Here is a 44,835-nt window from a genome sequence, read left to right as displayed (position 1 = left end):
CCCCCCCCCCCCCCCCCCCCCCCCCGCTCCCGGAGACATCCGCTTACATGCCCAGCGACTTGAGCAGGTCGGCATTGTCGTCGTCTTCCGGCTCCGCCGCAGGCGCGGGGACCGTTTCCCGTTCGCGGTTCGCGTATTCGCTATCCATCAGCGAATCGGCGTCGACTTCGCGCGAATCGAAATCGTGTAACTTGATGAACTCGGTACGGTCGATCGCCAGTTCCAGATAGAAAATATTGTTCTTTTCCGTGTAGAAAGTGACGCGGCGCATTTCCGGCCGGTCCAGCGGCGTGTCGACGCTGAGCATCACCTGCTTGTTCAGCACCAGCATCTTCGGCTGGCTCTGGGTGATGTTCGTTTGCAATTCACGGCGTACCTTGCCCGTGAAATCGCCCACGATCTGGTTCATCAGCTCGCCCATGATGTTCGACACTTCGTCCGAAGTGTAGAAGCTGGCCAGCTCCGACTTCGGCATACCCATGTGCAACATGTAGCGCTCGTAGATTTCCATCGCCGTATCGGCGGCAAAATTGAGCACCACCAGGCCCGTGAAACCGCCATCAAACATGACGAAACAGCCGATGTCCGGCTTCAGGCCCGTCTTGGTGATGCGCTGCACCATGCCTGAATAATTGACCTTGCTTTGCGTTGCAACGTTGAGCACCCGAACCACCGAGTTGCACAAACTCATCAACAAATCTTCTGTACCGTACACAACATCCTTTTCTGCATCCATGAGCAACCTCTCCTACTATTTTAAAGATGACAGCACTGTTCCCTGCCCGCCGCGAGCCGAAACACGACCGTTTCGCTCAGCTGGCGGACGACTTCACCTTTGCATGCCTGACCTTGCGTGGCGGCGCGCGCCGCATTGCCGCGGACGTGGACCGCCCTCTTACCTTTTTCTGTATAGAAATAAGTATCAGATGCGCAGAATACCCAGATGTAACATTTCCGTCCAGCCATACCTGCATTTACTTGATGATCTGTGCAGAAATACAAAAGCGGCGTTGCCATACGCCGCAAAGCGGCCAGGCATGCAACATTATGCGAAAGATCACGCTCTTCGCCCGCCCCGGACACCGTTGCGCGCGCCGCGCCGGCATGTTTTATACTGCCGCGCATCAATAGCGCAAACGCAACATGAATGGAGAGGCAACAGACGATGAGCACACTGCAAGAACAGGCAACGGCGGAAATGACGGCGGCAATCGAAGCGTGGTTTGCCGAGCGCCTCAAGCGCACCGACCTGGAAGCCGCCGTGAAGCGGACAACCTTGCAAATGGGAATCTTTAACGATTTCCTGCTCGACTACAAACCGGGACGCACCACGGCCGACGATTTCCATCTGGCCGATACCGAGGATGTCGCACCGAGGACGCCATCGCGCCTCGATGAAGCCGTCGTGCGCGACAGCATCGCGCCCCGGCTGGCCGCCCTCGTGCGGGCGAAGCTGGAAACACTGGCCGACACGCCCTTCGTCGATTACCGCTTCAGCTTTCGCGGCAAGTTCCAGACGGCGCAGGGCATGCTGCACCTGAACCTGCTCGAGTATGTCAACGCAGGCAAGCGCCAGACATTGCTGGAGAACATACGCGCGTATGTCGCGCAAAAACTCGAGCACGGCAACCGTCCGACGAAAAAGCTGGAAACCTTCTTCCTGGCGCGCCACCTGCTCGATCCCCACCTGTTCCCGCAACCCGATATCGCCTGGACGATCACCCAATTCGAGCGCATCGAGCAACTGAACAAGTCACGGCCACAGGCGCTGGCAGAACACCGCAGCGATATCATCCAGGCCGTGTCGGCGTGGGCGGAAAAGCAGTTCCTGCCGCAGTTCTATGATATGCAGCAATCAAGCTACCGTGCCACCGAATACACCTTGAAAACGGGCGCGGCGCTTGACAGGCAGGCGCTGGCGCCCATCGACCTGCTGCTGTACGGCGCCGTCATGATCTTGCGCCATGAACCGAGCTATGCCAAATCGACAGGCCTGAAATTCCTGGAAATCGCGCGCGAACTGGGCAGCGAGCGGGCCGTGCGCATGCTCAAGGAAGGCAGCGGCACTTTCGCGCCCGACGCCATCCACCTGAAAAATGCCCAGCTGGAATGCCGCGCCAACGACGTGTTTGCCACGATCACCATCAGCATCGCCCGCGAAGAGGAAGGCGCGTATGCGCAGGCGCTGGCCTTCATCACGCACCTGCTGAACAGCGGTTTCCCGAAAAGCTACCAGATCAAGCTCAAGTCGAAGGTCAAGGAATATCTTCCCTTGAAAGGGCTGGCCCGCTCCGACACGCACCGTTTCTTTGCCAATGCCCTCGCCTGGCCCGCCCTGCAGCCGCAGCTGGAAGCGTATGCGCGCGCCGCCATCGAGCAATTCGAATTCTATGCCGACACGGAAGGCGAAAAGAACTGCATGCCCGGCAGCTACGCCACCATCGGCCTGGGCTTGCTCGATGCGCGTTATTTTCCGCTGGTGCGGCACTACATGGCCAACGTCGACGAGGAACACCAGTCCGTGCAGGACCAGTTCACGGCGGCCTTTGCCGAAAAGCATGGCGTCACGCCAGACTCCGCTCCCGTGCTGGCGGCCTGCCTGCGCGCCTGCACGGATAATGCCAAAGTGAAAATCCAGGCGGAACTGGAAGAGGTGGAGAAGCTGGAACTGTTCTGCCAGCAACTGCAGGGGCTGGAAGGCTATCTGGTCGAGCACATGCTGTATCCCATCTGGGGCAAGCTGGAAAAACTGGCCACTTTGGCGCGCAAGGCCCAGGGCCGGCGCAAGGAGCTGCTGCTGGCTTTGCTGGAAGCGGCGAGCAAGACGCACGCCTAAAGTGTGCAACGTTATGACTTTCACCATCTATAATGCGCGCGCCAGAGTTGCTATAAAGCATCTTTTGGCGCCTGACATCGAATCGTGGAGAACATACATGCACCAAACAGTAGCAACATCGCGTACCGCCCTGCTGGCGGCAGCCTTTACCGCCGTGGCGCTGGCGCAGCCCGCCATTGCCGCCGACACCGCCGTGGTACTGGCGCCCGTCGACGTGGCGAACCTGTACATCAAGACCATCATCAACCACGATGAAGCGAGCGTCGCCCAGCTCAACGCCTACCTGCGCCCCACGCGCCTGGCGGGCCACCAGAGCGCCGAATACGCGTCGTACAGCGGATTGAAGGAGACGGATGCGAAATTCCCGACGGAAACCGGCAAGCTGATCGCCGACCTGTTCCCCGCCGCCATGCGCGCGGCCGTCACGCCGGCCGCCGAACAGCTGACCGCGAACATCATCGCCGCCAAGAATGGCGCCGCGTGCCAGGCCACCAAGGCCGACCCCGTGACGGTGGAAAACGGCATGCAGACGGCCGTCGTCAGCTTCGAATGCCAGCTCGTCAAGGTTCCCGTCGCATGGGCGCCTGCCGCACAGCAACTGGCGAAGAGCGGCTGCAAGGTCGAGCAATGCAAGGCCGGCCTGCAAAAGATCGCCGCCACCTACACGAGCTCGCCGAAGCAGACCTGGCGCGCCGCGTTCGCCGTCAGCCGCGAAAAGGACTCGGAAGCGTGGCGCAACGATTTCGCGCGCGAAACTTTCGATGAAATCTGGGAATACCTGTAATCCTTCACTCATCTATGGACTGCCGGTGGATAAACCCAAACTGACACCCGTCGCCCAGCCGGCAGGCCTGGCCCTGCTGCGCCTGCTCGACCCCGACCATGTGGAAGGCGCCGTGGTCGCGCAAGCGCTGGCGCAAGACCTGGCCAGCCTGCACGCCAGGCAATTGCTGGCGCTGCTGCGCCGGCTGCGTGCCGCCCAGTCCAATCAGCAGGATTATGCGGGCGCCAGCCCCGCGCAAGCCGAACAGCAGTTCGGCGCCGCCATCGCCGCCGTCAAGGCTGAGCTGGCCACGCGCCCGCACATTCCCAACAAGCGGGAAACCAAGGCCCTGCGCCAGGCGGCGGCAAAGAAACGCTGAATGGGCCTGCGGTGCGCAGGCCGGCGCGGCCCGCCTTCTATAATCGGTGACGCTATTTTGTTTCCCGCACTGAAAGGACTCCCCATGCCCACATCAATCTCCCGCCATGTAGCCAGCTGCGCCGTATTGGCCTTTTCCGGTTTGGTCGCCATGCAGGCCGTCCATGCCGAAGAGACGGGGCCCATCGATGCGCGTGCCGTCTGGCAGGAACGCTCGCTGTCAACCTGCCGCAGCGGGCAATCGCACTCCGCGCCCGACGTCTGCATGTTGCGCACCATGCAGCGTACCGGCGCCCGCCCGCAAGCCATCGCCGCCGCCAGGATGCTGGTCAGGGCAAACATGGCAGGTTACATCTCTGCCTGGCGCCCGCTGGGCAAGGTGGCGCTGGCCACCGTCACCTATCCGTTTCGCGCCAACACGAATGAAGGCACCTTGCTGATCGGCAGCGATGGCGCCGCCATCGACGTCGACGAGCACTCCGTGCGCGAGGAAGACCGCGCCACGCCCGCCTGGCGCGCGTTTACGGCCGCCCATCCAGACTCGGTTCCGTTTGCCCCCGCCGAGTTCGTCGGCAGCACGGCGACGGCCGATGGCGGCCAGAGCGTGCTGTTTTCCACGCCCCTGATCACCTGCCACGCCTGCGCCGACGATGGCGCGCTGCTGGTCGCCTACACGATCGACAAGGCCGGTATCGTGCTCGAGCGAAAACTCTTGACGATCAAGTAATGCTGCACCAAAGATAAGATAGAATTGCTTGGTGGCATGTCTATACGAGTACATGCCATCGATCCAACTTACTTATCACAGGAAAACATGCGCCGCTCTTGCCTTGCACTGCACCTCACCGCCGCCCTGCTGCTGTCCAGCTCCTTCCACCTCGCCACTGCCGCGCCCGCCGCTGCCGCTTCCTCCAGCGCAGCCACGCCGCTCGTCATCGGCGAAAGTTTCAGCATCGATTCGCAGGCGCTGAAAGAAAAACGCCACATCAATGTGTACATGGCGCGCGCCTGGGATACGCCGCCCGACGCGCCATTACCCGTGCTGTACATGCCGGATGGCGGCGTGGCCGAAGACTTTTTGCACGTGGCCGGCTTGCTGCAGGTGTCGGTAGCGAATGGCACCATGCGCCCCTTCATGCTGGTCGGCATGCAAAACACGCAGCGCCGGCGCGACCTGACGGGGCCGACGGACAGCGCGACAGACCGCAAGATCGCTCCCGTCGTGGGCGGCGCGCAAGCCTACCGGGCCTTCATCCGCGATGAACTGATGCCGGAAGTCAAGCGCCGCTACCGCACGACGGGCGAGACGGCCATCGTCGGCGAATCGCTGGCGGGCCTGTTCGTGGTGGAAACCTATCTGCTGGAACCGCAGCTGTTCGACCATTACCTGGCCTTCGACCCCAGCCTGTGGTGGAACCAGGGCGCCCTGCCGCGCCAGGCGGCGGAGTTGCTGGCCAAGGGCAAGCCAGGCAAGCACAGCCTGTACCTGGCGTCCAGCAGCGAAGCGGGCATCGCCGTGGAAGTGCAGCGCCTGGCCGACGTGCTGGCAAAACAGGCACCTTCCGGCTTGCAGTGGCACCAGGAAAAGATGCCGGCCGAAACCCATGGCACCATCTACCATCCGGCAGCGTTAAAAGCGTTCCGCGCCGTGTTCAAGCCGGCCGCCGCGCCCCAGTAAGCAGGACGGCTACGCCACCGGCAGCGCCTGCCCCATCTGCTCGCGCAGCCAGCGCAGCAAGGCGGTGCGGCGCGCATCGCCATCGAACGGCAGCGGCGACAGCAGGAAATAGCCGCTGCCGTCGCGCCGGAAACCCAGGGGCGCCACCAGGCGCCCGCTGTCGAGGTCTTCGCGCGCCATGAAGATGGAGCCGATGGCCACGCCCAGGCCGGCGCAAGCGGCTTGCAGGCTCAGGTAGAAATGCTCGTAGGTCTGGCTGTCGCCGTGGCCGTGGCTGCCGTCGTCCGCGCCGGCGGCGCGCCAGTGCGTCCAGGCGGCCGGGCGCGACGCCGTGTGCAGCAGGCGCTGCGCGGACAGGTCCAGCTGGCCTTGCCGCAGCAGGGCCGGCGCGCACACGGGCGCGATCCATTCCTCGCACACCTTTTCCGCATGCAGCGCCCCATCCCACGCAAAATCGTTGCGCCGCAGCGCCACGTCCACCGCATCGCGCTGGAACGCCACCGGCCCGCCCGAGGCGAACAGGTGCAGCGGCACGTCGGGATGGCGCTGGTAAAAGTCGCCGAGGCGCGGAATCAGCCATTTCATCGCAATCGTCGGCTCGCAGGACACCACCAGCGGCGCCGGGCGCGTCGGCTGGCGCACCGCATCGAGGGCGGCGTCGAGCCGTGCGAACGCTTGCTGCACGGCATCGCGCAACTGCGCGCCAGGCACAGTCAGGTAGACGCCGCGGTTACGGCGTTCGAACAGGGCCGTGCCCAGCGACGTTTCCAGCAGGCGGATTTGCCGGCTGACCGCCCCGTGCGTCACGTGCAGCTCATCTGCCGCCTGGACGAAGCTGCCCAGCCTGGCGGCCGCCTCGAAGAAACGCAAGCTACCGAGTGCTGTCTGTCTGCTCATGATCTGTCATTTTTTCTCACACATATCGGCAAGATATCATCGTTTTTCATCGTCCGCCATTATGCGGATAATGCGTCTTCCGGCCACCGGCAAGGGCGAAGTGCCTTGCCATACAGGCGATGAATACTCACCGATTGCCATGCGGCCGCCATTCTCCAAGGAAGATACATGATTGCATTGCTTGCCGTTGCATTGATTACCCTGCTGGCCGCCATCGTCCCCGGCCCCGATTTCGCCATGGTCACGCGCAACAGCTATCTGCATGGCCGCCGCGCGGGCTTGCTGGCTGCGCTCGGCATCGCGCTGGGCGTGCAAGTGCACGTGTTCTATACGATGTTTGGCGTGGGGCTGCTCATCGCCGGTTCGCCTGCGCTATTTACGGCGATCAAGCTGGCCGGCGCCCTCTACCTGGCCGTGATCGGCTGGAACACCTGGGCCAACCGCGCCGGACTCGTCATCGACCTGCACGGCGACGCCTGCGTGCCACGGCATCAAATCTTGCTCAACGGCTTTCTGACGAATGCCCTGAATCCGAAAACCACCTTGTTCGTCATCAGCACCTACACCCAGGTGGTGCAGCCCGGCACGCCGTTGCGTGTGCAGTTCGGCTATGGGCTGTGCATGTCCGCCATCCACCTGGCGTGGTTTGCCCTGGTGGCCATCTTTTTCTCGCAAGCAAACTTTCGTTTGCGCATGGTCAAGCACCAGCGCACCATCGACCGCCTGATCGGCGCGCTGCTGATGGCCCTCGGCGTGCTGCTCGCTTGCGCCAACATGGACAAACTGTAATGGCGCGCACGGCTCGGGCACACGCTACGGCGGGTAAAATCGGCGGCCCTGCGTTTCCATCCAAGTACCTTCCCCATGAGCTTTTTGCAATTATTTATCCTTTCCATCGTCCAGGGTTTCGCCGAGCTGCTGCCCGTGTCCAGCTCCGCCCACGTCATCATGGCGGAAAAATGGATGGGCCTGGACCCGACCTCGCCCGAGCTGACCATGCTGCTGGTGATGCTGCACACGGGCACCATGTTCGCCGTCATCGTGTATTTCTGGAAATCCTGGCGCGCCACCTACTTCAGTTCGGCCAGCGCCTTTCGCCGCAATGTGTTGCTGCTGGCGGCCGCCACGGCCCTGACGGGCGTCGTCGGCTTCGGCTTGCTGAAAGGCATTACGCACGTCATGAGCAAGGATGCGCCCGGCTTTGAAATCGAGCACCTGTTCGGCAATGCGAAACTGATGGCTGCCGCCCTGGCTGCTGCCGGCGTGCTGATCATCGTCTCCTCGCGCCTGCAGGCGCGCCAGCATGGCACCTTGTCCATCGGCAAGGCGATGCTGATCGGCGCCGTGCAAGGCCTGTGCCTGCCCTTCCGCGGTTTTTCCCGCTCGGGCGCCACCATTTCGGCCGGCATCGCCATGGGCGTGCCGCAGCGCCGCGCCGAGGAATTCAGCTTCGCCCTGGCCGTCGTGCTGACGCCGGCCGTGCTCGTCAAGGAAGGCTGGCGCTTTTACCAGGCCGTGGCAAATGGCAGCCTGGACCATCTGGAACACGGCAACAGCCTGCTGCACCTGCTGGGACCCAGCCTGCTGGGCATGCTGCTGTCGTTCCTGGCCGGCTTGCTGGCCCTGCGCTGGCTGTCGCGCTGGCTGGAACAGGGCCGCTGGCATTTCTTTGGCGCCTATTGCCTGCTGGCCTCGCTGGTGGTGCTGTACGTAGGGTAAAATCGCCGGGTTTCTAGTTTATACATACATCCCAGCCAGGTTTTACAGAAAGCCAACGATGAATTTCGCCGCCACCGCCGCCCTCTCGCTTGCCATGTCCACCGATGCCTTCGCGGCCGCCGTGGGCAAGGGCGCCGCCCTGCACAAGCCGCAATGGCGCGAGGCGCTGCGCACTGGCCTGATCTTTGGCGTCATCGAAGCCATCACGCCCCTCATCGGCTGGGCGCTGGGCAGCGTGGCCGCGCCCTATGTGGAAGCGTGGGACCACTGGATCGCCTTCAGCCTGCTGGGCATCATCGGCCTGTTGATGATACGCAACGCCCTGTCCGACGCCGACGAGGAAGAAGCCCCCGCGCAATCGCACTCGTTCTGGGTGCTGGCCGTCACGGGCCTGGCCACCAGCATCGACGCCATGGTCGTGGGCGCCGGCTTGGCCTTGCTGGGCGCCAACATCGTCGTCACGGCCGCCGCCATCGGCTTTTCCACCTTCGTCATGGTGACCCTGGGCGTGATGCTGGGCCGCGTACTGGGCACCATCGCGGGGCGGCGCGCCGAACTGGTGGGCGGCCTCGTGCTGATCGTCATCGGCTGCGTGATCCTGTACGAGCATATCGGCCACCCGGCCTGAGGAAGGGACGACCGACAGGCGCGCACGGCATCAGCGCCGGCGTGGGCGGCAGCGCGCTTTGTGCTACATTGAATACTCTGCATTCCTGTCCCGCAAGGTGACCATCATGGAAACTCTGGAGCTGCTTTTTGCCTCGCTGGTGCGCGAGACGGCCGAGTCGATACGCGACCACCACGTCCCTTTTGCCATCAAACACGACGAACGCGCGTATTTCGAGTGGATGGATGGGCATCCGATCAATGGCTATATCCAGGAAGCGTATCGCGAGATCGAAGAAACCGCCCAGCAGATCCGCGCCATTCGCGCTGGGTGATGACGGCTGGCCAAATCGGCTGCGCGGGGCGCTTTGCGGCCTGCGATGCTCACCGTACTTATGTACGGTTGCGCTTCTTAGCCACAAATCGCCGCCGCTCGCTTCGATTTTGCCAGCCGTCGTTACGTGCGTTGAATCGTGGTCAAGAATTGGGGTATTGATACAAATCAAACACTCTGCTGTTCGATACGCTCAAAAAGGTCTGAGCCACCACAATCAGGTCTGGAGGCGGCAAACATGGATCAGGAACAAAGACACCAGATCAGGGGCTATGAATTTCATGTGGCGGGGGCGCTGGAGAAGGATGGGCGCTACCGGGGCATGATCTTGATCAGCAAGCGCGGCGATACGCTGCAGGTGTACGCCAAGCCCGTGCTGATTGAAACGCCCAGCAGTTTCAAGTCCGTGCATGCCGCCTTGATCGAGGCGTCGGCGTATGCCCAGGAACTCATCTATAACGGCGCCATCAAGGCGCTGCTGCCGGCCGATGCGCCACTGGCGGATACACAGGCTGGTACGCAGGCGCCGCAGCCGCCGGATTTCGTCGGCAACTGACGCTGGCAAGCTCATCCGGCCGCCCTGGGCGCGCGTATAATGACGCGCTTTCCCGGATGAAAACGCAGAATATGGAATATGTGAATTTGCCGCTGGTCTTCCTCGTCGGCTGCGCCCTGATCGCCTTGCTGGCCAAGAAGAATGGCTATTCGTGGTACCTGTTTTTCTTTGCCATCGCCGTCCCCCCGCCCCTGTTGCTGCTGGCCTTGCCGCATGTGGTGGGCGCGGAGGCCGCCACGCTGACCTCCGTACGGCTGGGTACCGCCCTGCTCTTCCCCGTGGCCGGCTTGCTGCTGGCCCTGCGGCGCAAGCGCTGACCGGCAAGCTGCGTCAGCGCGCCTGCATGCCATCGGCCAGGCGCCAGCCGACGGACAGTGCCAGTTGCTGCGCCTCTTTTTCGTTGCTGCAATCGTCGTAATCGCAGGTATCCGCATACGCCCCGCACGCCTGGTTCTGGCTGATGTACGAGCCGACCCAGCGGCCATCGCGGCGCTGGCTGGCCGTGGCGCTGATGGTAAAACCTTTGTGGATGGTGGGATTTTCAAAAGGCATAATTCCTCCGATGCAAGAATAGCGTCAGGGACCTGACTGGCTTCCACTGTGCGCCTTGCGGCCGCTCAGGTCTGTACGTTTGACCACACTCACGAAAAGGGTGTGCGCCGCGCTCATGCCAGCAAACGATCGGGTATGATTTCCCCATGTGTGGACGATTCGATCAAAATGACACGGCGCGCGTGCTGGCGTCCTCCTTCGGCTGGACCGACGCGGTGTTCGACAGCGAGGCCGAGCCGCACCTGAACGTGTCGCCCGGCACCTACCGGCCCGTGCTGCACATCCAGGATGGCCAGCACCGGGTTGACGACGTCTTCTGGGGCTACCGGCCCGCCTGGGCCGCGCAAGCCGTGCCGGCGCCCGGCAAGAAAAAAATCCCCATCGCCATCAATGCCCGGCTGGAAAAACTGGCCGGCGCCTACTGGAAACCGCTGCTGCGCGCGGGGCGCGGCATCGTCTGCGTCGACGGCTGGTATGAATGGACTGGGGAAAAAGGCAGCAAGCAGCCGTGGCACATCCACCGCCGCGACCGCGCGCGCCTGTTCCTGCTGGCGCTGGCCCAGTTCGGGCCGTACAAACACAACCGGGAAGAAGCGGGTTTCGTGCTGGTGACGGCCGACAGCCTGGGCGGCATGGTCGATATCCACGACCGCCGCCCCGTGGCCGTCAGCCTGGACGACGCGCACCGCTGGCTCGACCCGCAGCTGTCGCCAGAGCAGGCGCTGCACCTGGCGCGCACCTGCATGCTCGACGTGGATGTGTTCGAATGGCATACGGTCGATAATCCGCTGGTGCCGTCCGCCAGGGCCAAGGCGCCGCCGCCGGCCGCGGCGCAAAGTACATTCGACTGGGGTACGGATTAAGGCAGGCGCGCCAGGCGGCGCCACAGCGCTTCCATGGGGCCTTGCCTGAAATGGCGCAGCCAGTAGCGGCTCAGCAGCACCTGCCCCGCCATGATCGCCAGGGCCAGGCCCAGCATCTCGATGGGGCGCAGCGTGGCGCCCCAGCCCAGCCCAGGCCCCTGCAGCAGCCAGGTACCGATCAAGGATTGCAGCAGATAATTGCTGAGAGCCATGCGTCCCACGGGCGCCAGCCACGAACCCAGCCAGCGCAGCAGGAAGGGGCCGGCCAGCATCAGCGCGGCCACGTAACCGGCCGCCAGCACGGGGCCGCCCGCGAACAGGCCCACTTCGAACAGGGCCGTGTCAAACACGGTTTGATATGGATCAGCCACCTGCCAGGCAATGGCGCCCGCCGCCAGCAGGTTGAACGGCAAGCCCGCGCCCAGCCCCACGGCGCGCACGCGGCGCCACAGGCGCTGGTGGCGCTGCGGCTGCGTCAGCCAGCCGCAACGCACGGACAAGATGCCCAACAGAAACAGCACGACGATATGCGGCAGCATGACGACCGAGGACAGCACGGAGACGAGGAAATCGTTGGCGCGCAGCCTGGCGACGGCCCACGCGCCGCCTTGCGTGTAGGTCGCGTAGCGGGCGGCGAAGTTTTGCAAATCCTGCGCCGTATCCGGCGCGCCGCCCTGCTGGCTCACGGGAATGAGCAAACACATGAACAACAGAAAACCGCCCGCCACCAGCCAGGCGCGGTTGCGCACGCGGCTGAGCCTGGCGGATGCCAGAGACAGGATCAGCATGCCGGCCACCGCATATGAGGTGAGCACATCGCCGCTCCAGATGAGGAAACCGTGCAGGAGGCCGAACACGAGCAGCCAGCGCAGCCGCCGCCGGTAGGCCGCTTGCGCCGCGTCCCAGCTGCCCAGCTGGCGCCGCAGCGAACGTGTCTGCAGGGCAAATCCGGCGCCAAACAGAAACGCGAAGATGGGGTAAAACTTCAATTGCGCCAGCGCCGCCACGCCGAAAATGACGAGCTGGTCCAGCACGGGCGGCTGCGCGGGCAAGGTGCCGTAGCGCAAGGACAGGCTGCCCCAGGCAAAGCTCCAGATATTCACCAGCAAGATGCCAAACACGGCGATGCCACGCAGCACGTCGAGCTGCAGCAGCCTGCCGGGCCTGGCGTGCATCGAGTCCAAGGCGGCGTTCAGGGGCGGGCCAGGGTCGGGTAGTCGCTCACCTGCAGGCTGAAGCCGGACGCATCCGATTGCAGCCGCGCCTGGCCGCCGAACGGCAAGGTGACCCGCCGGCGGATGTGGCCGAATTCCAGTCCCGTCAGCACGGGCACGGGCAGGCGAGCGCGCACGTAGGCCAGCATGGCGTCGAAATCGTAGCCCTTGTCCATCGGGCTCAGTTTATAGGCGGAAAAGTCGCCCAGCACGACCGCCTGCTGGCGCTGCAGCACGCCCGCATGCAGCAATTGCAGCAGCATGCGCTCGACCCGGTACGGGTGTTCGTTGACGTCTTCCAGGAACAGGATGCCGCCATCGATCTGGGGGAAATACGGCGTACCGAGCAAGTGCACCAGCATGGCCAGGTTGCCGCCCCACAATTTACCCGTCAGCTCGACCTGCGGATTGCCCGCCGCCGCGCCCGTGACCGTATGCGCGGGACCGGCCAGGCATGACCACAGCTGGTCGAGCGTAAATTGCTCGGGTTCGTCGCGCGTAAAATCATCGCAGACCATGGGGCCGGCAAAGCTGGCGCGGCCAGTCTTGGCCAGCAAGCCCATGTGGAAGGCCGTGAAGTCGCTGTAGCCGACGAACAGCTTGCGGCTGGCGGCCATGCGCTCGAAATCGATGTCGGGCAGGATGCGGCTGATGCCATAGCTGCCGCGCAAGGCCAGCACCACTTGCACGTCCGGGTCGGCGGCTGCCGCATTGAGCTGCGCCAGGCGGCCCGCATCCGTGCCGCCGAAGCGCTGGAAGCTGTGTTCGGGGTCGTAGTAATTGTGGACGGTGGCGCCTTGCGCCTGCAGGCGGGCGATGCCGCGCGCCACGGCCGCGTCATCGGGCGCGCAACCGCCCGGCGCCACGATGGCGATGCCAATTTCAGGTGTCTTCAAAATGCCCGTGCCTTCAAAAATGGTGGGCGCGCCTAGGCTGGCTGGGAGCGCATCTGGGGCGCCATCTTACCTTGCAGATGCACATCGATCAAGGCGAGCAGGCGCTCGATCAGCTGGGGCGGCATGTCGTGCCCCATGCCTTCGATCACTTCCAGCCGCGCGCCGGGAATCAGCGCCGCCGTATCGATGCCGCAGGCGACGGGGATCAAGGGGTCGGCCGCGCCATGGATCACGAGCGCCGGGCAACTGATGCTCGGCAGCAAGGCCGTGCGTTCGCCCGAAGCGGCGATCGCCACCATTTGCCGCGCCACGCCTTCGGGGCAGCTGCCCCGCTGCAGCGCCGCTTCGATGCGCTGGTACAGCAGCTTTTCCGAGACGGGATAGGCGGGACTGCCGATGACGCGCACGGTGGCGGCCATGTGCGCCATCAGTTCGGCGCGGCTGGCATTGCGCTTCGGCCGTTGCAACAAGGCGTTGCGCGCCGCCCGCGTGGGGCCGGGCAAGCCGCGCCGGCCGCTGCTCGACATGATGGAGGTCAAACTGAGCACCTGCAGCGGCGCGCGCGCCGCCATCACTTGCGCGATCATGCCGCCCATCGACACGCCGATCACATGCGCCTGGGCAATGCGCAAGGCCGCCAGCAAACCCAGCGCGTCGTCCGCCATGTCATTCAAGGTGTAGGAAGTTTTCAGGGGCCAGCCCAGCAGGTTTTTCACGTAGGCCAAGGGCAGATACGGTTTGCCCGCCAGCGCCATCTTGCTCGACAGGCCGCTGTCGCGGTTGTCGAAACGCAGGACGCGAAAGCCCTGTTCCACGATGCCTTCGACGAAGTCCGCCGGCCAGGCGATCAGCTGCATGCCCAGGCCCATGACCAGCAGCACGCACGGATCGTTGGGGTCGCCGTGGCTTTCATAAGCTATGTTGAGGCCGTTCGCCATGATGGTTGCCATGATTGCCTCTCTTCAGGAACCAGCACGCAGACACGATCGCTGCGGCCTTGCAATCAGCATACCACTATTGTGCTTCAGACATGAGACCGGCACGCGGCACCCAGCTGAAGTGTTGCTCTGCTCGCACATGACATAACCTACTGCGCGTCGCGACTTGCGGCCTGCGATGCTCACCGTACCTAAAGTACGGTTGCGCTTCTCGACCACAATTCGCTTCCGCTCGCTACGGCTCTGTCACGTGCTGATACTCATCAACTTGCAAAAAACCTTATTTTGCCTTTGGCAGACTATCGGCCAGGTCCACCCAGCTTTGCGGCTGCGGTTTGCCCCGCTCGCGCACGCCGAAGAAGGAGACCACTTGCGTGCCGTCGTTGTCGAAGAATTCGACGGAAGTGACGCCGCCGCGCTTGACGATCCAGCCGCTGCGCAGGGCCGTGTCGCGGATGTGCAAATTAAAATCCGGGTCGAGCACGTTGAAGAAGCCGCCGGCGGCCATGGTTTTCTCGATCTTGCCGCTGTAGATCTGCGTCAAGCCTTCATTGCCCAGGAATACCATGATGGCGACCTTGTCCCTGGCCGCGTTTTCCAGCAGGGTGCGCAGCGCTTGCGGCGTCACGCGCTCGACCACGCCGGCCGGTGCCAGGCGCAGGGCCTGTTCGCGCGACAGGTGAAATTCGCGCATGATTTGCGCAAACTGGTGCACGTCCGTCATGTCTTTCCAGGCCAGCTGGAATTCCTTGACGTCGATTTCGCTGTCCGGCTTTTCCGCCGCTTTCGGCGCCACGGCCAGCACGTTCAATTCAGCGCTTTGCTGGGGCATGCGGAAAGTCGCCACCAATTTATCGTAGACGGCCACGCCAGGCTCGTTGCGCAGGTAGATCTTGTGCACGGCCGTGCCGTTGGCGTCAAAAAACTGCAGGCTGCGCGTCGGCTTGCCATCGCGGCCTGCTTGTTCTACCGCAAATGCGTATTTCCAGTTTTCAAAGTGGAAACGCAGGTCGATCTGGCCGCCCAGGTAGCCGCCCGCGATATTGCGCTGGCGCGCTTCCGTTTCCGGGTCCTTGGCGTCGGCCTGCTCGGACTTGTCGCCCGCCTGCTTGAATTTGCTGGCGACGCCCGTCGTTTCGATGACGCCGTTTTCATTGCGCGTGATCGCTTGCACGATGCCCAGGTCCAGCGCGGCGCGCATGATTTCGCGCGGCTGGTTGCCGTCGGCCTGCAGGCGCGTGACGCCCTTGCCGATGTTGGTTGCCAGCAATTGCGCTTCGGATACACCCAGCGCGCGCGCCGCGTCGCGGATCTGCAGCTTCGGCTGCTCCGTGCGCAAGGTGGACCAGCGTTCCGCCAGGGTGGCTGGGGCCGCATATGCGTTTGCAATCAGCAGGCTGCCTAGCAGGGATAGAACGAGTTTGGATAACTTCATAGAGAGACCATTCAATCAAACATGGAAAAAAAGAGGGGCAGGCGCCCCTCCCCGGTAAAAATTTAGAAGTTCACGCTGAGGCTGGCGGCGACGTTGCGGCCCGGCCTGGCGTAGCGCTCGATCTCGGCGCGGCTGGCAGCCGTGGTGCCGGCGGCCAGGCTGCGCGCGGCGGCGTAATCCCAGTACTTGCGATCCGTCAAGTTGTACACGCCGACGATGATCTTGGCGTTCTTGTGCACGTTCCAGTAGGTCGACAAGTCGAAGATGGTGTACGACGGCACCTTGAAGAGCGGCGCGGTCCCGCCCATCAGCAAATCGTTCGGCGCCTGTTTCTCGCCGGCATGCAGCGCCGTCAGTTCCAGGCCGAACAACTTGTTCGCATGGTCATAGCCGAAGGTCAGCGCCGTCTTGGCCGGCGCCACCGAGGCCAGGCCGCCGCTGTCGCCCGTCAGGGTATTGAAGGAGCGGCCCTTGGCCACGCCCGTGGCCAGGTCGACGCGGTAGCCCTGCATGGCTGGCAACCAGGCGCCCAGCTCCGCGCGCAGGCTCAGCTCGGCGCCCCAGGTGCGCGCATTGCCAATGTTTTCCGGACGGAACAGGCCCAGGGTGAGGGTCGGGTAATTCACCGGATCCAGCTCTTGCGCCACGTACTCGATCATATTCTTGTACTCCGTCTGGTAGACGGACGCCTGCATGCTCAAGCCCCTGGTCACGTCGCCTTTCAGCCCCAGTTCATATGCCTTGCTGGTTTCCTTGCCCAGATTCGGATTGCCCAGCACGGCATAGCCATTACCCGTGCCCGTATAGCTGATGGAATCATAGGTACCCGTGCGTTCGATCGCCGTCGGCAGGCGCGTGCCGCGCGTGAACGTGGCGTAGGCTTGCATTTGCGGCAGCACTTCCACGGACAGGCTCAGGCTCGGCGTGAAGTAGGAATCGCTCTCCTTGCGCACTTCCTTGGCCGCATTCGGCACGCCGATCAGGTAGTTCTGCAGGTTTTTCGGCTCCAGCTTGCGGTAGTCGGCGCGCAGGCCGGGCGTCAGCACGGCTTTCTTGCCGCCCAGGTCGAAACTGAGGTCGTCGCGCACGTACAGGGCCAGCTTGGTGACATCCATGTCGGCCATGCGGTTCTTGCGCGTGATCTGGTGCTCGCCCGTGGCGATGAGGGTGCGGTCTTCCATCCAGGGCCGGCGCGATTTGGCCTGTTCCAGCTGCACGCCGTACAGCAGCGCGTTGTCCGCGTTGAGCTGCTTGAACGCCTCCGAACTCAAGCCGATGCTGTCATTCTTGAAGCTGGTGTCGATGGCGCGCTGGGCATTGCCGCGGTAGACATAGCGCCCCTTGCTCTTGTCCTCGATCTTCGCATTCTGCAGGTAGACTTTCGAGGTCAGGCGGTCGAACAGGGCGAAATCCTTCAGCACCACCTCGTGGCCCAGGCTGACGCGGGTGCGCTTGGTGGTGGAATCCTGCTGCACGCCGTCCGGGTACATGGCGCTGACTTTATTGTTGAGGTCGCGCTTGTTCTTGCGTTCGAACATGTCGACCGTCAAGTCCAGCTTTTGTTCGCCCGGCAAGGCCCACACCAGTTTCGACAGCAAGGCGTTCGAATGCCAGTCATCCGGGTTGACGGTGGCGCTGCCGCGGCTGTCAAGCTGCTCGCCCTCGCGGTGCACGTACACGGCCAGGCCCTGCAGATTGGCGCCGATTTTGGCGGCGCCCGTCAGGGTGTGCGCATTGCTGCGGTCGGCCGTGGCGCGGCCATACTTATACGCCACGTAATGGTCCACCCCTTCGCCCAGGAAATCCTCGGGCGACTTGGTGATGAAGGCCACGCCGCCGCCCAGGCCGGGATTGGCGCCGCTGACGGCCGTCGTGCCCGAATCGATGCGCACTTCGCGGAAAGTTTCTGGATCAAAATAATCGCGGCCCATGCCGAAGGCGTTCATGTTACTGCTGTCCGGCTTCGGTGACGCGTCGGGCAGGGAAATGCCGTCGAGTTCCAGGCTGACCCGGTTGCCTTCCAGGCCGCGGATGTTGTAACCGGTGTTGCCCGCGCCATCCCACATGCCGCCGCCGCCCGAGGCCGCCATTGGCGTGCTGATCAGCGGCTGATAGCGCACGATGCCGGCCATGTCCGTCACGTTGCGGCGCTCCAGGTCGTCGCTGCGGATCACCGTCTTGGTGCCCGCGCGGCGCTCGTAATCCTGTTTGGCGTTCACGACGATTTCCGGGAAGACAGGCAGCTTGGCCGGTTCCTGGGCTGCCGTGCCCGCGTTGATGGCGGCCGTTTGCGCCACGGCAGGCAGCAACGGCGCGGCGAACAAGCCCAGCAAGGCGGCACGCAACACGAGGTTGTGGCGGCGGGCAGGAACGGGAGATACGACGGGCGCAGCGGAGCGCTGCAGAAGCACTGTAGTCATGATGATCCGGTTTAAGAGTGGAGGCTGGCTCTTGAACCCGGATCGATAACGAAAGTGTTAACGATGCATAAGGAAAGTTTGCTGGCGAAAACAATACTGTAACACGAATCATTCTCATTTGAGAATGGCAAAGTCGTCTAGACAGATGTTATTTCGCAACAATTATAAAAAATGCCAGCCGGGGTGGCTGGCACGGCTGGCACGCGGGACAAGGCTATGACGGCCCTGCCTGGGCCGAAATCAGGCCGGAGGATGGGCCAGCTTGCGCGCTTCCGCCTGCGCGCGGCGGCGCTCGGCAAAGAAACGCTTGAGGAAAGCGCCGCACTCGTCGGCCAGCACGCCCCCTGCGATGGCCGTCTGGTGGTTCAGCGCCGGCTGCTCGAACAGGTTCAGCACGGAACCGCAGGCGCCCGTCTTCGGGTCGCCCGCGCCGTACACGACGCGCGCCAGCCGTGCATGCAGCATGGCGCCAGAGCACATCACGCACGGTTCCAGGGTCACGTACAGCTCGCAGCCGGGCAAGCGGTAGTTGCCCAGCTTTTCGGCGGCCGCGCGCAAGGCCATCACTTCCGCGTGCGCCGTGGGGTCGTGGCGGCCGATGGGCTGGTTGTAGCCCACGGCGATGACTTCGCCATCCTTGACGACGACGGCGCCCACGGGCACTTCACCCAGGTCCCACGCGTGCTGGGCCTGCTCCAGGGCCAGCTGCATATAGCGCGCGTCCTGCGCGCCAGCGTGCGTTTCAGTCATCGGTCACTTCTGCCCAGCAATTCGGCGTTTCATGCAGCACCAGCTTATGCAGGTGCAAGCCCGTGCCGAAATGGTCGGTAAAGGCCGCTTTCAGGATCTCGAAGGCGATGCGGGCCAGGTTTTCCACGGTCGGGATGCGGTCGATGACGACGGTTTTATGGTCGGGCAGGCTGGCCAGGAAATCGCGCACGGCCGTGTCCTTCTCGTAGACGAGGAAGGCGTGATCCCACACATCGACCAGGTGCTGCTTGGCCAGCGTCTTGACGTCGGAAAAGTCCATGATCATGCCGTTGTCGGAATTGCCTTCCGCTTCGATGACCTTGCCGACCAGGGTGATTTCCACCGTGTAGCGGTGGCCGTGCAGGTTGCGGCACTGGCTTTTGTGGTCGGGAATGCGGTGGCCCGCGTCGAATTCGAGCTTGCGTGTGATAGTCAGCATATTGTTTTGTTAAGGTATTTGCAGGAGTTTATGGGTTTGCAGGCTCAGCTTCCACTTCGGGTTGCTTTTGCACGTCTCGATGGCCAGCTGCATGTTGTGCGCGGCCAATGGACCATCCATGGCCTGCACGAAGAAGTTCTCGAAATCGAGCCCTTCGTAGGCGGCCAGGTCTTGCTGGAACTGGGGGATGACGACCTTGATTTCGTTACCCTTGTGGACGACCAGTGTCGAGCCCATCTTCGGGCTGACGCAGATCCAGTCCACGCCGGCGGGCACGGGCAAGGTGCCGTTGGTTTCGATGGCGATGGTAAAGCCCACCGCGTGCATGGCGTCGATCAGGGCAGTGTCCAGCTGCAGCAGCGGTTCGCCGCCCGTAAACACCACGTATTTGCTGGCGGTATAGCTGGCCGGCCACAGGCTGTCGATCAACGCGGCCAATTCCTGCGGCGTCTTGAACTTGCCGCCCAGTTCGCCATCGGTGCCGACGAAATCCGTGTCGCAGAACTGGCACACGGCCGTGGCGCGGTCGCTTTCGCGGCCCGTCCACAGGTTGCAGCCGGAAAAGCGGCAAAACACGGCGGGACGGCCCGCATGCGCGCCTTCGCCCTGCAGGGTGTAAAAAATCTCTTTGATGCTATAAGTCACTGTATTTCCTAAGAGCTGGCTGGCGTCATCGCGCAGGGCGAACGCATCGAGGCCGGCGCAGCGCACCGTCACCGCAAAAGCCGATTGACAACCCTCTATTATATGCCGCCACGACACTTTCCGTGCAAATGCCGTGCCTGCCACCCGGCGGCGCGGCATCCAGCGGCAAGAAAGCCACAATGACGGGCAAAACTGCACGGCTTTTGCGTTTAGACAATATAAATAGCCCAAAGTTAATATATTTTCTGTAAGAACATTGCCTGACGGAAAACATTTTTGGGGAGCATGGACATGGTGCAACGCTGGATACGCCCGCCGTACCGCCGGAGCATTCTGGCCTGCCTGGCGGCCGCCGCCCTCGCTTCCCTGCACGCGGGCCATGCCGCCGGGCCGATGCTGCAGGCGGGCACGCCCTCACCTTCGATGCTGGCCTGCGCCATCCTGTGCGGCGGGCTGGCGCTGCTGCTGTGGCGCCAGCACCGGCTGGCGCAGCGCCTGCGGGCGCTGGAACAGCTGCGCGCGCAGGCCGAGCAAGAGCGCCTGGCCAGCGGGCAGCACAAGGCACGGGAACAGGAGCGCCTGCGCATCGGGCGCGACATCCACGACGACCTGGGCCAGCACCTGCTGACCCTGAAAATCGACCTGGCCATGCTGCAAACCAGCACGCCTGACGCGGATCCCTTGCTGGCACGGCAATTGGCCATGATGGCGCGCAATGTCGACCTGAGCATTGCAGCGCTGCGCTGCGTCATCCACGACCTGCGCCCGCCCGCCCTCGACGCCGGCCTGCAAGCGGCGTGCGACGGCTTGCTGGCGGATTTCAAGCGCACCACGGGCATCGATTGCAGCTGCGACTACCAGCTCGACGCCGCCGCCGGCAGCGCGCACGGCCCCTTGCTGTATCACGCGCTGCAGGAAGCGCTGGCGAACATCGCCCGCCATGCGCGCGCCACGCATGTCCAGCTCTGCCTGCAGCAAGCAGGCGACACGCTGGCATGCCGCATCAGCGACGACGGTGTCGGGCTGACGGGCTCGCCGCCACGCCTCGGCTGCGGCCTGTCCGGCATGCATGAGCGCGTGGCCGCCGCCGGCGGCAGCCTGCACATCGAAAGCCACAGCGGCGCAGGCACCACCCTGAGCCTGTCGCTGCCCCTGCCAGCCAGCCACGACGAGGCGATGCTCCATCGCTGAAAATATTGCTCAAGATCAACACCATCGGCCTCGCTGCGCTGCATCATGGCCAACGAGCCCGCCCCATTCACCCCAAGAAGGATGCTTACATGCCGGATAGCCACGCACCTGCCAGCGCCTCGCCCTACGATGAAGCCCAGGGTTTTGCCGTCAAGATGATGGAATTGCTGGTGGTGCCCACCTTTGTCCTCGACGTGCATGGCCAGGTGATGATCTGGAACCGCGCCTGCGAACAGCTGACGGGCGTGCCGGCCGCCGAAGTGCTGGGCATGCGCGAGCCGGGCCGCTGCTTCTACAACGACGAGCGCCCCACCCTGGCCGACCTGCTGCTGGCCGGACGCGGCGGCGACCTGCGCGCCCTGTACGCGCAGCAACAATACCGCAGCAGCACGGGCAACAATCTGTGCGCGGAAAACTGGTGCGACATGCCGCGCACGGGGCGGCGGCGCTACCTGGCCGTCGATGCCAGCCCCATCTACGGCAACCACGGCGAACTGATCGCCGTCGTCGAAACCCTGCGCGACATGACCGATGAAAAGCGCGCGCAGGCGGAACTGCAACGCCTGGCCACGCGCGATGGCCTGACGGGCCTGGCAAACCGGCGCTGCTTCGACGACACCCTCCTGGCCGAGTGGCAGCGCGCCCAGCGCCAGAGCCAGCCCCTGTCGCTGCTGATGGTCGACGTCGACAATTTCAAGGAATACAACGACAGCCACGGCCACCAGGGCGGCGACCTGTGCCTGCGCAAGGTGGCCGGCGCCGTGGCCAGCGAAATGCGCACGAACGACCTGGTGGCCCGCTACGGCGGCGAGGAGTTTGCCGTCATCTTGCCGAACCAGTCGCTCAAGGGCGCGGCCATCGTGGCCGAACGCATCCGCCAGCGCGTGGAGCGGCTGCAACTGCCGCGCAAGCGTCCCGACGGGGCCTGCGTCACCGTCAGCATCGGCGCCGCCACATCCCTGCCCGGCCCCGGCACGGAACTGGGGCAGCTGATCCACACGGCCGACTGCGCCCTGTACCGCGCCAAGCACCTGGGCCGCAACCGCATCAGCCTGCCGGAAACGACGCTGACGTAAGCGGCAAGTGCCGGCATCAGGAAACACGACCAAATTTGGTGTATATTTAGTCCTATACATTCAGATGCACATTCAATCGCGGAGCCGCCATGAACCTCAAGGAACGCATCAAGCCGATTTCCTATTTGAAGGCCAACACGGCGGAAATCGTCAGCAGCTTTGACGCGGGCCAGGATGAGCCCCTCATCATCACGCAAAATGGCGAAGCGAAGATGGTCGTGCTGTCCATGCACGCCTACCAGGAAGGCAAGCGGCAGGCCCAGCAGATGCAGGAGCAGCACGCGTTCATGAAGCTGATCGCCATGGGCAACCAGGAAATCGTGCGTGGCGACGTGCTGTCCGAAGAAGCTTTCCTGGCCAGCCTCGACCAGGCTTGAGATGACGCGCATCGTCGTGCTGAACAGCGCAGCAGCCGATTTCAGGGAATTGCGCAGCGACTTCCAGGCGCGCCATGCTGCGGCGGCCTGCGAGCAGTTCAGCTCGGGCTTTCGCCAACTCCTGGCCGATCTGAAGACCTATCCCGACAGCGGCGCGCCCATCGAAGAAGCCCGCGACCTCGGCCTCGACGTGCGGCAGCGCCTGTGCCACGACATCCGCGTCGTGTACCAGCATGAGCGCGCGCACGGCATCGTGTATATCCGCATGTTCCTGCCGACCCGGCGCGATTTTCTGACGCATCTGACGGCGCGCATCCTGCGGCCCGACTTCTAGACATCTTTCCTCGTTGCAACTCGTGCCCCTATGCACGGCGGCACGAATATTCTATGCTGCGGCGTTGCACTTTCATAACATCCAAAAAGAAGGAGCCCCCGTGTCAAGAATCATGCCTGTTTTATTACCCGCTTTCGCCCTGGCCCTGTCGGCCATGGCCGCGTCGAACCTGGGCGCCGCGCCCGTCAAGCCGGCCGCCACCCACGGCGCTGCCGCCGCCAAGGCCGACCTGCTGCCGTTCAAGGCAACGGAAAAGACCCTGGCCAACGGCTTGAAAATCATCATCGTGCCGACCGGCTTTCCGAACCTGGTCTCGCTGCAGATTCCCGTGCAGACGGGTTCGCGCAATGAAGTCGAGCCGGGCAAGTCCGGTTTCGCGCATTTTTTTGAACACATGATGTTCCGCGGCACCAAGGCGTATCCGCCCGAGAAATACCAGGAAGTCATCACCCGCGCCGGCGCGCGCCAGAACGCGTACACCAGCGACGACCTGACCAATTACCACACGACGTTTGCCAAGCAGGACCTGGAAACCGTGCTGAAGGTGGAAGCGGACCGCTTCCAGCACCTCGATTACGCGGAAGACGCGTTCAAGACGGAATCGCGGGCCGTGCTGGGAGAATACAACAAGAACAGCGCCAATCCCGTGTCGAAACTGTTCGAAGTGATGCGCGACAGCGCCTACACGACGCATACCTACAAGCATACGACGATGGGCTTCATCCAGGACATCGAAGACATGCCGAACCAGTACGCGTATTCGAAGCTCTTCTTCGACCGCTGGTACCGTCCCGAGCGCACCACCATCATCATCGCCGGCGATGTGGAGCCGCAGCAAGCCATCGCGCTGGTGGAAAAGTACTGGAGCAGCTGGCAGCGCGGCAAGCAGCAGGCGGCCGTGCCCGTGGAACCCGCGCCGCGCGGCCCCGTCTACAAGCACGTGGCCTGGCCCACGCCGACCCTGCCATGGGTGGCCGTGGGTTTCCATGCGCCCGCGTTTTCCGTCAAGGACAAGGACCAGGCGGCCCTGGCGACCTTGCTGTCGCTGTCGTTCGGCCGCACCTCGCCGCTATATAAACGCCTGGTGCAGAATGAACAGAAGGTCGATCAATTGTTCGACATGACGCCGGACCGCGTCGACCCGACCCTGGCCGTGCTGGGCGCGCGCGTGAAAAACCTCGCCGACGCCGTCTACGTGCGCGACGCCATCCTGGCCACCGTGGCGCAGCTGCGCGACACGCCGGTGAGCGAAAAAGACCTGGCGGACGCCAAGTCGGCGGAAAAGTACGGCTTGATCCGCTCGCTCGACAATACGGAGCAGATCGCCGGCACCCTGGCCTCGTTCGTGCATTTCGACCGCTCGTATGCCACCATCAACCAGTACTACCGCCTGATCGACACGCTCACGCCGGCCGACCTGCAGGCCGCCGCGCGCAAATACCTGACGGACGACGGCCTGGTGGTGACCACCCTGTCGCACGAAGCCATGCCGGCGGCCATCGCCGCCACGCCGAAACTGGCCAGCCTGCTGCCGGCCGCGTCAAATGCCAAATTCGACGTGCTGGTGCAAAAGTCCGCGCTGCCGCAGATCCGCTACAAGCTGCTGTTTACGGCCGGTTCCGCGCAAGACCCGCAAGGCAAGGAAGGCCTGGCCGCGCTGACGGCCGCCATGGTGGCGTCCGGCGGCTCGTCCGAGCGCAAGATCGACGAAATCAACCAGGCCCTGTTCCCGCTGGCCGGCAGTTTCAGCCAGCAGACGGACAAGGAAATGACGACGTTTACGGGTTCCATCCACAGGGATAACTGGACGCAATTCAACGCCATCGCCCTGCCCCTGCTGCTCTCGCCGGGTTTTCGCGAAGACGACTTCCGCCGCCTGAAGGATGCGCAGCGCAACGCGCTGCTGCTGGACCTGAAGGACAATAACGAAGAGGAATTCGCCAAGGAACGCCTGCAAACCAATGTGTATGCGGGCACGCCGTACGGCCACCCCGTGCTGGGCACGGTCGCCGGCATCGACGCCATCACCCTGGACGACGTGAAACAGTTCTGGAAGACGGCGTATGCGCAAGGCGCCGTCAAGGTGGGCATTTCCGGCGACGTGTCCGACGCCATGACGGCCTCGCTGACGCAGGCGCTGGCGAGCCTGCCGGCCGGCCCAGGCTTGCCGGCCACCGTGAAACCCGCGGGCCGCAAGGCGCAGGGCCTGGAAGTGGAAATCATCGAGAAAAACACGCGCGCCACGGCGATTTCCTTCGGCCTGCCGCTCGACGTGACGCGCACGCACCCGGACTTCCCCGCCCTGTGGCTGGCGAAGACCTGGCTGGGCGAGCACCGCGCCTCGAATTCCTATCTGTACCAGCGCATCCGTGAGCTCCGCGGCATGAACTATGGCGATTACGCGTATATCGAAGCGTTCCCGCGCGGCATGTACCAGTTCTTCCCGAACCCGAACCTGGGCCGCAAGGCGCAACTGTTCGAAATCTGGATCCGCCCCGTGGCGCCGGACAACGCCCACTTCGCCCTGCGCGTGGCCCTGACGGAACTGGGCAAGCTCGTCGACAACGGTCTGACACAGGACGATTTCGCCACCACGCGCGACTACCTGATGAAGAACGTCTTCGTCATGACGTCGACGCAAGACCAGCAGCTCGGTTATGCGCTCGATTCGCAATGGTATGGCACGCCGGAATTTACCAAACTGATGCGTGATGGCCTGTCGAAACTGACGGTGCAAGACGTCAACCGCGCCATCAAACAGCATCTGTCGGCAAAGAACCTGTCCGTGGTGATCGTCGCCAAGGATGCGGCCGGCTTGAAGGAAAAGCTCGTCAGCGACGCGTTTTCTCCCATCAAGTACGACGGCAACAAGCCGCAAGCCTTGCTCGATGAAGACAAGGTCATCGGCGCGATGAAGCTGGACATCAAGCCGGCGGCCGTCACCGTGACGCCGGCGGCGCAGGCGTTCGCCAGGTAAGTTTGTGCCAGATCAACCTCGTCCGATGCAGCTTGCCGGATGGGGTTGACCTGGCATTCGGCGCGGCCAAACCCGCCTTCATTCCGCAAATCCCGGCCTTGGTCGGAAAGTAGCATCTTGGCAATCTGGTTATCCCCATACTGTTTTTCGACTCTTCCCGAGTGAAAACCCTGACAAGGATAACCATGCACCTGTTCCATCCCCACCTTTACGCCACCTGCATCCTCGCCGCTGCCGCGCTGCCGGGCGCCCTGTACGCGCAAACGCCGGCCCTCGCCGGACAGTGGCAATTCCAGACGGCGACGGGCACGACCACGACGAATGGCGTCGAGGCCGACCTGATCGACACGGGCATCCTCGACATTACCGAAGAACAAGGCGGCATGCGCGCGACGATCGCGTGGCTCGACGAACGGGGCCAGCTCACCGCGCCGCGCACGGTGCACGGGACAACCGGCCCCGCCGGCACCGTCTTCCGGCATGCCGGCAAGCGCGTCAGCACGGGGCGCAACGGCAAGGAGGTCAGCACCGAAGTGACGATACGCTGGACCTTGCAAGCCAAGGGCGACGTGCTGAGCGGCGAACGCCTGGTCGAAACCGATGAGAACGAGCCCAAGCCCGTGAGCGGCACGCGGCTCAGGGAACGCTATGTGGCGCCCACGCTGCCGGCGCCAGCGCTGGCAGCGGCAGCAGCGGCCGACAACGCCGCGCGCGGCCCGTCCACGCCGGCCGAGCGCATGCGCGTGGTGCGGATGGCGAACGAGGCGCAGGGCGACCCGCTGGCCGTGCAGCAGCGCGACGGCGCCTGGCTGGGCGCATGGATCGAGGCCATTCCCGACCTCACGTTCGACGCCAGCATGCCCGATGACTGGCTCAGCACCGCCCCCGCGCCGGCCACGCGGGCGGCATTGCGCTTCCAGTACCTGGCCAGCGTGATGGCCTTCCAGATCGAGCACCCGGAACAGGCGCGGCAGCAAGGGGAGCGCGACCTGGCGGGCATGCAGGGCGTGCTGCGCGCCTACGAAACGCTGCTGCGCCAAAATAAGCTGCACCGTTCCGCGAAGCTGGATGCGGCGCTGGCGGCGCGCCGGCAAGGCACATTGCCCGCCTTCCTGTCCATGCTGTCCGGCAGGGATGCCCGCATCGAAGCGGCGCAATCACGCTCCGGCGACGCCACGGCGCGCAAGATCGTGGCGCTGGGCACGAGCGAGCCGCGCGCGATGGACTGGCTCGACATCCTGAGCAACCGCTTCGGCGGCCGCATGGCCGGCAGCGATGCCTACACGCATGCGGCGCAATGGGCGCGCATGCAATTGCAGCAATGGGGCGTGCAGGCCGAACTGGAAGAGGCGGGCCAGATGCCCGCCGGCTTCAACCGCGGTCCCTGGTCGGGCAGGATGGTGGCGCCCCAGGATCAGCCCCTGCGCGTGGCGACGCCCGCCTACTCGGCCGGCACGCGCGGCGTGCAGCAAGGCCTGGCAATCATGGGGCCGGCTACCCTGGAAGAGGCGCAGCAGCGCGCCGCGCAATTCAAGGGCAAATGGGTGCTGATCGGCGGCGAAAACAGCGGCGGCGGGCGCGATGGCAGCGCCATCCACAAGCCCAGGGCCATCGCCCGGGTGCTGATGCAGGCTGGCGCCCTGGGCACGCTCCAGTCCGGCGTAGAACCGCTGTATGCCGCCAGCGCGGCGCCTGCCACCTGGGCGACCCTGCCGACCTTGCCCGACATCAAGCTGGCCGCGCCACAGTACGCGGACATCCGCCAGCGCCTGGCGCGCGGTGAGGCCGTCACGCTGGAGTTTGATATCCGCAATTGGTTCTATCCGGGCCCCGTCACGTATCACAACGTCGTCGCCCGCATTCCCGGCACGGAAAAGCCCGGGGAAATCGTCCTGATCGGCGCCCACCTCGACAGCTACGATGGCGGCACGGGCGCGGCCGACAATGGCGGCGGCGTGGCGGCCATGCTGGAAGCGATGCGCCTGCTGGCGCTGTCCGAAGCGAAGCCGCGCCGCACCATCATGCTGGTGGCCTTCGGCGCGGAGGAAATCGGCCGCAAGGGTTCATTCGCGTTCGCCGAGCGGCATGCGGTTGAAATGAAGAACATCGTCATGATGCTCAACCGCGACGGCCGCCCCGGCGCCATCGACGGCATCGCCGTTCCCACGGCCTGGCAACCCGTGTTTGGCCGGGTCGAACGGGCCCTGCAAGACGTCCACCCCGTGTTCGGCTTCGCCGCGACCGTCAACGATGTGCCGCGCGACGCCAGCAAGGCGATGAATGCGCAGGCAGGCAGCGATGACGCCGTTTTCAGCCTGCATGGCGTGCCGACGCCGAAATTTACCGTGCTCGGCGATTTCGACTACGGCCGCGTGCATCACACGGTGCTGGACACGTACGACAACGTGCTGCCTTTCAGCGCGGCGCAGCAATATTCGGCCATCGCCATCGCCTTGACCGCGTATGAAGTGGCGAATGCGCCGGAAGAACTCAGCCGGAACGGCTACTATCGCGCCGCCAGCCCGGCAAAATAGGCGCAGGCCCCGGCGTCACTCGAAGGGATTGGCCACCGACGTCACCTCGGGCGGCGGCAGCTGGTCGGGCAATTCCTGCTTTTCCAGCTGGGCCACCACGTCGCCCAGCAGTTTTTGCAGCTGCTTGGCCAGGGCCAGGCCCGGCTTGTCCAGGGTCAGGTCGATGTCGCCGCTGATGCTGATGCGGTCGATCCGGTTTTCGATGCTCAGGCTGCCGATCTCCAGCACATCGCTTTCATTGGCGTACGGGACGAATTTCTTTGCGCACATGGGATTTCCTTTTCGACGGTCTTGTTATTTCTTGGACTTGCTATTGATCTTGGGCAAACTCAGCATGCGCAGTTTCTGCTGCCGCGTCAGCGACGGTAACAGATCGATGCCTATCCTGTCTTCCAGTTGCGCGATGCTCAGCACTTCATACGCCTTGGTATCGACGTTTTCGATGAAGTAGGCGGCGCCGGCGCGCTGGCGCGGGCTGTACACGGCCTTGTACAGGTGGCTGGGCACGATGACTCTTCCCACCTTGCGCAAGTTGCCGCCAATAAAGGCCGGTCCCGTGATCACGTACAGGTCGCCCTCCTTCTTCGCCATCTTGCGCACGGCGCCCTCGATGCCGGCCCACACATAGCGGTTGTTGCGTGAGTCTTGCGGCACCATATTGGCCAGGGTAAAACTGTCGCGCTGGCTCTGGCGGTCCGGCATGTCGCCGTTCGGCGCCATGTGGCCACGGTCGAAGCCGCTGCGCGCATAATCGGCCAGCTCCGCGCGCTGGGCGGCGGGCAGCTTGCGTTCGGCATGGAAGGAGTTTTCGCGCGACAAGTCCTGCGCCGCTTCCAGGTTGTTCGCCGTCAAGTGCTCGGCCGACCACAGCGGCGTGCGCGTAATCCCCGAATGCATCACGCCAAACACGTTGTAGCACAGCTCTTTGGTTGCCACGTCCAGCTTGGGGTTGGTGATTTCCGGCTTGCGGCCATCGACGTAATGGGCAGGACAGGCATCGGCATGCGCCAGGTTCGCGGCAAAGGCGGACGCCAGCACGCCGCACGCCAGGGTCAGCCTGGCGATCGATCGATGAATCATATTTCCCTCTGAAATCTTTGCAGGCCAGCATTCTAGCGGACGCCGGCTCCCGCCACAAACCGGTACAACCCTGGCGTGCAGGCGGCCCGGCGGCGCGCTGGCGCAAATAAAGGCCAACTAGCAGCGCACGGCCATTCATATCTGCTAAGATTGCCTTGATTCGTTCGCATCGACCATTCAAGATTTGGAGAGCATATGATCAAAAAAACCCTGCTGCTGATCGTTGTCGTCGTCGCCGCCATCCTCGGCTATGCCACCACCAAGCCCGACACTTTCAGTGTCCAGCGCGAAATCACCATCAAGGCCCCGCCCGATAAAATCGCCGCCCTGATCACGGACTTCCATTACTGGGCCGCCTGGTCCCCGTGGGAAAAGCTCGATCCCGCCATGCGCCGCACGTTTACGGGACCGGCCAATGGCCTGGGCGCGCAATATGCGTGGCAAGGCAACGACAAGGTGGGCGCCGGCCGCATGGAAATCACGGAAGCGGCCCAGCCCGAGCGCACCGTCATCAAGCTGGACTTCCTGAAACCGTTCGAAAGCCACAACACCACCACGTTTACCATGACACCCGAGGGCGACGGCACCAAGGTGAACTGGACCATGACGGGCCCCAGCCCTTACGTCAGCAAGGTCATGACGGTGTTCGTCAGCATGGACAGGATGATCGGCAAGGATTTTGAAAAGGGCTTGAACAACCTGAAGGCGGCGTCGGAGCGCTAAGCCTGCCGGCAGCAAATGGAAACAGGGCCCGCGCGGCCCTGTTTTTTTGCAATTTCATTGTAGGAGTCCCCTTGAAACCTCTCACCCTAAGCGGCCGCCTACTGGCACCTCTCGTGCTCGCGGCCTGCGCCGGCACCACCCATACCCATGCTGCGCCCGCCACGGCCCCGCCCGTTACCGCTGACGCCTTGGGTCTTGTCAAAGCGGCCGTGGTAGATATGCGCAACTGCAGCAAGGCGAAATACCCACCGGCTACGCTGCCAGAGGTGGCGCAAGGCACGACTTTTCTGGCCTTGCTGATCGACACCGATGGTGCGGTGCTGGAATCGCAGCTGGAACGTAGTAGCGGCCACCCCCAACTGGACGAAGCGGCGCGCGCGGCCCTCAGCATTTGCCGTTTCACGCCAGCGCAACAGAACGGCCAGCCAGTGCAGCAATGGGCCACCGTCGCTTACGTATGGGAACCAGAAACCAAATAGGCGACGCCAGCTTAGAACTGCTCGATCCAGGCCGCCAGGTGGTCGGGCGTGAGCGCCGGTTCAGCCTGCACTACCTTGCCCTGCAAGCCCAGTTCCGTCTTGCTGAGCTGCAATGACCAGCCGCGCCGCGCCAGCCACAGCAAGCTGGCCAGCCAGAAAGCGTGGATGGACGAGACGGGCGTGGTGGTCGGTGTTTCCAGGAATTCCGTCAGCAGGCGTCCATCGAGGAACAGCGCCGTGCCGCCCTGGTTTTGCAGCGCCGCGCCAAACACGGGCAGCAGCATGTCGATCGCCTGCTCCACGCCGCGCCCCGGATGCTCGCGCTCGAGCGTGTCGAGCTGCTGGCGCACGGCGGCGGCAAAGGCGGTGCCGCGGAAGGCTTCCGAACTGACCAGGTCGGCATAATCCATCAGCAGCCAGTCCGGCTCGGGCGGCGTGACGCCGGCCGTCAGGGCCGCCGACAGATACGCTTCCACGGGCAGCTGCTGTTCCGGACCGGCCAGGCTGGCGCACAGCGCGTACAGGGTGCCGATGCGGTTGGCGACGGCTTGCCGCTGGCGCACCATCAGCTTTTCGCGCAGTAATTGCGCGTGTTCATTGCGCAAGCGCGCCAGTTCCAGCGCCTGCTTGAGTTCCATGCGCAGGGCCGCGATATCCCACGGCTTCTGGATGTAGCGGTGGATCTGCCCCTGGTTGACGGCTTCCACCGTGTGCTCAAGTTCGGAATACGCGGTGGTCAGTATGCGCACGATGTGCGGATGGCGGTCCCAGCAATACGACAGCAGCTCGTTGCCGTAGGCGCCAGGCATGCGCTGGTCCGACACCAGCACGGCGATGCGGTCAGCCTGCTCGTCAAGGATGCGCTTGCCTTCCTCGACGGAGGTGGCCGTCAGCACGTTGGCCAGCGGCGCGATAGCGCGCTGAAAATATTTGAGGGCGTTGGCCTCGTCATCGACATAGAGTATCGTCGGCAAGCCTTGTGCCGGCTCAAGCTGAGCCGGCAAACGCAGATTGGCGTCAATCATGCTCGTTCCTTATATGTACTGGAAAATTCAGGGTGACCGTGGTGGCACTGCCAAACTCGGTGGCGATATCGAGGTTGCCGCCGAACGACTGCATCATGCGGTGGCAAAACACCATGCCCCAGCCCTTGCCCTCGCTGCCGCTGGCACTCACGGGGTCGATCAACAGCTGTTGGACAATCTCGGGGGCGATGCCGGCGCCGTTGTCGCGCACCGTGATGCGGCCCGCATCGATGCGGATGCCGATAGCCGGATGGGCTTGCTCGCCGGCCGAGCGCAAGGCATTGCCCAGCACGGACGACAGTATCAGCGCCACGCAATTGGGCGACTCGGCAATGGCAAAATCCTCGCCCTGCTCGACCGTGATGGCGGCGCGCTGGGCCGTGCTCAGGGGATAGCTGTCGAGCAAGGCGGCCAGCAGCTGGCGCGCGCTGCCGGCGCGGCGTCCGCCCTGCATGCCGGGCCCGGCGCTGGCCAGGCGCACCGTGTCGACAAAGCTGGCCAGCACCGACAAACAATAGCGCGCATTGTCGTGCATCAAGGCGGCCGCTTCGCCGATCTCGGCCTGCGGGGCGGCATCCGCCTGCGCGCGCCGTTCGATGCCGCGCGCGAAATTGGCGATGGCCGCCAGCGGCGTGTTCAATTCATGCGCGAGGAAAGCCAGCGATTCCTCCATCGCCACCAGGCCCTGGCGGCGCGCGGCGCGCTCGCGCCCCGTCTGCACGGCCAGCTGCAGCGCCGTTTGCATGGCGGCCAGGTCGAGCGGCTTTTCCAGCAGGCGGAACAAGGTGCCGCCGTTGATCAGTTCCAGCAGCACGTCCTTGTCCGCATACGCGGTGACGAGCATGCAGACGATGTGCGGATAGCGCTGCGCCACTTCCTGCAGCAACTCGCTGCCCAGGCGGTCCGGCATGCGGTAATCGGTGACGAGCACGTCGATGTTGGCGGCCTCATCTTTCAGCAAGGCCAGCGCCGCATCGACGCTTTGCGCCGTCAGCACGCGGTAGCGCTGGCCGACGGCGCGCTCGAAATACTTGCAGGCGAGCGCTTCATCGTCCACGTACAGCACGCTGGCGCGGCTATCGCTGTCCATTAACGGCCCTCCCAGTCGGAGCGCTGCAAGTCGAAATTCATGCTGGCCCATGCGCCCAGCTCGCTTTCGGCGGAGAGGGTGCCGCCGTGGCGCTCGATCACGCCATAGCTGATGCTCAGGCCCAGACCCAGGCCCTGCCCCACTTCGCGCGTGGTGAAGAACGGTTCGAACACGCGCGCCAGGTTTTCCGGGGCGATGCCGGGGCCGTTGTCGCGCACGCTGATGCGCAGGCGGTTGTCGTCCCAGTGGGCCGTGATGCGGATCTCGTACGGCGGCGCATTGCCCTTGCGCATGGAGAGCACGGCATTGCCCAGCAAATTGATCAGTACGCCCACGATGGCCGCCTCGTCGCCGCGCACCAGGGTGTCGACCGGCAAGTCGTGGCTGATGCTGACGTTCTTCGTTTCGTGGCCGACGAGGCGGATGGCCGCGTCGAGCGCGCTGCGGAACTGGAAGTGGCCCGTTTCCAGCTGGTTGCCGCTCTTGCGGTAGGCAAAGGTTTTTAAATCGGACACGATGTGCTGCACGCGCAGCATGCCCTGCTTGGCGTCGGCCAGGCATTCACTGACCAGCGCGCTTTGCTTGGCGGCCGGGTCTTCGATGGCTACCTCGATGGCCATCATGCAGAAATTCACGGGATTATTTACCTCGTGCAGCATGCCGGCGGCCAGGGTGCCGATGGCAGCCATTTTCTCCTGTTGCAGCATCTGCCCCTTGATATCGGCCAGGCTTTTATTCGTTTCTTCCAGCTGGGTGTTCTTTTGCGCCACTTCCGCCTTCAGCTGGAACAGCATGAAGCGGGCGCGCTCATTGAAATAGGTAAACACGGCGCTGATGCTGGCGGACATGATGAGGAACAGGCAATTGACGACAAACGTGCCCGGCAAGTCGAAGCCGCCCGCATGCCAGGCGCAGGCGGCCACGTACAGCAGGCAGGAAATGGCGCCAAAGACCATATTTTGCCACAGGCCGAAGGCCAGCACGATGCCCGACGAATAGATAGCCAGGGTCATGCCCACGTAATAGATCGAGGTGGCGCCTTCCGTCACGGCGATCATCCAGGCGATCATGATTTGCGGCAGGATCAGCCACACAAACGTCAGCCCCTGGATGCGGTCTTGCGCCCAGCGCGTGCGCATGGCCAGCACAACGCAAAAGATCAGCACGGACACGAGGATGCGGGCGCTGGTAAATGCCGACTGTTTATCGGGATACAGGGCCGAATCGAGGCCCATGCCCAGCAGGATCAGCACGATGCCCGTGTAGGCCCCGCCGCGGCTGAATTCCAGGCGGAAGTCGCGCAAAACGGCCGTGTAGCCGGCGTGCAGGCCTGGGGTATCCATCATCAAGGAATGCTCACTTCCGCAAACACATTCACGCCCGTGGCGTCGACATAGATTTTCGGGTCCGTCGCATGTTCGGGCAGCAAGGCCGACAAGCCCGCTTCATTGCGATAGATCAAATGCCATTCCAGCAAATGCTCCATGCCGAACTTGCCCGGATTATCGGCGTGCACATTCGTCACCAGCAGCCGCCCGCCGGGGCCCACGCGCGAAGCGAAGTGCATCAGCAGGCGCGCGCACACCTTGTCGGACAGATAATCGAACAGGCCGGCGCAATACACGGCGTCGAAACTGCCGGGCAAGCCCGTGGCGCCCGAACCGTGGCGGCGCTTGAGCAGGTTGTGCACGGAGTCGTGCACATAATCGATCTCGACCACTCTTCCCGTGCGCTGCATGATGGTGGTCAGGCGCGCGCGCGTCCAGTCCAGCGTCTCGCTGCTGAAGTCGACCAGCTCGAAGGCCAGCCATTGCGCATCGGGGCACGTTTCCAGGAAACGCTGCACCTCGATGGCGGGCCCGCAGCCCACGTTGAGCACTTTGTACACGCGCCCGGCGGCGCGCGCCGCGGCCGCCTTCTGCGACAGGAATTCCGTCAGGATATCGATGCGGTTGCGGTGCGCCGTCGCCACGGCCGCCTGCAGGAAGGCCGCATTGACGATCTGAAAATACGTGCTCGGCCCCTGGCGCGGATCGTCCAGCAGCTGGTTGACCATCTGGTAATCGCCCGCATAGCCGAGCGGCTTGGTAAACGTGCGGAAGACGAAGGGGGCGCGCAGGATCAGCGGGTGCAAGGCCGCCTGGGCGAAGGCGCGGTGCGCGGGCGCCCGCTCTTCCTCGACCAGCGACGCTTCCACCTCGAGCTGGCGCAAGTACAGCTGGGTTTGCTCCATCAGCGGCAAGGCCAGCTCGTCGAAGATGTCGGGGCGCAGCCGGCCATTTTCCTTCGGCAAGGAGTCCGACAAGTCGACCTGCTCGACCCAGCGCGCCACTTCCGACAGGAAGGCGCGCATTTCGTTGACGACGATCTGGTAATCGCGGCGGATGCGGAAGCGCTCGCCCCAGCCGGCGACAAAGGCGCTCGATTCTTTCAATACGGCACCCTTGACGACGACCACGTCGCTCAGCTCGCGCCACTCGTCGATCAGGGTGACGGAGACGATGGCGGTCAGGCCCGTGTTGACGCTGCTGATGACGACGGCCTTGCCCACGTAGGCGTTCTTTGCCCCCATGCGCACGGTCACGTCATTGAGCACCTCGCTGACCTGCACAATCGAGTATGGATTGTAGATTTCCATGACCAGCGAATTGCGCTGCAAGTTGAAAATCGTGCCGCGCACCGCCTCACCCTGGGTGTTGCGGAAACTGACGACTGGATCGATCTGCGATTGTGAATACACGATTGAGCATTATCAAGTTGCCCGGTTCCCGGCGCACCACACTGGTGACGCCAGTTTCCAGGCTGGGTTAAGGCACGGCACACCGGTCGTCTGCCGCCGGCTCCGCCATCAAGATGGCGGCGTTGCGGCGTCGTGGGACGCCTGGCCGGATCGCCTCAAAGCGCGTCTGTCCGCTCTCTGAACGAGTGTACTATGGATGTGGCAGAACGGGCAATTGTTCCCTCAGGAACGACCCACCATGGCGCTGGCGCGCAACGCCGGCGCTCATCCCGCCACGAACAATGCCAGCGCGTGGCGCAGCAGCTGCGGCGTTTGCCCCGTCCAGCGCTTGAACGAGCGGCGGAAGTTGGTGGCATCATGAAAGCCGAGGTAGGCGGCCACGGCGTCGTTGTCGTAGCCATGCGCCTGGAACAGGTAGATCGCCTTGTGCGCGCGCACCTGGTCCAGCTCGGCCTGGAAATGCGTGCCATGGCGCGCCAGATGGCGTTTCAGGGTGGCGGGACTGACGCCGAACTCCTGCGCCGTGCGCTCCAGGGTCGGCGCGCAGCGGATATTGGCCAGCAGATAGTCGTACAGCGCACCGAGCAGGCTGGCGGCAGGCACGGGCGCCTGCGCCGCCGCGCGCAAGGCCAGCGCGGCGGCCGTCGCATTGCCGCGCGGCCAGGGCTTGTCGAGCCAGCTGGAATCGATGAGCATGGCGTCCACCTGGCAATCGAAACGCAGCGCCTGGCCCAGGTGCACTTCATGCTGCTCCACGTGACGGGGCCGCGCGCGGTTGAAGCAGAAGCGCCACGGCAGCGCCTCTCCGGCCAGCCAGCGGCACATGGCCGCCAGCGCCGTCATGTGCATTTCCACCAGAAACGGCAGCTGGCTCGGCGCGCCGAACGCATCGACCCAGTACAGCACGTGCAGCTCGCCCGCTGCGCGCAAGCGCGGTTGCAGCAGCGGGCACAGCAAGGTATGAAAATCGCACAGGATGCTCAAGGCCTGGCGCAGATTCTGCGCCTGCAGCAAGGCATGGCTGGCCGCGCCGTAATGACCGGGCAGCATTTGCTGGCCCAGCATGAAGCTGGTGTCGGCACTGTCGAGGCCGCGCGCCACGTTGGCCAGCAATTGCAGGTATTGCGCGGCGCTGACCTGGCTTTCCGCGGATGGCAGCGCGCCGCCGTCCAGGCCCGTGCCCTTGAGCAAGGGCGCCGTGGCCAGGTCGCGGCTGCGTGCATAGTCGAGCACCAGCGCCGGCTGGTGATGGGCCGCGATGCTGGGGTCGCCCTGCTGGTTCAGCGGCATCAGGCAGGCGCGGCGCTGGCCGAACGGGGCTGCGGCGTTTCCACAGCCCGGCTCAGCTCGGCCAGCACCACTTCCGGCACGCCTTCGGTGAGCGAGCAGGCATGCCGCAGGCTCAAGCGGATTTCGCGGTTGTCGTTGGCATGGTGGCGCATCTGCCCCACCATGGCGCACAGGTGGCGCGCCCGCACGGCCGCATCCTCGCGCGACACGCCCGGCATCAGCACGGCAAAGCGGTCGCCCGCATAGCGGCACAGCAAATCGTCATTGCGCAAGTTCAGCAGCAGCATGTGGCCCACGGCTTGCAGCACGCGGTCGCCTTCGCGGTGGCCGTATTCGCGGTTAATCAGGTGAAAACTGTCGATGTCGAGCAAGACCAGCGCGCAATCGAGGCCGGGGCGGCGTTCCTGCTCCAGGCGCATCTGCGTGCGCAAATAGCTGGCGTCGGCCAGCTGCGTGATGCGGTCGAAGGCACGGTGGTCGCGGAACAGGCGTTCGCGCTTTTGCAGGTGTTCGTTCAGGCGAAACTGTTCCTGGCGCCAGTAATACATGCCGATCGTCAGCACCAGCATGCCGAATGGAATCAGGGCTTCCAGCCAGTTATCCCACACGGCGCTCTTATCGATGGCAAAGAATTCATCGAGGCAATCGGCCCAGGAGCCCAGCATGATGGCGCACAGGCCGCCGGCGATCAGGCTCGTCACCAGCCCCCGTGGACGGCTGCTGAGGGTAAACAAAAACCAGATGCCCGCCATGACGGCCGTGCCGCCTTCGCAGACGATATCCATCCACTTCCAGATGGCAAACGGTTTAAGGTGCCCAAGTGTGGCATACAGGAAAAAGAACAGGGGCAATGCCAGCGCGGCGGCAATCAGACTGTTACGGTGCAACGGCAGCATGTGGGGAACCTTTAAAAGTGGTGCTGTCGCCACGATAGCGCCCGCCCATGACGGCACGATGACATGCCCCACGCCCGTGCGGCAGGTGCAAACGGCTCAACATGCGCAACGCGGCGCAGGCAAATCCGGCAAGCCATTGCCCATGCGCCCTGCGCCGGCGGGTCATTTCAGCTCATGGCGGCCGCATTCCGGCCGCAAAGCGTTCACCAGCCGTTGTTTTCAGAGTGGCAAGCCGGCCCCTGTCACGCAACCGTCATATTTGCTGCCTAGAATCCGCCCGGTTCCTTCCCCCAACCGAGCCCTTCATGAAAACCATGCACACATCGTTCCCCTCCCCGCTGCGCCTGACGGCCCTGTCCCTGGCCCTCATGGCCGTCTTCAGCGGTCAAAGCCATGCGCAAGCGCAAGATGCGGATGGCCAGCCGGCCGCCACCGTGGTCGTCAGCGGCCAGCGCGCCAGCCTGCGCAACGCCATCGCCGCGCAAGAGAAAGCCGACAACATCATCAGCGTCATCAGCAGCGACGATATCGGCGGCTTGCCCGATAAAAACGCGGCCGAGGCGCTGGCCCGCTTGCCGGGCGTGTCCGTGCAGCGCGACCAGGGCGAAGGCCGCTACATCACGGTGCGCGGCCTGGGGCCTGACCTGAACGCCGTCACCATCAACGGCGCGCTGGTGCCGTCGCCGGAAGCGGGCCGCCGCGCCGTGGCGCTCGACATCCTGCCTGCCGGCCTGATCCGCACGCTGGAAGTGTCGAAAACCTTGCTGCCGGAAATGGACGCCAACTCGCTGGGCGCCACGGTCGAGGTGAAATCGCTGTCCGCCTTCGACTTGCCGGGCAAGCTGCTGTCGGCCAACGTGGCCGCCAGCCACGATGAAAAGACGGGCAAGACCAGCCCCAGCGGCGGCGCCCTGTGGGCCCAGCGCTTCCTGGATGGCAAACTGGGCGTGGCCGCCGGCCTGAGCGCGGAAAAGCGCTCGTTCGGCTCCGATGACGTGGAAACGGGCGGCGCCTGGAGCAAGGGAAAATTGTCGGGCCTGGAACTGCGCGACTACCTGCCCGTGCGCAAGCGCGGCGCCCTGGCCGTCAACCTCGATTACCGTCCCGAAGCGGGCAACAGCTGGTTCTTGCGCTCTTTTGTGAGCGAATTTTCCGACGATGAAGTGCGTGACCGTTTGACCATCAGCAATATCACGGGCGGCAGCCTGGCCGAAGGCCAGACGGCCAGCGCGCGCGCCGAGCGCCGCATCCGCCAGCGCAAATACACGCAGCAGGTGCGCTCGCTCGTGCTGGGCACGCAGCAGAAATCGGGCGACTGGACCCTGGACGTGAAAGGCGGCCTGAGCCGCGCCACGGAAGACACGCCCGAGTCCTTGAACGACGGCCGTTTCCGCGGCACCAGCAATTTCGCCGGCATCAGTTTCACGGATACGCAAGAGCCGAAATTGAGCGGCCCCGCTTCGCTGTACGATCCGGCCAGCTATGCGCTCAATGCCATCACCCTGCAAAAGCGCTATTCGAAGGACAATGAACACCATGCACGCATCGACCTGGCGCGCAAGTTCGACATCGCCACCCTGAAATTCGGCGCCAAAGTCAGCCGCCGCGAAAAAACCAATGACACGGATCAATGGGCGTACAACAGCAGCAAGGCTTCCAGCGGCAATTACTGGGGCGCCGGTGCCACCTCGATGAGCGCCTTCGTGCAGGGCCACAATCTCGACTACGACCTGGGCAACATCGGCGTGGCGCTGGACCCGGCCCTGATACGCGCCAGGGTCGCCGGACTGGACCGCGACAAGGCGCGCCTGGCCACGGAATCGATCATCAACGATTACCGCATGCATGAAGACATCAACGCCATGTATGTGCAAAACAGCTATGACTTCGACGCCTGGCACATCCTGGGCGGCGTGCGCGCCGAACGCACGAGCTTTGAAGCGGCCGGTTCGCAAGTGGACAGCGCCGGCTTGGCCACGCCCTTGACGCGCGAACGTTCATACACCAACTGGCTGCCGAACCTGCAAGCCCGTTATGACGTGGATCAAAAAACCAGCGTGCGGGCCGCGTGGACGCAAGCCGTCGTGCGCGCCAACTTCAGCCAGCTGGCACCGGGCATCAGCCTGGCCAGCAATACGGAAGCCGTGATCGGCAATCCGGACTTGAAACCCTTGAAAGCCAACAACCTGGACCTGGGCATCGAGCGCGTGCTGGGCAACGACGGCGTGATGTCGGCGTATGGCTTCTACAAGGACATCAAGAATTTTACGTACACGACGAACCTGGCCGGCACGGGACAATGGACGGGCTACACGACGGCGACATCCTATGCGAACGGCGACGCGGCCAAAGTGAAAGGCATCGAACTGGCCTACATGCAGCCGCTGCGCATGCTGCCTGCGCCATTCAACAAGCTGCTCGTCGGCGTCAACGGCACCCTGAGCACGTCGAGCGCGCAGATCGGCCGCTACGACAAGGCCAGCAAGCAGCAGATGAACCGCGACATCCGCCTGCCGGGCCAGTCAAACCAGGTGATGAACTTGATGCTGGGCTATGAAACAGGCCCGGTCAGCGCCCGCCTGGCCCTCAACTACAAGTCGCCCTACCTGCTGGAAATGGGCAACGATATCCTCGACCCAAGCCAGGACCGTATCGTGGACAGCCAGAAACAGCTCGATTTCTCGCTGTCGTACCAGATCAACAAGCAGTTCCAGGTGACGTTCGAGGCAGCCAACCTGAACAACGAGAAATACTATGTCTACCAGGGCACGAAGCAATATAACGTGCAAAACGAACAATACGGCCGCACTTTTAAAGTGAGCCTGAAAGCCAGCGCCTTCTGATGATGATTCTCAATAACATGAAAAAACCCGTACTCTGCAGCGCTTTGCTGGCTGCCTTCTGCCTGGGCGCCAGCGCGCAGGCCGCCCCCGCCAACGCCTTGCCTGCCTTCACGCAGGAGGCGGAAGAACTGGCCCGCCTGCCCGGCGGCGGCTGGCTGGCTTTGGACAAGCACGGCTTGCGTCTGTTCAATGCGGCCGGCCAGGAGCAGGACCGTATCGCCGTGCGCGCCAAGCAGCTCGACACGCGCCTTGACGGAAATCAAGTGCTGGCCGTGTTCCTCGAAGCGGACACGCAGCGCCCGCTGCCCGTCTCCGTGAACGTGCAGGCCGGCAAGCTGGTCAAATTGGCGCCGTTTCCCGTGCCCACGTTTTCCGTGGAAGCATCGTGTTTGTACCGCGACGCCCAGCAGCTAGCTCATCTGTTCTTGATCGGCAAGGATGGACAGGCGGAACAGTGGGTGATGCAGGGCGAGCAGCGCAGCCTGGTACGCAAACTGGCCCTGCCCCCGCACGCGAAACATTGCCGCGCCGACGATGGCGCCCAGCGCCTGCTGGTCAGTGAAGCCGACATGGGCGTGTGGGCGTATGAGGCCGAGTCCGAAGGCATGGGCAAGCGTGAAGTGGTCGCGCTGCGCAAGCCGTACGGCCAACTCGACGGCGGCGCCGGCGCCCTGGCCGTGCTGCCGGGCGGCGTGGCCGTGCTCGACGGCAAGGCGGACAAGCTGCACCTGTACGCCCATCAAGGCGGGCAGTGGACAGCCCAGCAGCCGCAAGCAGTCGCCTTAAACGTGCGCAAGGGCGACAGCCAGCTGGCGCTGGACAAGGACTCCTTGCTGCTGCGCGGCAAGAACGGTTGGCAGGCGCGGCCTTTGAAATGGGCTGGCAAGCCGGAAACGCAGCCTGCGGTGGCCATCATCGCCCCGCAGGCGCAGACGGAACCGATGGCGCGCCAGGGCGACGCGGCCGACGACCCGGCCATCTGGCTGTCCAGCAACCGGGCCGATGCGCGCATCCTCGGCACCAACAAAAAGCAGGGCTTACTGGTCTACGACCTGCACGGTAAACAGACGCAGCTGCTGGAAGTGGGCCGGCTGAACAACGTCGACGTGCGCCAGAACATCCAGTTGGGCGGCCGCAAGGTCGACCTGGCCGTGGCCACGCAGCGCGACGACAACAGCATGATGCTATTTACCATCAATGCCAGCGGCGAGGTGGCGGAAGCGGGCCGTTTTGCTACCGGCCTGAAAAGCATCTACGGCATGTGCTTGTACCAGCCAGCGGCCGGCGGCGTGCAGGCGTTCATCAACGACAAGGACGGCACCTTCCAGCAGTACAGCATCGGCCTGGAAGACAACAAGTTCAGCGCCACTCTGTTGCGCAGCTTCAAGGTCGCCACCCAGCCGGAAGGCTGCGTGGCCGACGACGCCAACGCCCGCCTCTTCCTGGGCGAGGAAACGCGCGGCATCTGGACCACCTCGGCCGACGCCGCCAAGCCGGACGCGCTGTCCATGATCTTGCCCGTGGGCGCAAACCTGGCGGCGGACGTGGAAGGCATGGCCATCTACCGCCGGCCCGGCGCCAAGCCGGACACGGGCTACCTGATCGTTTCCAGCCAGGGCGACAGCAGCTACGTCGTGCTCGACGCGCAAGCGCCATACAAGGTGCGCGGCCGCTTCAAGGTGGGCTTCAACTTGTCCGCCGGCATAGACGGCACCTCGGAAACGGATGGTCTCGACGTCACCTCCGCCAACCTGGGCGGCGCCTATGCACAAGGCATGCTGGTGATCCAGGACGGCTACAAGCGCCTGCCCGATGGACCGCAGAACTTCAAGTATGTGGCGTGGGGGGATGTGGCGAAGGCGTTGGGGCTGGAGTAATGACCATGGGGCGGCCAGCAATGGCTGCCCCAACAACGGAACTCAAGACAGGAACTAGGCCACGCGCCGCATATCGATGGCAAAAGGCAGGCTTTCGCCATCGAACTCCACCTTGCCTGTCACGGACAGCCGCTGCGCCGACAATTCCACCAGGCACAGATCGGCCACGTCGCGGTATTCCATCATGTAGAGCGCGGATTCGCAATCCGTATTGCTGGCGTCAATGGCAAGCATCTGCACGGGCGCCGCCTCCGTTCCCGCAACGAGCAAGCCCTGCAACAGGAATGCCGGCGGATACAGCGCCCACGACCAGGGCGCATCGTCGTCTTCCGTGAGCCGCATGAAGACCTCGTCGTCGGCCTCGATCCTGATATTGATTTCCCGCATACCATCGGCATGTGCCGACACGCTGATGCGGGATTTCGCGGCATCCACTTCGAAATTGGTGTCGCCGATACTGAATACACTCATTCAACATTACTCCATATTAACTAGTCAAGGCACGGCGGCACGCACGGAAAGCGTTCCCGTCGCGCCCGCCTGGCCCGGGGCTAGGCGCAGCACCCAGCTGTACCTTAACCGGCCTTCGAGCAAGATGGCGTAGGACGAGGTTGCCACACCTCCCTGCCTGTCCTCGGGTCCCTGCCTCACGCTGTAGCCAGTGCTCGCCGGAGGAAGCCACCGCTCAAACTCGCGCTTCAGGTTGGCTGGATCAATTTGTTTCACAACAACCGTGCAGGTTTGCGGCTGCGTGGCAAGGACTGTGAAGCGGCCGCCTGTTTCCCTCGTAGACCAGACCTTGCCAGACTTATTATTCAGGAAGGCCTGCGCATCGTTTGACGCCATCTCGACCAGTTTGATACGCCTGACTGCCGTTTCGATCTGCGGCACATCCCCATTGGAAGGCACGCAAACGCCGAGAAACAGCTGCATCGCCCATTTTTCAGCGGTTTCAGGCTCTGCAGCGCGAACGCCGCAACTGGCACCCAAGGCGAGCGCCAGCATCGTGCATCCGACGAGTTTTTTCCCGTATTGCCCTTTAACTGCTTCTCTCATTTGTTCCCTCATTTGCGTCATCAAGCCGCACCGGCAAGCAGGCAGGCAAAGCGCTGTGCCAGCATGGTCCATCGTTCCCGGAGACCGGCCTCGGCGTTGAATGCCGAGGCCTTGCAATAGGCCAGCAACTCTTCGCAACGCGTCTTGCTTAGCGAAATGTTTCCCGATTCCATACAGGCATCCATGCCGCAACATGCGCCGGCAAGGTACACGTCGAGATAAGCGACGCCACCGCGCTGCAGCAGCTCCTGCGCCAATTCAGCCACCACGCTCCTCACGCACCAGGCTTCCTTCGCCCACTGCGTCTCCGCGCGGTACAGGGCGGCAATCAGCGGCAAGGAGCATGCCTGCGTATTTTCTTCGAAATAATCGCCTATGGCGGTGCGAAACGCCATGTTGGCATCGTCGAAATCGGCCCCGTGCCTGCCATTCCAGGCAAAGGCAATTTTCGCTTCGGATGAGGGGGGGTATAGGATGCAACGAAATTCACTGCCAGTGCTGTCATAATCTCAATTCATGCCGATTCAGGCTATTGCCCATTCCCGTGGACTGCTTGCCAGCCAGCGGACATGCGCAGGCAATCCATCAATCGCCCTGCTGTTGCCAAACCGCCTTGCCACCTTTGATATAGATCAAGGCACTGGCAGAGCCCTCTTTCGCCACCACGATCCCGTCCGTTTTCAGCCTGAGCGATTTTTCATGGTAGCTGTGCTGCAGCGAACCCTTGTCTTCCACCTGCCACACTTCCATCCAGGCGAAATCGTCGCCGCCGTTGGACAATGCGTGACCCGCCCCCACGATGAGGGGCGCCGTCTTTTGCCGGAACAGGAAGACGATGCCCTCTTTCTTGCTGTCCTTGTTCTTGACTTTCTTGCTGTCCTTGTTCTTGATCAAGACAGCCAGGTCGCCCTTGCCGTCGCCATCAAAATCGCCGCGCAGGACAAACGGGTTCATGCGCGCATTGACTTCGATGGCCTCGCGCTTGGCCAGACTATCGAGTTGCTGCGTTGCCCAGACGGGCAATTGCGCCTGCGGCGGCAAGACCTGTGCTCCAGCGATGCCGGCGGCACACACCAAAGCGACTGTCACTGCCATGCTTCTGCAATTCATGGGACGGCTCCATCCAGATGAAGAATCGGGGCGCGCCCGGCAGTTCCAAGCGTGCCGGCAGAATAGCATTATCAGAAAATACTTGCACTACCTCAACCGTGCCCGCTCTACATCGCCTGTCAATGCGGGCGGCTAAATTGCCATCCATTGCAGATCTGCCAGCGACTGGCGGCCTGTTGCGTATTAAAATGGCGCCCCATGACCTCCCCCGCCTCGAC

Annotated in this window: 46 protein-coding genes; 22 read left to right on the top strand and 24 right to left on the bottom strand. The window is 63.7% G+C overall.

Going from position 1 to position 44,835, the window contains the following annotated elements; translation table 11 throughout:
* Positions 1-43: 43 nt before the first annotated feature.
* Positions 44-736: a DUF3334 family protein gene (locus AC07X6_RS26615; RefSeq protein WP_086144492.1), complete on the bottom strand. Its 693-nt coding sequence runs from the start codon at positions 734-736 to the stop codon at positions 44-46.
* A 20-nt stretch (positions 737-756) separates the two neighbouring features.
* Positions 757-1,125: a hypothetical protein gene (locus AC07X6_RS26610; RefSeq protein WP_494792941.1), complete on the bottom strand. Its 369-nt coding sequence runs from the start codon at positions 1,123-1,125 to the stop codon at positions 757-759.
* A 40-nt stretch (positions 1,126-1,165) separates the two neighbouring features.
* Here AC07X6_RS26610 and AC07X6_RS26605 point away from each other — a divergent pair, with 40 nt between their 5' ends.
* The 5 genes from AC07X6_RS26605 to AC07X6_RS26585 all read left to right on the top strand — a co-directional run bounded on the left by AC07X6_RS26605 (position 1,166) and on the right by AC07X6_RS26585 (position 5,655).
* Positions 1,166-2,836, top strand: coding sequence for a DUF6138 family protein (locus AC07X6_RS26605; protein ID WP_494792940.1), 1,671 nt, complete (start codon positions 1,166-1,168; stop codon positions 2,834-2,836).
* 97 nt (positions 2,837-2,933) lie between these two features.
* Entirely contained in the window at positions 2,934-3,620 is a 687-nt protein-coding gene (locus AC07X6_RS26600) for a hypothetical protein (protein WP_474291392.1), read from the top strand.
* Positions 3,621-3,645: 25 nt separating this feature from the next.
* Positions 3,646-3,978: a hypothetical protein gene (locus tag AC07X6_RS26595; protein ID WP_494792939.1), complete on the top strand. Its 333-nt coding sequence runs from the start codon at positions 3,646-3,648 to the stop codon at positions 3,976-3,978.
* 84 nt (positions 3,979-4,062) lie between these two features.
* A complete protein-coding gene (locus AC07X6_RS26590; RefSeq protein ID WP_494792938.1) occupies positions 4,063-4,704 on the top strand; it encodes a hypothetical protein in 642 nt (213 codons plus the stop codon).
* A gap of 87 nt (positions 4,705-4,791) precedes the next feature.
* Positions 4,792-5,655 (top strand): alpha/beta hydrolase, encoded by an 864-nt coding sequence (locus AC07X6_RS26585; protein ID WP_494792937.1) that lies wholly within the window; start codon positions 4,792-4,794, stop codon positions 5,653-5,655.
* A 9-nt stretch (positions 5,656-5,664) separates the two neighbouring features.
* Here the strand turns inward: AC07X6_RS26585 and AC07X6_RS26580 are convergent, their stop codons facing one another.
* Positions 5,665-6,552, bottom strand: a complete 888-nt coding sequence (locus AC07X6_RS26580; protein WP_494792936.1) for a LysR substrate-binding domain-containing protein — start codon at positions 6,550-6,552, stop codon at positions 5,665-5,667.
* A gap of 168 nt (positions 6,553-6,720) precedes the next feature.
* On the opposite strand from AC07X6_RS26580, the gene AC07X6_RS26575 reads away from it, so the two are divergent.
* The 6 genes from AC07X6_RS26575 (at position 6,721) to AC07X6_RS26550 (ending at position 10,084) form a co-directional block, all read left to right on the top strand.
* The gene (locus tag AC07X6_RS26575; protein WP_494792935.1) at positions 6,721-7,341 is read left to right on the top strand and encodes a LysE family translocator; all 621 of its coding nucleotides are present in this window, start codon (positions 6,721-6,723) and stop codon (positions 7,339-7,341) included.
* 75 nt (positions 7,342-7,416) lie between these two features.
* Entirely contained in the window at positions 7,417-8,271 is an 855-nt protein-coding gene (locus tag AC07X6_RS26570) for an undecaprenyl-diphosphate phosphatase (RefSeq protein ID WP_494792934.1), read from the top strand.
* Between the two features lie 58 nt (positions 8,272-8,329).
* On the top strand, positions 8,330-8,899 hold the full coding sequence (gene mntP / locus AC07X6_RS26565) for a manganese efflux pump MntP (RefSeq protein WP_230537569.1): 570 nt from the start codon (positions 8,330-8,332) through the stop codon (positions 8,897-8,899).
* Positions 8,900-9,005: 106 nt separating this feature from the next.
* Positions 9,006-9,212 carry a hypothetical protein gene (locus AC07X6_RS26560; protein WP_070259409.1) on the top strand — a complete coding sequence of 69 codons (207 nt, stop codon included), beginning with the start codon at positions 9,006-9,008 and terminating at the stop codon, positions 9,210-9,212.
* A gap of 237 nt (positions 9,213-9,449) precedes the next feature.
* Positions 9,450-9,767, top strand: coding sequence for a hypothetical protein (locus AC07X6_RS26555; protein WP_230537568.1), 318 nt, complete (start codon positions 9,450-9,452; stop codon positions 9,765-9,767).
* A 71-nt stretch (positions 9,768-9,838) separates the two neighbouring features.
* Complete coding sequence (locus tag AC07X6_RS26550) at positions 9,839-10,084, top strand: hypothetical protein (protein ID WP_494792933.1); 246 nt, start codon at positions 9,839-9,841, stop codon at positions 10,082-10,084.
* A gap of 13 nt (positions 10,085-10,097) precedes the next feature.
* Here the strand turns inward: AC07X6_RS26550 and AC07X6_RS26545 are convergent, their stop codons facing one another.
* Positions 10,098-10,319 (bottom strand): hypothetical protein, encoded by a 222-nt coding sequence (locus AC07X6_RS26545; protein WP_230537566.1) that lies wholly within the window; start codon positions 10,317-10,319, stop codon positions 10,098-10,100.
* 146 nt (positions 10,320-10,465) lie between these two features.
* On the opposite strand from AC07X6_RS26545, the gene AC07X6_RS26540 reads away from it, so the two are divergent.
* Positions 10,466-11,182, top strand: coding sequence for an SOS response-associated peptidase (locus AC07X6_RS26540; RefSeq protein ID WP_494792932.1), 717 nt, complete (start codon positions 10,466-10,468; stop codon positions 11,180-11,182).
* Here the strand turns inward: AC07X6_RS26540 and AC07X6_RS26535 are convergent.
* The 8 genes from AC07X6_RS26535 to queE form a co-directional block, all read right to left on the bottom strand.
* Positions 11,179-12,357, bottom strand: coding sequence for a DUF418 domain-containing protein (locus AC07X6_RS26535; RefSeq protein WP_494792945.1), 1,179 nt, complete (start codon positions 12,355-12,357; stop codon positions 11,179-11,181). The genes AC07X6_RS26540 and AC07X6_RS26535 overlap by 4 nt on opposite strands.
* A 17-nt stretch (positions 12,358-12,374) precedes the next feature.
* Complete coding sequence (ldcA, locus tag AC07X6_RS26530) at positions 12,375-13,292, bottom strand: muramoyltetrapeptide carboxypeptidase (RefSeq protein WP_494792931.1); 918 nt, start codon at positions 13,290-13,292, stop codon at positions 12,375-12,377.
* 32 nt (positions 13,293-13,324) lie between these two features.
* Positions 13,325-14,242, bottom strand: a complete 918-nt coding sequence (locus tag AC07X6_RS26525) for an alpha/beta fold hydrolase (RefSeq protein WP_474291415.1) — start codon at positions 14,240-14,242, stop codon at positions 13,325-13,327.
* A 268-nt stretch (positions 14,243-14,510) separates the two neighbouring features.
* Positions 14,511-15,665, bottom strand: coding sequence for a hemin-degrading factor (locus AC07X6_RS26520; RefSeq protein ID WP_494792930.1), 1,155 nt, complete (start codon positions 15,663-15,665; stop codon positions 14,511-14,513).
* Between the two features lie 62 nt (positions 15,666-15,727).
* Positions 15,728-18,085, bottom strand: coding sequence for a TonB-dependent hemoglobin/transferrin/lactoferrin family receptor (locus tag AC07X6_RS26515; RefSeq protein WP_494792929.1), 2,358 nt, complete (start codon positions 18,083-18,085; stop codon positions 15,728-15,730).
* 240 nt (positions 18,086-18,325) lie between these two features.
* Positions 18,326-18,835 (bottom strand): tRNA adenosine(34) deaminase TadA, encoded by a 510-nt coding sequence (gene tadA / locus AC07X6_RS26510; RefSeq protein WP_215404214.1) that lies wholly within the window; start codon positions 18,833-18,835, stop codon positions 18,326-18,328.
* Positions 18,828-19,274, bottom strand: a complete 447-nt coding sequence (gene queD, locus AC07X6_RS26505) for a 6-carboxytetrahydropterin synthase QueD (protein WP_035819191.1) — start codon at positions 19,272-19,274, stop codon at positions 18,828-18,830. The genes tadA and queD overlap by 8 nt, the downstream gene beginning before the upstream one ends.
* 9 nt (positions 19,275-19,283) lie before the next feature.
* Entirely contained in the window at positions 19,284-19,919 is a 636-nt protein-coding gene (queE, locus tag AC07X6_RS26500) for a 7-carboxy-7-deazaguanine synthase (protein ID WP_076568494.1), read from the bottom strand.
* 285 nt (positions 19,920-20,204) lie between these two features.
* Here queE and AC07X6_RS26495 point away from each other — a divergent pair, with 285 nt between their 5' ends.
* The 6 genes from AC07X6_RS26495 (at position 20,205) to AC07X6_RS26470 (ending at position 28,408) form a co-directional block, all read left to right on the top strand.
* Complete coding sequence (locus AC07X6_RS26495) at positions 20,205-21,110, top strand: sensor histidine kinase (RefSeq protein ID WP_494792928.1); 906 nt, start codon at positions 20,205-20,207, stop codon at positions 21,108-21,110.
* 89 nt (positions 21,111-21,199) lie between these two features.
* Positions 21,200-22,186, top strand: coding sequence for a sensor domain-containing diguanylate cyclase (locus tag AC07X6_RS26490; protein WP_230537558.1), 987 nt, complete (start codon positions 21,200-21,202; stop codon positions 22,184-22,186).
* 89 nt (positions 22,187-22,275) lie between these two features.
* Positions 22,276-22,563, top strand: coding sequence for a type II toxin-antitoxin system Phd/YefM family antitoxin (locus AC07X6_RS26485; RefSeq protein WP_494792927.1), 288 nt, complete (start codon positions 22,276-22,278; stop codon positions 22,561-22,563).
* A gap of 1 nt (position 22,564) precedes the next feature.
* The gene (locus AC07X6_RS26480) at positions 22,565-22,897 is read left to right on the top strand and encodes a type II toxin-antitoxin system RelE/ParE family toxin (protein WP_494792926.1); all 333 of its coding nucleotides are present in this window, start codon (positions 22,565-22,567) and stop codon (positions 22,895-22,897) included.
* Between the two features lie 100 nt (positions 22,898-22,997).
* Positions 22,998-25,874, top strand: a complete 2,877-nt coding sequence (locus tag AC07X6_RS26475; protein WP_494792925.1) for a M16 family metallopeptidase — start codon at positions 22,998-23,000, stop codon at positions 25,872-25,874.
* A gap of 185 nt (positions 25,875-26,059) precedes the next feature.
* Complete coding sequence (locus AC07X6_RS26470; protein ID WP_494792924.1) at positions 26,060-28,408, top strand: M28 family metallopeptidase; 2,349 nt, start codon at positions 26,060-26,062, stop codon at positions 28,406-28,408.
* A 15-nt stretch (positions 28,409-28,423) separates the two neighbouring features.
* On the opposite strand, the gene AC07X6_RS26465 is transcribed toward AC07X6_RS26470, so the two are convergent.
* A complete protein-coding gene (locus AC07X6_RS26465) occupies positions 28,424-28,678 on the bottom strand; it encodes a nucleotidyltransferase family protein (RefSeq protein WP_251348577.1) in 255 nt (84 codons plus the stop codon).
* A 24-nt stretch (positions 28,679-28,702) separates the two neighbouring features.
* Positions 28,703-29,488 (bottom strand): DNA/RNA non-specific endonuclease, encoded by a 786-nt coding sequence (locus AC07X6_RS26460; protein ID WP_230537553.1) that lies wholly within the window; start codon positions 29,486-29,488, stop codon positions 28,703-28,705.
* 195 nt (positions 29,489-29,683) lie between these two features.
* Here AC07X6_RS26460 and AC07X6_RS26455 point away from each other — a divergent pair, with 195 nt between their 5' ends.
* A complete protein-coding gene (locus AC07X6_RS26455) occupies positions 29,684-30,211 on the top strand; it encodes an SRPBCC family protein (protein WP_230537552.1) in 528 nt (175 codons plus the stop codon).
* Positions 30,212-30,282: 71 nt separating this feature from the next.
* Positions 30,283-30,690 (top strand): energy transducer TonB, encoded by a 408-nt coding sequence (locus AC07X6_RS26450; RefSeq protein WP_230537551.1) that lies wholly within the window; start codon positions 30,283-30,285, stop codon positions 30,688-30,690.
* 11 nt (positions 30,691-30,701) lie between these two features.
* Here the strand turns inward: AC07X6_RS26450 and AC07X6_RS26445 are convergent, their stop codons facing one another.
* The 6 genes from AC07X6_RS26445 to AC07X6_RS26420 all read right to left on the bottom strand — a co-directional run bounded on the left by AC07X6_RS26445 (position 30,702) and on the right by AC07X6_RS26420 (position 37,731).
* A complete protein-coding gene (locus tag AC07X6_RS26445) occupies positions 30,702-31,715 on the bottom strand; it encodes a response regulator (protein ID WP_230537550.1) in 1,014 nt (337 codons plus the stop codon).
* The gene (locus AC07X6_RS26440; protein ID WP_230537549.1) at positions 31,708-32,805 is read right to left on the bottom strand and encodes a hybrid sensor histidine kinase/response regulator; all 1,098 of its coding nucleotides are present in this window, start codon (positions 32,803-32,805) and stop codon (positions 31,708-31,710) included. Before AC07X6_RS26440 ends, AC07X6_RS26445 begins: the two co-directional genes overlap by 8 nt.
* Positions 32,805-34,148, bottom strand: coding sequence for a sensor histidine kinase (locus AC07X6_RS26435; protein ID WP_230538344.1), 1,344 nt, complete (start codon positions 34,146-34,148; stop codon positions 32,805-32,807). The genes AC07X6_RS26440 and AC07X6_RS26435 overlap by 1 nt, the downstream gene beginning before the upstream one ends.
* Positions 34,149-34,150: 2 nt before the next feature.
* A complete protein-coding gene (locus AC07X6_RS26430; RefSeq protein ID WP_070292275.1) occupies positions 34,151-35,545 on the bottom strand; it encodes a class I SAM-dependent methyltransferase in 1,395 nt (464 codons plus the stop codon).
* 264 nt (positions 35,546-35,809) lie between these two features.
* Positions 35,810-36,835: an AraC family transcriptional regulator gene (locus AC07X6_RS26425; protein WP_494792923.1), complete on the bottom strand. Its 1,026-nt coding sequence runs from the start codon at positions 36,833-36,835 to the stop codon at positions 35,810-35,812.
* Positions 36,835-37,731, bottom strand: coding sequence for a GGDEF domain-containing protein (locus tag AC07X6_RS26420; protein ID WP_494792922.1), 897 nt, complete (start codon positions 37,729-37,731; stop codon positions 36,835-36,837). Before AC07X6_RS26420 ends, AC07X6_RS26425 begins: the two co-directional genes overlap by 1 nt.
* A gap of 314 nt (positions 37,732-38,045) precedes the next feature.
* On the opposite strand from AC07X6_RS26420, the gene AC07X6_RS26415 reads away from it, so the two are divergent.
* Both AC07X6_RS26415 and AC07X6_RS26410 read left to right on the top strand, forming a co-directional pair.
* Positions 38,046-40,574: a TonB-dependent receptor gene (locus AC07X6_RS26415; RefSeq protein WP_494792921.1), complete on the top strand. Its 2,529-nt coding sequence runs from the start codon at positions 38,046-38,048 to the stop codon at positions 40,572-40,574.
* A gap of 17 nt (positions 40,575-40,591) precedes the next feature.
* Complete coding sequence (locus AC07X6_RS26410; protein WP_494792920.1) at positions 40,592-42,451, top strand: phytase; 1,860 nt, start codon at positions 40,592-40,594, stop codon at positions 42,449-42,451.
* Positions 42,452-42,505: 54 nt separating this feature from the next.
* Here the strand turns inward: AC07X6_RS26410 and AC07X6_RS26405 are convergent, their stop codons facing one another.
* The 4 genes from AC07X6_RS26405 to AC07X6_RS26390 all read right to left on the bottom strand — a co-directional run bounded on the left by AC07X6_RS26405 (position 42,506) and on the right by AC07X6_RS26390 (position 44,602).
* Entirely contained in the window at positions 42,506-42,922 is a 417-nt protein-coding gene (locus AC07X6_RS26405; protein WP_494792919.1) for a hypothetical protein, read from the bottom strand.
* A gap of 24 nt (positions 42,923-42,946) precedes the next feature.
* On the bottom strand, positions 42,947-43,507 hold the full coding sequence (locus AC07X6_RS26400; protein ID WP_494792918.1) for an NMCC_0638 family (lipo)protein: 561 nt from the start codon (positions 43,505-43,507) through the stop codon (positions 42,947-42,949).
* Positions 43,508-43,527: 20 nt separating this feature from the next.
* Positions 43,528-43,902 (bottom strand): hypothetical protein, encoded by a 375-nt coding sequence (locus AC07X6_RS26395; RefSeq protein ID WP_494792917.1) that lies wholly within the window; start codon positions 43,900-43,902, stop codon positions 43,528-43,530.
* A gap of 190 nt (positions 43,903-44,092) precedes the next feature.
* On the bottom strand, positions 44,093-44,602 hold the full coding sequence (locus AC07X6_RS26390; protein ID WP_494792916.1) for a hypothetical protein: 510 nt from the start codon (positions 44,600-44,602) through the stop codon (positions 44,093-44,095).
* Positions 44,603-44,835 lie beyond the last annotated feature (233 nt).

This window comes from Janthinobacterium sp. GW460-12-1-14-LB5 (assembly GCF_059423585.1).
The sequence above is the reverse complement of the archived record's forward strand: the minus strand, read 5'-3'. Positions and strand labels throughout refer to the sequence as shown.

What these genes read in the sequence shown, in the direction of transcription:
- AC07X6_RS26470 (WP_494792924.1), top strand. Translation starts at nt 26,060, where the DNA reads ATGCACCTGTTCCATCCCCACCTTTACGCCACCTGCATCCTCGCCGCT.
- AC07X6_RS26575 (WP_494792935.1), top strand. Translation starts at nt 6,721, where the DNA reads ATGATTGCATTGCTTGCCGTTGCATTGATTACCCTGCTGGCCGCCATC.
- AC07X6_RS26455 (WP_230537552.1), top strand. Translation starts at nt 29,684, where the DNA reads ATGATCAAAAAAACCCTGCTGCTGATCGTTGTCGTCGTCGCCGCCATC.
- AC07X6_RS26495 (WP_494792928.1), top strand. Translation starts at nt 20,205, where the DNA reads ATGGACATGGTGCAACGCTGGATACGCCCGCCGTACCGCCGGAGCATT.
- tadA (WP_215404214.1), bottom strand. Translation starts at nt 18,835, where the DNA reads ATGACTGAAACGCACGCTGGCGCGCAGGACGCGCGCTATATGCAGCTG.
- AC07X6_RS26425 (WP_494792923.1), bottom strand. Translation starts at nt 36,835, where the DNA reads ATGCCGCTGAACCAGCAGGGCGACCCCAGCATCGCGGCCCATCACCAG.
- AC07X6_RS26590 (WP_494792938.1), top strand. Translation starts at nt 4,063, where the DNA reads ATGCCCACATCAATCTCCCGCCATGTAGCCAGCTGCGCCGTATTGGCC.
- AC07X6_RS26585 (WP_494792937.1), top strand. Translation starts at nt 4,792, where the DNA reads ATGCGCCGCTCTTGCCTTGCACTGCACCTCACCGCCGCCCTGCTGCTG.
- mntP (WP_230537569.1), top strand. Translation starts at nt 8,330, where the DNA reads ATGAATTTCGCCGCCACCGCCGCCCTCTCGCTTGCCATGTCCACCGAT.
- AC07X6_RS26440 (WP_230537549.1), bottom strand. Translation starts at nt 32,805, where the DNA reads ATGGACAGCGATAGCCGCGCCAGCGTGCTGTACGTGGACGATGAAGCG.
- AC07X6_RS26535 (WP_494792945.1), bottom strand. Translation starts at nt 12,357, where the DNA reads ATGCACGCCAGGCCCGGCAGGCTGCTGCAGCTCGACGTGCTGCGTGGC.
- AC07X6_RS26525 (WP_474291415.1), bottom strand. Translation starts at nt 14,242, where the DNA reads ATGGCAACCATCATGGCGAACGGCCTCAACATAGCTTATGAAAGCCAC.
- AC07X6_RS26605 (WP_494792940.1), top strand. Translation starts at nt 1,166, where the DNA reads ATGAGCACACTGCAAGAACAGGCAACGGCGGAAATGACGGCGGCAATC.
- AC07X6_RS26460 (WP_230537553.1), bottom strand. Translation starts at nt 29,488, where the DNA reads ATGATTCATCGATCGATCGCCAGGCTGACCCTGGCGTGCGGCGTGCTG.
- AC07X6_RS26395 (WP_494792917.1), bottom strand. Translation starts at nt 43,902, where the DNA reads ATGGCGTTTCGCACCGCCATAGGCGATTATTTCGAAGAAAATACGCAG.
- AC07X6_RS26540 (WP_494792932.1), top strand. Translation starts at nt 10,466, where the DNA reads ATGTGTGGACGATTCGATCAAAATGACACGGCGCGCGTGCTGGCGTCC.
- AC07X6_RS26570 (WP_494792934.1), top strand. Translation starts at nt 7,417, where the DNA reads ATGAGCTTTTTGCAATTATTTATCCTTTCCATCGTCCAGGGTTTCGCC.
- AC07X6_RS26550 (WP_494792933.1), top strand. Translation starts at nt 9,839, where the DNA reads ATGGAATATGTGAATTTGCCGCTGGTCTTCCTCGTCGGCTGCGCCCTG.
- AC07X6_RS26480 (WP_494792926.1), top strand. Translation starts at nt 22,565, where the DNA reads ATGACGCGCATCGTCGTGCTGAACAGCGCAGCAGCCGATTTCAGGGAA.
- AC07X6_RS26580 (WP_494792936.1), bottom strand. Translation starts at nt 6,552, where the DNA reads ATGAGCAGACAGACAGCACTCGGTAGCTTGCGTTTCTTCGAGGCGGCC.
- AC07X6_RS26400 (WP_494792918.1), bottom strand. Translation starts at nt 43,507, where the DNA reads ATGAGAGAAGCAGTTAAAGGGCAATACGGGAAAAAACTCGTCGGATGC.
- AC07X6_RS26405 (WP_494792919.1), bottom strand. Translation starts at nt 42,922, where the DNA reads ATGAGTGTATTCAGTATCGGCGACACCAATTTCGAAGTGGATGCCGCG.
- AC07X6_RS26615 (WP_086144492.1), bottom strand. Translation starts at nt 736, where the DNA reads ATGGATGCAGAAAAGGATGTTGTGTACGGTACAGAAGATTTGTTGATG.
- AC07X6_RS26390 (WP_494792916.1), bottom strand. Translation starts at nt 44,602, where the DNA reads ATGGCAGTGACAGTCGCTTTGGTGTGTGCCGCCGGCATCGCTGGAGCA.
- AC07X6_RS26465 (WP_251348577.1), bottom strand. Translation starts at nt 28,678, where the DNA reads ATGTGCGCAAAGAAATTCGTCCCGTACGCCAATGAAAGCGATGTGCTG.
- AC07X6_RS26520 (WP_494792930.1), bottom strand. Translation starts at nt 15,665, where the DNA reads ATGAAGTTATCCAAACTCGTTCTATCCCTGCTAGGCAGCCTGCTGATT.
- AC07X6_RS26445 (WP_230537550.1), bottom strand. Translation starts at nt 31,715, where the DNA reads ATGATTGACGCCAATCTGCGTTTGCCGGCTCAGCTTGAGCCGGCACAA.
- AC07X6_RS26560 (WP_070259409.1), top strand. Translation starts at nt 9,006, where the DNA reads ATGGAAACTCTGGAGCTGCTTTTTGCCTCGCTGGTGCGCGAGACGGCC.
- AC07X6_RS26600 (WP_474291392.1), top strand. Translation starts at nt 2,934, where the DNA reads ATGCACCAAACAGTAGCAACATCGCGTACCGCCCTGCTGGCGGCAGCC.
- AC07X6_RS26435 (WP_230538344.1), bottom strand. Translation starts at nt 34,148, where the DNA reads ATGGATACCCCAGGCCTGCACGCCGGCTACACGGCCGTTTTGCGCGAC.
- queD (WP_035819191.1), bottom strand. Translation starts at nt 19,274, where the DNA reads ATGCTGACTATCACACGCAAGCTCGAATTCGACGCGGGCCACCGCATT.
- AC07X6_RS26410 (WP_494792920.1), top strand. Translation starts at nt 40,592, where the DNA reads ATGAAAAAACCCGTACTCTGCAGCGCTTTGCTGGCTGCCTTCTGCCTG.
- AC07X6_RS26490 (WP_230537558.1), top strand. Translation starts at nt 21,200, where the DNA reads ATGCCGGATAGCCACGCACCTGCCAGCGCCTCGCCCTACGATGAAGCC.
- AC07X6_RS26420 (WP_494792922.1), bottom strand. Translation starts at nt 37,731, where the DNA reads ATGCTGCCGTTGCACCGTAACAGTCTGATTGCCGCCGCGCTGGCATTG.
- AC07X6_RS26555 (WP_230537568.1), top strand. Translation starts at nt 9,450, where the DNA reads ATGGATCAGGAACAAAGACACCAGATCAGGGGCTATGAATTTCATGTG.
- AC07X6_RS26610 (WP_494792941.1), bottom strand. Translation starts at nt 1,125, where the DNA reads ATGCGCGGCAGTATAAAACATGCCGGCGCGGCGCGCGCAACGGTGTCC.
- AC07X6_RS26515 (WP_494792929.1), bottom strand. Translation starts at nt 18,085, where the DNA reads ATGACTACAGTGCTTCTGCAGCGCTCCGCTGCGCCCGTCGTATCTCCC.
- AC07X6_RS26415 (WP_494792921.1), top strand. Translation starts at nt 38,046, where the DNA reads ATGCACACATCGTTCCCCTCCCCGCTGCGCCTGACGGCCCTGTCCCTG.
- AC07X6_RS26545 (WP_230537566.1), bottom strand. Translation starts at nt 10,319, where the DNA reads ATGCCTTTTGAAAATCCCACCATCCACAAAGGTTTTACCATCAGCGCC.
- AC07X6_RS26485 (WP_494792927.1), top strand. Translation starts at nt 22,276, where the DNA reads ATGAACCTCAAGGAACGCATCAAGCCGATTTCCTATTTGAAGGCCAAC.